Raw genomic sequence first — 57,671 nt, 5'->3', positions numbered from 1 at the left:
GTCGCGGTCGGCGCGCTTGCCGCGCACTACTCGTTCCAGACGGCCATCGCGCTGCTCGCGGGCCTCTACGTGCTCGACATGGTCGCGACGCTGTTCCTGATCCCCGAGCTGAAGGGCGTCGAACTCGAATGAGCGTGGCGCTCGCGCGTACTGCAACGATTTCACCGGAAACCACGATGCAATGTAAGAACAGGACGATCGGCGTGATGGGCTCGGGCAAGGAGCCGTGGCTCGCGTTTTCGGAACCGCTCGGCGCATGGCTCGCCCATGCCGGTTTCAACCTGCTGACGGGCGGCGGCCAGGGCGTGATGCTGGCCGTCGCGCGCGCGTTCGCCGGCGTACCGGGGCGGGCCGGCCGATCGATCGGCATCCTGCCGACGCAGGCCGATCCGGTCGCGGGCTTCGTGCCGCTCGACGGCTATCCGCATCCGTTCGTCGACATCCCGATCCTCACGCCGCTGCCGCGCCGCGAACCGGATGCCGATCCGCAGACGATCAACCGCAATCACGTGAACGTGCTGAGCAGCGACCTGATCGTCGCGTTGCCGGGCGGACACGGCACGGCGCAGGAAATCTCGCTGGCGCAACGCTGGCGCAAGCCGCTCGTCTGCTTCGGGCCGGACGGCGCGTTTCAGGCGCTGGCGGCCGATGCCGTGTGCACGTCGTCGCTCGACGACGTGATCCGGTTCGTCGAGGCGGCATTCGCGGAGGAGTACGCGCAGGGCGCGCGATAGTTCGAGCGGCCGATTCGGCGGCTACGGATGCGCGCGTGCCTGCGGCGCGAGCTGCTGCAGGCACGGTTCGGTTCTGATGACCATCAGCTGCCGGCAGGCCCGGGCCGGCTGAAACGCTGCTCGATCACCTCGGTTCCCCAGTGCGTGCCTGCCGACTCGTGCGTCAGCGTAAAGCCGAACGACTCGTACAGGTGGCGCGCCGAATCCAGTCCCTTGAACGTCCACAGGTAGGTCTCGCGAAACCGGTGCGCGTCGACGAAGCGCATGGCCAGCGTCATCATCTGGCGCCCGATGCCGGACCCGCGCAACGCGTCGTTCACGATGAACCAGCGCAGGTGCGCGATGCCGGTCGCGGGGTCGCCGTCGATCGCGAGCGATGCGAGCGTCCGCCCGTCTTCCTGGCAGAGCCATAGCGCCTTGCCGTCGGCCGGCAACGTGCTCGCGAACTCGGCCAGCTCGGTCGCCACCCGCTTCTCGAAAAAGGCGCCGAACCCCCAGTGCTCCGAATAGAAGCGCGCATGCAGGCTCGCGATGTCGCCGATACAGCCCGGCTGGTAGCCCTCGAGAATCGACGGCGCGTCGGGTGTCGCCGCGGGCGCCTTGGCCGCGTTGTCCTGCGCGAGGGCATCGGCATACAGCGCGAGCGAACGCAGCAGCGCCTGCTGGTCGGCGGGAATCATGCGACGCAGCGCATTCGACACCTGATCGGTCGCGAACGTGTCGATTCTTTTCTGGAGTTTTTTCCCTTCGGCGGTCAGGTACAGCTCGATCGCACGCGCATCCTCGCTCGACACGCGCCGCTCCACGACACCGGCCGCCTCGAGCCGCGCGAGCTGCCGGCTCGTGTTCGATTTGTCGAGCCGCAGGATGTTGCCGAGATCCTTCGCGTTGATGCCGGGCGCCATCCCGATCTCGAGGATCGCGTGAACGGCCGACGGCGCCCAGTCGCTGTCGGCGAGCGTCGCGCGCATGAAGCCGAGCTCGCGCACCAGTTTGCGGGAGAAGTCGCGCAGTTCGAGGATGGTCGCGTCGCGAGGCTTGGCGGGCGCGTCGATGAGATCCATGGTTTGCCCCAAATGGTTGCGTATCGCAATCGATAATAGTTGCGACTCGCAACTTGTCAAGGGGAACACGCTGGCGAACGGGAGCGGTATCGGCGCGGATGGCGGCGTGCCGCCAGGTTGACGCATACTGCATGGATCGGGCGACCTGCAAGCGGGGGCGTTACCCGATCGTCGATCCAGGTCCGCGGGCCACGGAGACCACCATGAACAGGCTGTTGCCGATGTCGATTGCACTGCTTGCCGGATGCGGCATCGGTGCCGGATCGCTTCACGCTGCCGGCGACGTGTATGCGCCGCCCTGCAGCGCCGCGCATGCGGCGGACCCGGGCGGCAACGCGGTGATGCCGGGCACGTCGGTCCGCAGCTTTTCCACCGCCGGCTGTTCGGGCGCGGTGCTGCAGGGCGACCGCGCCACCGCGACGGTCAACGGCGACCGGATCGAACTGCGCGACGGCGTCGTCTATGTGAACGGCCGCTCGTACGGCGCCGTCACGCCTGTGCAGACGGTCGAATACGAGGCCGCGCGCGACAGGCGCACGTTGAAGGTCGACGGAAAGATCCGCACGCCGCCGCGCTGAGCGCCGGCCCCTTCGACACGCCGCCGTGCGTTTATTCGACCAGCGTCAGCCGGCCGTCGCTGAGCCGCACTTCGCGCCCGATCCACGCATCGTCGACGCGCGGCAGCACGGCCGACGGCTTGCGCAGCTCGCGCAGCAGCGTCGCGCCATGCGACAGCCGGCCGCCCATGCGCGCGATCACCGCGCGGGCGGCCTGGTACTGCGCGTGCCGGCCCGGATCGAGCGAGTCTTCGAGCAGGATGTCGTGGCCGAGCACGCCCTGCGTGTGACCCGGATAGATCATGAAGCCGGCTGCCTCGTCGGTGCCTTCGCTGCCGTCCTGCCAGAAGCTGGCGTTGCGTTCGCGGCGCTCGGGATGCGGCGCGAACCACGTGTCGCGATCGGCGGCCGGCATCGCGTGATGCAGGCGGAAGAACACGCGCATCAGGTTGTCGCGATACCACTCGCGCACCTGCAGATACCAGCCGCGCATGCCCGGCACGCCGAGCGTGTGCAGCACGCGGACCGGCAGCGGCCAGTCGGGGAAGGGCTGCAGCGGCAGGTCGGCGGCCGCGGGCCGCGCGGTAGCCGGATCGGTTTCCCACGGCAGGCGGTGCGGGCTGTCGTCGAGCTGGCCATAGGCGGTCGGCGGACGTCCCCACAGTGCGCCGCCGCTGCTGGCGAGCGACGACGCGATGCACAGGTTGCCCTGCACGACGAACACGTAGAAGCGCGTGAACCAGTCGGCCAGTTGCTGGCCGTCGGCGCGCTGTTCGACGAGCGTGGCGAGCTCGGCGTCGAAGCGCTGCAGGCCGCGTGCGAGCGTCGGCAGGTGAGCGCGCGCGACGCGCAGCATGCGCCAGAACACCGGCAGCGAGCACAGCAGCCGCAGCGGACGCCAGCGCAGCGGCGGCGTCGCGCCGCCGATCTCGCCGCTGTAGTTTGCGGCCGATACGCCCCAGTCCGCGAGACGCGCGAGGAACAGGTCGTTGTTGATGTACGACGCACCGCCGTACAGCGCGGTGAACGGTTCGTTGTCGCGCAGTACGCGCGCATCCCAGCGCGCCATGATGGTCGGGATGCTGCCGGCCGCGCGCCGTTGCGCGTACTCGACCAGCCGGCTCGGCTGCGGCGGCAGGATCTCGGCGATGTTGGCCGAGGTCAGGTGCCGGTGCCAGCCGTAGCTGCTGATCGGGCGGTACTGCAATAGCCACAGCTGCGTGCCGTCCCATGCCCATTCGACGTCGCCCGGCACGTAATGGAACGCGCGCAGCACCTGCTGCAGGAACGCCCAAAGCTGCTGCGCGGTCAGCCCGTGCGCGGGTGCGAACGTGCCGCGCTGCCAGGGTTCGCCGAGCCGCGACAGGATCGCGCGCCGTGGGCTCGCCTGCCCGTCGGCGAGCGATTCGAGGTGGCCTTCCACCCATTCGACTTCGACCGCGAGATGGCGCACGAATGCGATGCCGGACAGCACGGGCGTGATGAAGCGCTGCACGACCGCTTCCTCGAGGCCGCCGTCGAGCAGTTCGGCCACGCGAACGGCCGCATCCGATGCCGGTACACGCAGGAACGTCGTATGCAGGCCGGCATTCGCCGCGTCGGCCTGGTCCTCGCCGTGGCTCGACGAGCGGATCGCCCATTCGGCGCCGGGCTGGCTCGCGAGAAAGCCGGGCAGGCGCGGGTCGTCGGCGCGGGTCAGCGACAGGGCGGGCGGCACGGGGAGGCCGGCCATCGTGGCCAGCGCCAGGCGCCCGCCTTTCGTGTGCGCGACGAAGCCGGTGTCGCCGGCTTCGAGCCACTGCGCAAAGGCCGCAGGCGAGTCGATCCACGGATAGTGTCCCCAGCCGGGCTGCAGCGTGACGGTGAGGTCGGCGCGGGCGAGGATCGCCGACCACGCGGCGGCCTGGCGTACGCCGAGCATGGCGTCCTGGTCGCCCCACACGAGCTCGATGCGATCGGCGACCCACTCGAGCAGCGGCAGTGCGGTATCGGCGCGCACGAGGTCCCAGTGCGGCAGGAACGCGCGGCAGCGCGCATAGCCGGCGCCCATGCGGCGGTATTGCGCGGGCGTCCAGGTCCGGTTCGAGAATTTGCGGGCGAACAGCGTCGGGTAGTGCGCGAGCAGCCAGTGGATCGTCTTGCGCAGCGGCCTCGGCGCCATCAGTTTCGGCAGGCGCCGTTCCCACAGGAACGCGCCGACGGGTGCGAGCAGCACGCTGCGGCCGAAGTGGCCGGGGCGCTGCTGTAACGCGTGCAGCACCAGCAGCGCGTTCACGCCGACCGCCATGATCGCGTGGCCCGGTTCGGTCGCGTCCAGCAGCGCTTGCGCATACGCGGCGAGGTCCTCGCACGGCGGCGCCGGGTGATCGCCGAAGCCCGGCAGTTCCAGCGGCACCGGTCGGTAGCGCCGGAAGTGGGGCAATGCATCGTCCCACCAGTCGGCCGCGCTGCCGTTGCCGGCGAGGAGGTACAGGATCGGTTTGCTCATGAATGCTTCGTCGGTCGACGATCGTCGCGGTCGCGCGCGCCCGAGCGGGGCGGCGACGGCGGAGGTCACGGCGCTCGTTGGTGTTGTTGTGCCGATGCGAGTGGAATGGAAGGGCGGCCCGCTCGGATGATTGTTGCGGGCATTCTACGCGAGTCGATTTCGTTCGATTCGCGATTCATCCCGGGGGTTGAATCTCTTCGATGCGTGATCGAGTTGCGCGATGGGTTTTCGGTAAATCGAACGGCTTCAAGGGCCGGTGAAACAATCGAAGCGCGTACGGTGCATCGGCGCGGAACGTAGAATCGGGCCGCCGGCATTCACCGTCGTCATCTGCATCACGCTCTGCCAAATTGACCCGACTCAGGAATTCTTCATCGGTTTTGCTCGGTAGGGCGTACGTAGGCTGAATCGCACCGTAACCGACGGGTGTAATAGATTTCGCCTGTCTCGGTGCGACGGTTGAACACTGAGATTTGCGCGCGTGGCCGGCGTGTGCCGAGCATCATGGATGAAAAGGGCCCTGGCTGTTTCCGACCAGTCATCTGCATAGCGGCTCTAAATCCGCGCGCACAATCGTGCGACCTCGGCAGTCACCGCGTTTGTATCTCCGCTCTTGCAGAACAAGGTTCGTTGGAACCGCGAAGCAGGGGTGCCGGTCGTTACGGTGCGAGTCATCTCGCGGCGATCGGTCTGCGAGAGTTGATCACACCCGCTATCGAGGCATATGAGGCCATGGCTGTTGATGTTGCCCGTTTGCCAGGCATGCTGGGGGCAATCAGGGAAAAGCTCCGTGCGTCGAGGGACCAGTCCGTGCTCTTCGACACTGATCAATTCGTGCGTCATCTGGAACAGGCCTACCGCGGCGCGTTGCAACGATATGACCGTGCCTTGCCACCGGCCGCCACTGACGTGGTGCAGGTGCGCCGAGCGACATCGGACGCACATTCTCGAGGGAGGCGGTTAAAACCAGGGCTTCAGTCGCTCAAATGTAACAAAATGTAAATTGCCGATTGAATCGCTAAACGAATTTCGAAAGCTTCAGATAACTCCCGCATGAAAGCCGTCTTCGGCCCACCCGGCCAGGCGGCAACCAAACCTAATACGGGAGAGCAAGCGCATGGTAGCGATCGTTACGGGCCAAGGGCTGGGTCTGCAATCCTCTTCGTCCACGGCGTTGGGCAACAGAGGCGTACTGGGTAACGCCGCGTTCGGCCAGACGGGCGAACAGGTCTACGTCAACGCGGCGAACGGCAACCTGATGCTGCAGGATCGCGATCAGCTGCTGTTGGGGCAGGGGATCAACGGCGCGGTGTACCGGGCTTACAACAGCCTCGGGCAGCTCAACTGGCGTGAAGGCGCCTCCCGAGCCGTCGACGGGCTGATCGGCACGTTGAACGAGGCAGGCAGCACGATCACGCTGACGGACTGGGACGGCTCGCAAACGACGTTTGCATACGACGCGACCCGCAATCTCTACGTTTCGACACTGGGCGTCGGTGCGAACGTCGGCAACGCGAACCAGCCCGGACCGACGGCAGTGACCACGACGGGGCCGCGAGCGACCCTCCAGTTCGATGCTTCCACGAACAGCTGGACGTGGACCGATGGCAGCCAGCATGTGACGGAAACCTACGACGCGGCTCAGGGCGGGCGCTTGGTCTCGAGCCGGGATGTCGACGGCAATACCGTGAAGTACGCTTATGCCGCCTCTGGTCAGCTCGCACAGATCACGACGGCGGGCGGGGATGTCACCTATCTTGACTACGACGCAGCCAGGCGACTTTCGGCGCTGCGTTCGGTCTATCAGCAAGCGAACGGGCAGTCGGCGACCGAGACCAAGGTGCACTATGCATACGACGCGCAGGGGCGACTGTCGCAGGTCGTCACCGATCTCTCGCCTGAAGACAACAGCATTGCCGACGGCAACGTGTTTACGGCGACGTACACGTATGACGGCACGAGCGACAGGATTGCGTCTATTGGACAAACCGATGGCTCCCGAGTGGAGTTCACGTACCAGTTGATTGACGGTGAGTACCGTGTCGCGACGATTGCTCAGGCTGCGGATAACGGCGCAATGAGGATCACGCGATTGCAGTATGACCTTGCAAGTCGGCAAACGACCGTGACCGATCCTCTTGGTCTCGTGCAGGTTTTGTATTGGGACGATGCGGGGCGACTGAAGAGTGTTGAGAAGCGGCCGACTACCGGTCAGCAGGACGGTCAATGGATTGCCTTTGACTACGATGCTGAGGGTAATCTTTATTCGCAGACAGACCACCTGTTGGGGGGGGCGTGGCTTATCTACGATAAGGCCGGCAATCTCGTGACGTCGAGTGGAGGTATCGGAACAGAAACCAGGCGCACGTTTGGCTCGAAGAACGAGCTGCTGACCGAAACGGTTATCAGTACGCTCGGTAGGCCAGAATTTTCTTCTCAAACGACACGTTACGCTTACGACGATAAAGGGCATATCCGGTATGTCGTCAGCGCCGAGGGACGAGTCACGGAGTATCGATATAACGCGGTTGGACAACGCGTATCGGAAATCCGTTACGAGAATGCGGTATTCGACACTACGGGACTCGCCGAGACGGATGCGCTGTCGGTCGGTTCTCTCGACACGTGGGCGGAAGCGTCGAGTGATCGGCAGCATGCGTTGCGTATTGACTCTAGCTACGACTGGCGGGGGAATCTGGCAGTTGAGACACGGTACGAACGTCTCCTCGCAGACGGAACGGGTGACCTGACTGGCATCGTTTCGCAAACGCGTTACGTCTACGACCCGCACGGGCGTTTGTTGCAGCGTTACGTGGGCGAATCGGGCAAGGAGAAGGTTGAGCAGATCACCTATGACGGATTGGGGCGGATCCTGACCTCCGTGAGTTTCGATGGTGCGCTCACTGTCTACCAGTATGACGACAAGAATCATACGGTCGCGGTCACTTTCGCAAATGGCCTAACCCGTACGTCGAGCTGGAATGCGGCAGGTGAGCTCGTGGCGGTTGCCGATACCACTTCGGGTGTACTCGTTTCGCAGACGAAGAACTGGTACGACGCGAATGGTCGGCCGCGCATGTCAACCGACGCGAACGGACAGAGCACCCATTACCTGTATAACGCACGAAATCAGAAGATTGCCCAAATCGGGCCAGACGGTGTTCTGACGGAATACGTCTACGACAAGGGCTTGGGATACCAGACGAAAACGGTCACTTACGCGACCCGATTGACATCTGCCCAACTCGCGGCGCTCACGGATTCCTCCGGGCGTCCGGTTGAACAATTGGCAACAGGCGGTCCATTGACGCTCGAGGCGCTCGGGCTCAGGCCGAGTGCGACGCCTGAAGATAGATCGGAATGGCTACTCCGGCTGAACAACACTTGGGTCGACCAAACGGTTGAATCGGACGGCACCGTTACGAAGTGGAGTTATGACGGTTTCGGGCGTGTCACCGCGAAGACGGTGTTTTCAAATCGCCTCGATATGACCGCTGCGCCGGATGGTTCGCTTCCGCCGGCCGATGTGGACCATGATCGGACAACGCGATATTTCTACGATCAGGATGGGTCGTTGCGTGGTGAGTTGGACCCTCAGGGCTATCTCACGGAATACCGGTATAACGCGGCAGGCGAACGCACGGAAGTGATTCGGTATGCGACGGCTGTAAGCGAAGAACAGCGTACGGCATTTTCAATATGGTCTGGACCGAAGCTGGCAGAACTCATCCCGGCTGGAAGTGCACAAGACGTGTCAACACGCTTCGTGTATGACGCACGTGGGCTGCTTGCGGCGGAGATCGATGGCGAAGGCTACGTGACGCGTTATCGCTACGATGCGCAAGGCAACGTTGTCGAGCGTACGCGGGGGCAGCGCGTCGAACTGGGCACATTGAGTCAACCGCAGCAGGTGGCAGTCAGCATCGAGGCCTCCGGCACGGTCGGCGCGAAGCTGGAGATCTGGCTTGATGGCGTACAGGTCGGGACGGTGACGCTCAGCTCAGAGAACGATACGCGTTACACCTTGACGGTACCCAATACAGTGCCGCTTGCCAGCCACACGGTCGAATTCCGTAGTTCGAGGAACGCGCCGATTGTGGTGCGCGATGCTACGTTCGGCGATCACGAGTTCGTCCGTGTTGTCGCAGCACCATCCAGGCTAGTGAGCTTTAATCAACAGAGTGTTCGCTACACACTCAACGCCGCCGACCTGATCGCATCGGCATCGACGCCAGGCAGTCTCGAGCGTACGACCTACGCGTACGACGCGATGGGGCGTCTGCTGGAGCAAGTCACCTATGGGGTGATGGGCTCCAAAACGTCGAGCTTCACCTACGACGCGATGGGGCGCGTGCTAACGGAAACGCAGGGCAAGCCGCCGTTCAACCGCACGACGACGTATCGCTACGACGAAGAAGGCCGCGTGGTCAGGAAGTATTCCGGGGAGGGCAGCCGGATACTCGAGCTGATCGACCTGTACGAAAAGAGCGGCGATACAGCCATGCTCGCGCAACTTCGGCATGACGAGTTCTACGAGGCCTACACGTACGATGCCGCTGGTCTTCGGACTTCCGCAACCGACGCGGACGGCCGCAAGACGCTTTACTACTACGATGCGAACGGCAATCTCGCAGCGACGATCAACGCTGCCGGTGAAGTTATCGAGCATAGTCGTGATGCGTTCGGGGATATAGCGCAGACCACTGCTTACGCGGTCCGTCTGTCGGCCGATGTACTCAAGACGCTGCAGGGTGGCCGCCTCACGGACGATGTGGCGACCGCCCTCGCTGCGCTCGACAACGCGGACGCATCGCGTACGTCGTTCAACTACAGCACGGCCGGCCGATTGACGAAGCGCACCGATGCGATGGGAGCGACCACCGAGTACGCATACAACGCATTCGGCGAGGTGACGTCGCAATCGCAACAAGTAGACATCAATACGCATCGAATCACGACATACGACTACGATCGCGTCGGACATCAGATTCAGCAGGCAACGGACCCCGGTTACCTGAATCTGATCACGAAGGCTGTCTACGATGCCTTCGGCCGGGTGGTTCAATCCGTCGATGCGAACGGCGTATCGCGCATCACGGAATACGATCGCAACGGACGGACGGTTGGCACGAGCGATGCGTCCGGACAGACACGCACGACGTACGACGGGTTCAACAACCTGTTGACGTATACGGACCGGTTGGGAAAAACGACCACGTACAGTTACAGCTCGAAAATGCAGTGGATGATCGTCAGAACGCCAGAGGGCGTGTTGACGACGACTACGTACAACGAGTTTGGCCAAGTGGACAAGGTGACGGACGGCCAGGACAACGTCGTTCAGTACAGCTACGATCGAAACGGTGAACTGAAAGGGACGACCTTTAGCAGCCGGACGCTGAACGGTTACGACTGGGAATTCGGGCGTAGCTATTCCCGTGATCACTCCGGAAACGTGTTGTTCGAAGATATCGGAGACCGCCGAGATGTCAACTACACCTATGACGCGGTCGGTCGCGTTCTGAAGCGCACGGAAAAGACCAACCAGAGCGCTCAGTCGACCGGCCCGGACGGCTGGGTTCCGGTCGAACTGGTCACCAAGTACGAATACGACGCAAAGGGGCAGCAGGTCCGCACGACCGATCCGTCCGGAACGATTACCGATACACACTACGATCTGAACGGCCGCAAGATGACGGTGATCGTCGATCCGAACGGCCAGAAGCTGACGACGACCTTCACCTATGACGGCACGGGCCAGGTCCTGACGGTGACTGAAGGTGCGGACAGCGCGACCGCAAAGGTCACGCAGAACACCTACGATGGCGCCGGTCGGCTGATCGAGCAGATCGTCGATCCGGCCGGTCTGAAGCTGACGACGCGCTATGCGTACGATCCGGCCGGTAACCTGGTGTCCGAGACCAATGCGGCGGGCGGCGTCACGCATCATGTCTACGACGCCGCCGGTCGGGAAATTGGATCGGTTGGTCCGACGGGCACCGTAACCACCCTCGACCGTGATGCCGAAGGGCGGGTCGTCAAACGTACCGTGTATGCGACGCCGGTAGCACTGGCCGGCCTGCCGGACCAACTGACGTCGGAACAATTGCGTAGCCTGGTGCCGGCATCGCAACAGGACGAGATCGCGCGGAACGTCTACGACGCCGACGGCCGGTTGCGCTTCACCGTCGATGCAGCAGGCGCCGTCACGGAATTGACGTACGACGCCAGCAACAACGTGGTTCGCAAGACGGCGTACGCGGGGTTCATCAATCCGGCTGAAGGCGAGTCGCAAGACGCGATCCGAACGGCATTGTCGCGGATCGATGTTCAGGTTCAGGCCGGCGACCGCGTGACGCGCATGGTGTACGACGGCAAGCATCGCCTGGTCGCGACGATCGATGCAGCCGGCTACGTCACGCGAAATACATACAATGCGACCGACCAACTGGTCGACACGAAGTACTACGCGACGCCATATACGGGCACCGACAATCCGAACTATGCCACCTTCACGGATCTGCTGAACACGTGGGATGCACAAGGGGCGCAGAATACGTCGCGCGAAACCCGGTGGTTCTACGACGACGCGAACCGGCCGCTGTACACAGTCGATGCCGAGGGCTACGTCACTGAAAATCAGTATGACAACGCCGGTCGGCTCGCGAAGACGATTCGTTACGCACGTGCTCATCCTGAAGCGGCAAGCTACAAGAAGACCTACGACATGTGGCTGGCGTTCAGGTCCGAGACGCTCGACCAGGCCGCGGTCACTTCCTATCGGTACGATGGTGCGGGGCGTCTGATCGAGACGACCAACGCGCTGGGCGTCAAAACGAGCTACACGCTCGACGCCCTCGGCCGGGCCGTCGATACGACCGTGGCCGCCGGCACGAGCGACGCGTCGACGACGCATGCCGTCTACGATCTGGCGGGCAATCTGATTGCGAAGACGCAGGCGTACGGCACGGCTGTTGCCATCACGACCCGCTATGCGTACGACGCGGTCGGCCGGCAGGTTGCGACGACCGACCCGCGTGGTGTCGAACTCGCCGAACAGGACACGGCCTGGGCGCTGGCGGAGCGCGGAGCGCGAGGCTTGGTGGATGGCGCCGGCAACGCGCTGGTGGCGGCCGCGCTGACCGATGACCAAAAGCGTGTGCTGTTGCAGGCTTACACCAGCACCCAGAGCTACGACGCCGCCGGTCGCGTGAGCGAGAAGGCGGATGCGCTGCACAACGTGACGCGTTACCAGTACGACGCGTTCGGCAATCAGGTGACGATGACCGACCCGTTGTCGGCCACGACTGTGTCGTTCTACGACAAGCTCAATCGGGTCATTGCGCAGGTCAGTCCGGAAAACTGGGTCGTCGGCACGCAATACGATGCGTTCGGTAACGTGTCGCAAGTGACCGATTATCGACTCGCGCGATCGGGAGCGGTCGATGACGCCTGGAAACGCGACGGCTGGAAGTCGGATCTGTCGCAGGTGCTGCCGGCCGCCGATCCGGCCGATGCCGTCACGCGCATGGAGTATGACAAGCTCGGTCGCGTGATCAAGTCGACGGATGCGGAAGGGTATTTCGAAACCTACGGGTATGACGGTCTCGGCAATCGCACCAGCTACACGAACAAGCTGGGCGGTACGTTTACCTATACGTACGACCATCTGGGCCGGATGACGTCCGAGACGTTGCCGATCCGGTCGAAGGACAAGCCCGTCGTTAACCGCTTCGAGTACGATTCGCGCGGCAACCGGATCAAGATGACGGAGGCGCAGGGGCTCGACGAAGAGCGCATTACCGAGTACGGCTACGATCTGCTTGACCGCAAGGTTCGAACTTATCAGTCTGTCTATTTGGGCAACTATAACGTGGCCGATGCGGTTGAGACAGCCGTCTACGATGCGCGCGGTAATCTTGTGTCGAAGGTCAACGTGAGTGGCGGGGTGACGACGTTCTATTACGACGCCGCAGGACGCAAGACCGGGCAGGTCAGCCCACTCGGTACGCTCACTTTGTGGGAGTACGATCCGTCCGGTAATGCGACGCGTACGCGGATCTTCGGGGATTTGGTGAAGGCTACGCAAGGTTCAGCGCCGCCGGTGCCGGTCGATGCGACCAACGTGCGCGAAACACGCACGATCTATGACGCAGACGGACGCCTCGTCCAGTCGCGCGTGATGAACGTCGCGACCGGGTATTTCGATCCAAGTGCAGGTGAAGACCAGCGTGGTGAATACTTCATCACGTCAGGCAGTGAGCTCGTCACTCAATGGGAATACGACGGACGTGGCGCGGTCATCTCCAAAACGGATCCGGGCGGTGGTCGCACGCTGTATTTCTACAACGGTAGCGGCAAGAAGACACTGGAAATCGACGCAAAGGGATACGGTGTCGCCTATACGCTGAACGAGCGAGGCGACGTTACGCAGGAGATCCGGTTTGCCAAGCCGTATCCGGATCCTGTGACGGCGAATCCGTCACTTGGCGCCACGCTGATCAATGCGTGGCCGCGCAGCGAGGATGACCGGATCACTGACTACACGTGGGACCGCAACGGCCGAAAGACGAGTGAGACTCGCGAAAACGTTCAGTTCGCTGCGGTCGATAGTGGCGGTAAGCTGATGCAACAGGTCGGTGCGGCGACGACGCGTTATGCATACGATGGTAACGGCAATCTGTTGAAGCAGGTGGATGCCAACGGCAACCAGTACGACTACGGGTACGATGTGCTCAGCCATCGCACGCTGGAATTGTTGCCGGAGTTCACCGACTACCAGGGCCAGCGAACCCGCGCACGGACGCTGTACCAGTATGATGGTCTAGGCAATATCATCGGGGAAAATCACCAGGACAGCAGCGGGGATAAGGGTACGGCATATACCTACGCTCGTGGCCGGGTCAATGGCAAGTGGTATGCGGACGGTACGCTGACCATTTACTCGTACGACGTGGCCGGCAACGTGACAGGTATGCAGTTTGGCAACATCGAAGCTGACGGGCCGGGGAAATTCTATTCTTTCGGAACCCGCTACGATGTTGAGAATCGCGAAATCAGACGCGACAGCGGGACGTGGCGCGAGAGTGGTTCCGAGCAAGGTATCGAGACCGAGTTGCGTTACAACGCGTACGGCGAACTGATTGGGCGGCGCACGAACGGCAACGGGATACTCTCCGAGCAAGGCGGTGAGTGGCAGGAATACACGGACTACGACAATGCTGGCCGTGTCGTCCGCACGAACTTCAACGACGGCATCTCGCATCTGTACATGTACGATCGCAACGGGAATGCGACGCTGAAGGTCGAGTCAATGGAGACTGACCTGCGCGGGTTCGCGATCAAGACGGGTGAGGATCTCGAGAAGCTGCTGCAGAAGGCAGACATGATGCAGACCTTTACGCGCTACGACGCGCGTAATCAGGTCATCCAGATCCGTCAGCCGAAAACATCAGGCAGCGTGCCGCGTATCAGCTTTCATCCGGTCGATATCCCGATCGACGGCGGGATCTTTGCGAATACGCAGTTGAGTATCGGCGGGTGGATCGAGAAGCAGAATCGTCCGGTGCCCGGACCGGCCTATACGGAGCCAGCCGAAATCAGTTTAGCTACGTCGGGCAGCACGACCGCATCGGTTGGTGTGTCTTGGGACGTTGTATCGGTTTGGTTTGAAGTATACGGTCTCGAAGTTAATCTCCCTGATCTACAAAGCGTGTATGGCGCATACCAGTACGAGATAGTCGCGAGTTATCACGGCAAGGGAGAAGACTTGCCAACAGCGACGACCTCTGGAAGCGTTCATGTTCCGTTTGAATTCCAGAATACTCAAACCATTCAGACGGCAGTCAATCAGTCGGGCAAATTGACGATTCCGATCAAGGAATATCACGCCCTCAGTAACCCCGGCGGCGAGTACGCAAACCTGCCATACCAGTTCGACTATTCCGTCGAAATCTACATCAAGCCGCAGAATGGAACTGCGGATCGTCGTTTACTGGGCACAGTCGCAAAAAGCGCAAATTTGTGGGAACCGCCCGTGGGCAATGCCACGTGGGGTACGGTCGCACCGAGAGATGTCCTCAACTCATCACAAGAGATTCAATCGGTATCCAATCGATTGACGTTGGCCAATCATACGCTGCCCGCCGGTGCGCGTGCGATGCTGTACTACCGACCATCTGGGTCGACGGAAGCATTCCGGACGCTCGGCAAGGATCCCAACAGCGAACCCGGTTCATACACGATCGACGTGGGCACTGTGCCGGACGGCGATTACGAAATGATCTTCATGGCCATATCGGACGGCAGCGACGGGCGTGAGCCCGGTACGTTGCTGCGCCGCGATGGCTATAACGCACATATCGCGCGCGGCGGTAACTCGACCGTAACGTCGTCGCCGATCCCCGCTTACGAGGAAAGCAACCGCGCCGGTTTCCTGGCCGATGCATCCGGCAGCTACGTCTGGACGTCGCCGCAAACCCTGAACCTCTACTCGGCGCGCGATTCCGCGCTGCATCTCGCCGACCACGTCGTCGTGAAGATGCGTCCGCAAGGCGGCGCTACATGGAACGAAGAACGAACGCTCTGGCGCGATCCGGCCACGGGCGCATTCTCGATCGACCTGTCGGGATATGCGCCCGGCAACCTTGACTTGGAGATCAACCTGTACAACGCGGCGGGCCAAAAGCTCGACGCTGTCCTGAGTTCGGTCGGATTGCCGGGTGGAAACGGCTCGCCGTCGTTCAGCACGAACTACCTGGCCGATCTGAAATCGACGATCGTGTTCCATTCGCAACCTGCCGACACCGATTACATCACGGTGTCGTGGGTGCAGGACGGTACGACACGCTATTCGCGCGTCACCCGCATGGGTAATGGCGAGTTCACGTGGGACGTCCAGGCAGGCGGGTTGATTCCGCAACCCGGCCAGTCATATGCCTACGCGATCAAATACACCGCCTACGACGCCGCTGGCATTCCGCTGGCGATGGGCGCTGGCGACATCACCGTCGGTACTGTGGGCAATTCCCAGGTCACTTTGACGGGTAGTGAGCGTCCGAGCATTTTTGAGTTCAAGCCGGTCGGTGCGGACGGTCAGCCGTTGACGAACGTCAACACGATCACGTTGTACTACCGTCAATCCACGGCGAAGGACCAGGCATTCGATCGTCCGTTTACCGAAGTAACGCTGACGCGCGACGCACTGGGGCGCTTCCTGTTCGACGCATCGGCGCTGCCCACGCGATCCGAGTTTGAATATCGCTACCTGGCCAAGGATGCGAACGGCACTGTGTTGACCGAGCGTCAGAGCTATTTCCTGACCGGCACGCGTAACAACCCGGTGACGAACGTTGATATCGTCGGCGTGATCGACGAGACAGCGAAGGACATGACGATCGACCGTTTGCAGCAGCACAACGCATTCGGCGAGGTGTCGGCCGAACGTGACGGCCGCGGCAACTGGACGACCTCGTCATACAACACGATGGGGTATCTGACGCTCAAGCACGAGCCGAAGGTGAGCGTGACGCTCGCGAATGGCGCACAGATCGAGGTCGAGCCGGAGACGCACTTTTACTACGATCTCACCGGCAACCTGGTCGGGTTGAAGGATGCCAACGGCAACCTGACCACCCAGCAGTGGAACTACGGGTCGGCCAAGGCCACGGTCGCCCGGACATGGGATGCGCTGGGGTTCAGCAAGGCGATGCAGTACGACGTGTTTGGCAATCTGCGAACGACGATCGATGAGCTGAATCGGCGAACGGACTACCGTTACGACAAAATGAACCGTCTGATCGAAGTCGATCGGCCAGCGCTGGCGGATGGCCAACGGAGCATCGACCGCTACGAATACGATGCACTGGATCGGCGTATTGCACATACTGATGCGCAGGGCGGCCGCGAGCGTACGTTCTACGACGTCGATGGGCGAGTGGTAAAGACGATCAGCGCGGCTGGTCGCGAAGTCAAGTATGACTACAAGTGGGCCACGAGCATGGGCTCGGTCGGGACGGCGACTTCGGGCGGCTGGATTCGCACGACGACCAACGCCAACGGCATAACGATGGTCGACGAGAACGACCAGTTCGGTCGCTTGATAAAGCACACGGACCTTGGTGGGCACGTATTCCAGTACCAGTACAACTGGGCGGGGCTGCTGACGAAACAGTCGGGAACGAGCGGCCAGGACGTCGACTACACGTACTACTCGAACGGGCTGGTGCGCTCGATCCAGGATAACGCGACGAAGACGCAATCGCTGTACGAATACGACGGCGACGGAAACCGGACCGCCGAGTACTTCTCTAATTTCGGCGACGTCTACGTGTTCGCGCAATCCCGCGTCAAGTACGACGCGTTGAATCGCGTGACGGCGATCGAGGACGATGCGTACAAGGTCTACTACGAGTACGACGCCGTGGGCAATCGCCGGCGGATGCTCGCGAAGTACACCGACATGGTCGGCTATCACGATCGCGAGCAGGAGTACTGGTACGAATACGACGCGCTGAACCGCTTCACGGTATCGATGGGCAGCCTGTCGGGTGCGCGTGCAACCGATCCGAACGATAAGAGCGTATCGATCGTGAAGGGAACGCTCAGCGGAGACGGCATACAACTTGGCTACAACGCCGCGGGTGAACGGGTGTTGGCCATGTACGCGAAAGACGGCCGGACTGAGCGTTATACGTACGACGCCAACGGCTATCTTGCAACGCAGAGCGTCAACGACATCGTCGTGCAGGAGCGCAAGAACGACCTACTGGGTCGCGTGACCGGCTTCGTAGAGCGCGACGCGAACACCGGTCAGCAAGTAACCGGGATCGACCGTACCTGGGATGCGGACGGGATGATCTCGCAAGAGCGCGACAATCTGCATCACGCGACATCCGCCTATACGCGCATGGCGGACGGTACGCTGACGAAGGTGGAAACGACGCCGGATGATGCGAGCGAGACGCGTACGACTTCCGCATATGCATACGAGTGGTGGGACAGCGCAAAGCAATCGCGCGTGACGGTACAGGCATCGAATCCGAATGCGCCAGGCTGGAAGCCGGCAACGTCGTATTTCAACTACGACGCGAACGGTAACCTGAAGAGCACTTACGACGACGGCGGGAACGATCCAGGCAAGGCACGCGCATTCCAGTATTGGACCGACCTGCGCGGCCAGGTGCAGCGGCGTGACGAGCTGACCGGCGTTACGGTAGGGACGGACGGCCGGATCATGGGTGCGGCCGGCGATCGCAAGCATAACTACTACTACCTGAACGGCAACCGGGTTGGAAACCAGGGCAACGACGGGATCGACCAGATCGACTACATGCAGGAACTTGCCGGCAAGCTGGGCAAGGGCAACGAGAATCAGTATCGGGTCTTCACGCCGATCAGTGCCGCCGATTTCGACGAGAATTACATGGCGATCAACGGCACGTATCCGGCGGCGAGCGCGGGCCAGTGGACTGTACGTGCGGGCGATACGCTGAAATCGGTTGCGTCCGCGCTGTGGGGCGATTCGAGTCTGTGGTACATCCTGGCGGATGCGAATGGTCTGAAGAGTACGGATGAGCTGCGGCCCGGACAGTTGTTGACCGTGCCGAACAAGGTGACAAACGTCCACAATACGGCGACGACCTTCAAGCCGTACGATCCGGGGCTCGCAATCGGCAATACGCAGCCGACCCTGCCGGCGCCTCCCCCTCCGCCGGGACCGGGTGGATGCGGCGGATTCATGCCGATCATTGCGATCATCGTCGCCGCCGTTGCAACGGTGATAACGGCAGGGGCCGCTGCGCCGGCGTTGGGCGCGACAGCCACCGGGGGGCTATTCACAACCGGTGTCAGCGCCTTGACGGGTTCGTTGGGGGCGGCCGGTTTCGGAGCCGCAGCAATTGGTGGCGCGGCGGGGGCGCTAGCATCGCAGGGCGTGATGATCGCTGCCGGTGAGCAGCACGGTCTCAATCTGAACAGCATCACGCTAGGGGCGGTAGCGGCCGGCTTGACCGCAGGGATTGGAGCGGCAGTGGGTGCGCCGGCGAACGCATTGAGCGCAGCAGCTCAAGGGGCCATGAGATCGGTGGCAACGCAAGGCATCGGGGTTGTAACCGGACTACAGGATCGTTTTGACTGGAAGGGGGTGGCGGCCAGCGCGATTGCGTCGGGTGTAGGATACGGCGTGGGCGAGCAGGTCGGGAAGGTAGCGTTGGGAGCGGGTGCAAGCACGGCCATGGCGCGGTTTGCCAGCGGCGTAACCGGCGGATTGAGCGCCGGTGTTGCGAGTACGCTGGTTCGTGGCGGGAGCTTGTCGCGTAACATGGGAGACATCGTTGCGGACACGGTTGGCAATATGGTGGTCGACCAAGTCCAAGCCGGCTCCGTTGGGAAAAATGGAACGGGCTCGCTGTATGGCGTGATGGGTGATGTTGACGGGATGGTTGGGGACGCGAGCCGTTATCAGCCGACATCGGAAAACCTGTTCTCGATGCCTGTTGTACCGACGCCCTATAGCAACGCATCGGTGTTGTACGGTCTTGGGGGAGGCATTCCGGCGGCTCCCACACCGCTGGCTGCTCAACCCTATGTGGTGAGTTTCGGGGAGCCGAATCCGGGCGTACAAGTCGCGGATGCGAGCGAACTGTTCGGGCGACTCGCGCAGGACTCGTCGGCTCGTACTGCTGCGATGATGTCGGCGTATCAAGTTCCGCGTCTGGATCCGCAAGCGGGACAGCCTAAGCTGGTGCCGTGGGACGGCACGGATCAGGTTGCGGTAAATAGCCGTGCAGCTGCGGCACTGGACGCCATGCGAGGCAGTACGGCAGGTGGTATTGCTGGCGGGCTAACCTATCTGTCGGGCGGCTCAGACACTGATGCTTACTATGCGGCTGCGTCGCTTGGCAGTCTGGAAGGAATTGCAGCAGCGCGTGCCGGGTTCCAGATGCCGAGGGCGCTGCAGCCAACCAGTGCCGCTTCAATTCGAAGAATTCAGGCAAACAAGGCGGCAGGGGACGCTTGGGAGGCGGACGTTATACGCGATGTGCTGCCGCAAACTCAAACGAACATCCAGCCTCAGATTACTGTCCGATCAAACGGACCATCTGGATTGAGAGTTCGTCTGGACGCGTTTGGTCAGGACATTGATAGCGGCGCAACCAAGATGTCGGATATGAAGGCATCGGCGGACGCGCGATTGACCCCCAATCAAAAGATCGTATATCCCGAGCTTGAGACATATGGAGGCACCGTTGTTGGTAAAGGAAAGGTGCCATATGTTGGTGGAACGGAGGTTCCACCGAGCGTCGTGGACATCATTCGGAAGCAAAACAAATGAGCTTAGAAAACACTAGGGTAGTCGATGCAGCAGGTTTGGAAAATGCATCAAATACGGTTGTGCTCAGCATTCTCGATTCATGGGACTGGGAAGATGAGCAGCGTCATCTCATGGCTCTCCAGGAGAAGTTGAATACTTACTTTGAGTTCATTGAATCCGGTCAAGTCTATGACGCTTACCCGGATGCGAAAGGGAGGATTTTGAGAATCGATGTGATTGGAAGGTATCCGATTACGGGGCGAGCGAGGGATTTCTTTGACAAGGCTGCTGCGGTCGCATCGGAGCTGAATGTCGAAGTGCTACACAAAATTCATCCTTGATAACCACACAACGCCCGCTTCTGCGGGCGTTGTTGCATCTGTGCTCGAATCCTAGAAGAGCTGTTTGGAGACGCGCCAGCGCTCGTCGGCATCGAGGTGCATGACGCGGATTCCATCGACCGAGCGATGCAGCCAGTCGTCGGCAATGACTCGATGTTCGTCGTTCGTGGCGGCCGCCGTCGACGCCAGCAATTGCCCAACTCCAGCTCCGACCATCGCGCCGTCGCCGGCCCTGTTTGCAGCCTAAATCTCGTGTTGGTCCAAAACGCACCACCCCTTGGAAATCGCACAGACATGACGCACGTACCAAACCGCGTGCGAAACGGTCGCTCAGCCAAGTGTGGCGCGGGTTTGAGGCGCACCCCATTCCTGACCGGAGAGACAAACTGCGGCGGCCGCGGATCGCGCTGAGCCAATACGGACGGGGCCTTTCGGCATGGCTTTCGTGTCCGCTTGCATACATCATCTTGAATTTCTCTGCTTTTGAGCAGGACGATTTATCGGATCAGGTCAGGTCCAAATTTTGACAGTTTTTAACCGCTCAGAAGAAGCGGGGGACGCTATGATCTTATTCGCTACTTATCGAGCACCGGAGACCCAATGAGTTCGGCACGGTCACTCAAAATCGGCATCACAATCGGCCTTCACCACGCGACGGAGAGCCTTTGGGTCAACGGCATCAAGCAGAACGCCCTGTATCTGATGAAGCTCTTTCAGCATTCACCGCTCGGGCATCAAGTCAAGTTGATCAACACAACGAGCGTCAAGATCACGACCGATCTTCCGTGGGATCTTGGGCAGTTTCCGGTGTGCTCCTTCGACGACGCGAAAGATTCGCTCGATGTGCTGATCGAACTCGGCGGGCAAATCGATCAACAGCAAACCGCGTATCTGCAGGCGCGTGGCGCGAAAGTCGTGAGCTACTGCTGCGGTCCGGAATACGTGCACATGATGCAAGCCATGATTTTCGGCAGACGGCATGCTGAAACGGTATTCATCAACCAACGTTACGACCAGGTGTGGATCATCCCGCAAGTCGTCGATACCAGCGCCGGCTTCTTCAGCGTATTGCGACGCCAGCCTGTTCGCGAGGTACCGTTCGTCTGGGACCCGATCTGCGTTGAAGAACGATCGGCCGCGCTCCCGCATCGCGGGGAGTATCGCCCGACCGGGCAACCGAAACGGTTGTCAGTCATGGAGCCGAATATCGACGTCACCAAGTTCTGCCTCTACCCGATCTTGATCGCGGAATTGGGTTACCGGAAGTTCGGCGCAAAAATATCCTATGTGCATGCGACGAACACGGAGCATCTTGCAAAAGGCAGCCCCGAATTCATTGGCATTGCGCATCATCTGGATCTCGTGAAAGATTCAAGAATAAGCTTCGTTGGGTACCACAATACGCCTCAGTTTCTTTCAGAATTCACCGACATCGTCATCTCTCATCAGTCAGGGCTTGCGTTGAATTATTTCTATTTCGACGCGTGCTGGAACGGTTACGCGCTAGTGCACAACGCCGACCTCTGCCGCGACCTAGGCTACTTTTACAATAAAAACGATGTGGACGAAGGTTGTCGCCAACTCGAGCGAGCGATCGAGTTTCACGACGAGAGTTGGCAAGATTATCGAGATCAACAACGAGAAAGGATTGAGCGATTTTTGTCGACCAATCCGAAACAGATCGAAGCTTATGACAAGTTGCTTCTCGGGCTTTTTTCGTGAGATCGATCGTCTTGCTTCAGGAAACATTGCGTCCGCTTGGCACATCGGTAGCCGATCGCTGACGGACAAATACAACGGCACTATCCATGAAGCCGCCTGTAGGGCGCACGCGCGCCAGAAGATTCGTGGCCTGCATGTAGTGTGTCCCAACGCGGTGACGGAGGAAGCGCCGCGTCGAATCGGCACACTCCACGAGACGGAAGACTCCGTGGCAAGCCATCCGACGAACGGTACAGTATGCACAAGGCACGAGCGGTAACCTTGCTGGACGACATGAATCGGTGGTTCGACCCGACACTCCCTCTCCGCGAAGTCGCACACGACCGAGGCGATCCAGTTTTCGCTGGACCGTTGGTCGGCGCTGATCTACCACGGCGGTGACAGACGCGCAGAGATCGGCAAGCTGATTGCTGAACGAGCGCTGCGTGATGTCGCGATCGGGAGGCGCAACTATTTGTCCGCGGGTACCGACACTGGCGGCTAGCGCGCAGTTGCGACGTATAGCCTGATCGGCACGGTGCGCATGAACCGCCTCGATCCCGAGGCATACCTTTCCTGCATACTGACCCAACACGGAATAGCGTGTCCGGTTCGACGATCTTTCTTAGCGCTCACGATAACCTTCCTGTGCGGCACCAAATTTCGAGGATCCTGCCCGCTTCGGCAACAATTGCGCTCCAATCGCCAATAACCGGTTGTCGAACAATGCGCACATTGGGATACCACGGTGTCGACGTTGGCATTCGCTCGTAACGCCAGTCTGCATGTAGCGGCGAAAGTAGAATGGTCGGCAGGTTCAAACTGGCGGCAAGGTGAAGCGGGCCGCTGTCGACGCTGACGACAACGTCGGCCGCTGTCGAAAGCAGCATAGCTAACGAATGTAGATCGGTCTGTGAGTCGATGTTAGTTGTCGTATGTGACAAGTCATCTGCGAGCCATCGCTGCATTTCGAGGCCGCGTTGCAGAACGATCCAGTGAATGTCTTGATTCTCAAGCAATGGACGTACCTGGTGCAGACGCAGGCTTCTCCACGCGAAATCTCCGTGAACAGATTCATTCCCTGACCAAAAGAGCGCAACGCATGGGCGCCCACGCGCATCATGACGAATGCGTCTCGCAAGGTCCGCAACGGACGGAGACGGCGCCTCTTCGTACATCGCTCGTTGCGCTGGGAGATAGCCGGCCAGTGGGAACAGAGCGGTGAACAGCGAGAACGGCGTGGCCCACATTTCATCGTGTGGCGCGTTACCTGAGAGTGATGCCAACAGTTCGCGGGCCCCTATGTCGCGGTAATCGTTCAACCAAGCAGGGTTGACGGGCAGACAAGGCCAAGGTTCATGAAGGACGAGTTCTGTCCCGGCTTGCGCGAGCAGCGCGCGGTACCGGAGGAACTGGATCCAGTCACCGAAGCCGCCACCTCGGACGTAGTGGAGAACGCGCGGTAATGGTGTGTCACCACACCAGTAGCCAGGATCTTTGATTCCATATATCTCGGCTACTGCTGGGCGGCTTGTATAGGTCGATGCATATTCATTTAGGCCCGTGGAGATGCCGTAAGCCCGCATCAGCGACGCGCTGCGACTTTTCCTCAGTTGAGTACTGGTGGTATTCGGAATCGCATTTGCGAGGTGCGATGCATGGTACGACATTGATCGCGTGATAATTTCGTCGTCTTGGCCGAAGAGATGTTGAATCTCGAACTTAACCTGCTGGCGTTCCCATTCATTGAGCCCCAGCACCAGCGCTTCAAAATGTGCGTCGAGAACGTCGATTCTGCCTAGGTGAGCGCACGCATAGAACAGGATCATTCGATGGTTTGTGTATCCTGGTGCACGTTGCGTAACGGTCAAGCACAGATCAACCGCTTTTTCGAACTCGCCAAGGAAATAGCGAAACTGAGCGCATGCGTGGAAAAATAGCGCGCTATCGCCATCGTCGGCTCTCAAACTGTCCAGCAAGCGTTGGGCCTGGTCCATCTCGCCACGTTGCACGAGATGTTGTACATCGAGTACAGGATTACTGTGGGTCATTGATCGTGCTTTGTGGCTGATAGGCGCTATTTTCTCGAAGCGAATGTCGAGAGCAGTTCGGACCGAAGAAGGTCGTCCTCAAGAATGGTTTGCGCCACTCGGTTCGCAATCGACTGAAACGCCGGATCGTTGATCTGCTCGTCGCCGAATTGCCGGTGCAGCACATGCTCGACTGCGGCGCGGGTCAACTGGAATTCATCCATCACGCCCGCTGCGAGCAACTGGTCGATATGTGCGCGGAGCGTTTCGTTCAACGGGCGCGGCCCGCTTTTCGATGTCGTACTGCCGGCCGACGTCGCGCCTGCGGCACCGGGCCGCGCACGGGCCTTCTTGTCGAGCTCGCTGCGCAGTATCTCGGTGAGCTGGTCGAGCGTGGTGCGGGAAATCATGGCGATGGGTATGCCTGTCAGCGGGGCGTGGAATATGCGGAGTCGATTTCCGGAAGAATACTTGTCGTTTCGGATGCCGCGTGACTGTCCGGCGATGAACCAACGATTGACTCGACGTGGCGGAGCACGTCAACAATATAGCGATTGATCAGCGGGTATTTCGTATTCGCTGCGATGCCCGCACGCAGTTGCTCGCCGGCAAGCGCGAAGCGGTCGTCCGCGAGATTCAGTAGGCCGGTTTTCAGCACGCGCAGCGTATCGTCGGTCGGTAGCGCATCGAGCGGCCGCCATGCGTCGACTGCCCGATCGACGTGACCGTGAGTCAGATGGAGAAAGCCGAGCATGAAGCCCGCGATCGGGAAATCGGGCGTCAGTTGCTGCGATGCGTCGAAATCGCTTCTGGCAGCCTCGTAGTGCTGCGATCCGGCATGAACCGCGCCACGCAGGAACCACAGGCGATAGTCGTCGGGCCAGCGCTCGAGCGCATTGTTCAGCGCATGAAGCGCTGCTTCGTCGCTGGATCGCATGGTTTCCACCAGCACGGCCATCCGGTCGTCCGGGCACAAAATCGATGACGGGTTGTTTTCCATGGCGAGTCACGCAAGAAGATAGAAGTCGTCGGTGCCGATCTGCCGACGAAGCTCGTCAAGTGCCGCGCGATGCAACTGCGAAATGCGGCCTTTGGACAGGTTGAGAATGTCGGCGATGTGCTCGAAGCTCAAGCGGTGAAAGTAGTGGTAGCGAATGATCTTCTGCTCGCGCGCCGGCAGGAGGTCGACCGCGTCGTACAGGCGGGAGCGCGTCTGCTGCTGCGCCAGCGTCCGGTACGGATGGTCCTGGAAGGGCTGCGCCGCGCTCGGGTCGGCACCGATCATGCCTGTATCGTCGAGCATGAAACTGATTGCGAGGCCGACCGTCACGCTCGCGAGTACGCGAAACACGTCGCGCGGCTCGTCACTGGACGCATCCTTCAGCGATTCGAGCCGCTCGCGGCGGATGCTGGCGCGCAGCGCAGTCTGTTCCTGCCCGTCGGTCAGCCGGACGACGCCGTCCAGCACGCTGCCCTTGATCCGTTGCGTCGCGAAGGTCGTGAATGCGACGCCGCGGGTCCGGTCGAACCGGTCAATGGATTCGAGCAGGCCGACGCACGAGAACTGCATGTAGTCCTGGTATTCGACATCGTCGCGGTGCCGGCCGCGATACAGCTTGCCGGCGAGCGCCGCCGCGTACGACAGATAGAAATCGAATAGCGCTTCTCGTGCATCGGGGGCGCGACTGCGCTCGAACGCGACCCACAGGTCGTGTTCTCGTCCGTCCGTCGGTATGGCGTCCAACGCGCCCGGCAGATCCTGCAGCGTCATTTGAAGCTGCCCAGCACGCCACGCAAAATGAGGCCCCAGCCGTCGACGAGCACGAACATCAGCACCTTGAGCGGTAACGAGATCGTTGCCGGCGGCACCATCAGCATGCCAAGAGACAGCAGTACGCTGGAGACGACGAGGTCGATCAGCAGGAACGGCAACAGAATGACGAAACCGATCTGGAACGACACGCGCAGCTCGTTCAGGATGAATGCGGGCGTCAGTTGCAGCAGGCTGACGTCGGCGGGCGTCGCCGGAAGCGGCTGGTGCGACATCTCGTACATCCACTTCAGTTCGTCTTCGCGCACCTGGCGAAGCATGAAGTCGCGCAACGGCCCGCTGCTGCGGTCGAGCGCCTGCGACAATTCCAGGTGACCACTGATGAATGGCTGAAGCGCGTCGTGGTTGATCGTCTGCAGCGTCGGCAGCATCGCAAACACGGTCAGGAACAACGCGAGACTGATCAGTACCGGCGTCGGCGGCGTTTCGGGCATGCCGAAAGCATGACGGATCATCGACAGCACGATCGCGATCCGGATGAAGGCCGTCATCGAGACGACGAGCGCCGGGAGCAGGCTGAGCACCGTCAGCAGTACGGCGATTCGGACGGCTTCGGTCATGCCGGCGCCGGAGCGCGCGAAATCGGCGACACCCAGTGACGATAACGGGGCGGTGGCCTGAAGAGCAGGTGCGGCATGAGCCCCGGTGGCGGCGCTGCTCAGGAGCACGAGCAGCATGACGGCCAGAACGCGATTGAACGTGTCGCGCATCTCAGGACTCCGATGGCGACTGGTCGCGAGCATCGACGACACGGCTGCCATTCGCATCGGACATGAGAAGAACAACGCGCCGGTCATATTCGATTAGATGCAGGGTAGCGCGGGTGGAAAGACGGGCGTGTTCGATCACGCGAATGCGCGGCGCGCTCGCGGATTCGCGAGGCGTGCCGCGAACGGCGCGCGTCCGAATGACGAGGATGGCGATCACACCAATCGCAAGGCACAACAGCAATGCCAGCACGACGCGCACCCAGTCGACGCCGAGGTGCGAGAAGAGGCCAGCGGCCGGAGCGGCATCGGGCGCGTGTTCGAGCCACGATTGGGAGGCCGGTGCGGTCATCGATCGGCCATTCCGACGCTGACGATGCGCACGCCGAATCGGCCGTCGATGGCCACGATCTCGCCGGTCGCGATGGTCTTGCCGTTCAACGCGATATCGACCGGATCCCCAATCGATCGATCCAGTTCAAGCACGCCGCCTGATTGCAGCGTCATCATGTCCTTGACGTTCATCGTGGCGCGACCGAGCAACACGTCGACGGTGACCTTGACGCCGTCGAGCAACTCGAGCATTGGCCGTTGCGATTCTTCCGCGTGTGCGTCGGCGTGCTGTTCGGGCAGATCGACGCGGGCCGCGACGGCCTGTTTGGGAAACGTATGAGTGGTCATGGCGAATCGGGCGTCGCGAGCGACGTCAGTTTGAAGGAAAGCGATGTGCCGGTACGGCCAGGTGTACCGAATGCAACGGCGGATTCAGTCTCGTCGACGACCAGCGTGGCTGGCGCGTCGATCGTGCGGTCGAGGACGATGACGTCGCCCGGCGATAACGTCGTCAGCTGGGCGGCGGACAGCTCGCACCGGCCGAGCCGGACGGACAGTGCGATCGGGCACGCATCGAGCGCGTTACGGCGCGGAGTCAGCTCGACGTCGACGTGTCGACGCGCGGCGGAGGCTGCGCCGGATGCGGCTTCATTCCAGATATGCCGTACATCACAGGACAACAATGCAAGCATGTCGCCGTTCAACTCGACGATAGGCAGCCGGAGGACGCCGTAGCCACTGAACGACGTCGCGGCCGTGGCGTATGCGTCATGCCCGGTGTGTGTCGAACCGGGCAGCTTGGAACTAGGCGGTACGCGCAGCGACGCAATCAGGTCGTCGCGGATTTCAGTGGCGATCGAGGCAAGGAAGTCGCGGCACGCACGGTTGTCGAATGCGTGCCCGCCCGCTGCGAATGCGGCGTCGATCAAACGCCGGTCGCTGCGCTCGAACATGTCGATGCGAACACCCGGTGCGCACCCATGACTGGACTGCACCTGTGTGCCAGGTTCGGGCGGCTTGCCGGGCAAACGGGTGATCTCGTCGAAGGAAAAGTGCGGTCGGCTGAACCACCGCGATTGCCAGTCGGCGAGTGCGGTCTCGAACAGCGCACGCGCGATGTCCGGATCACGGTCGCTCGGCGGGTTCCAGGTGACGGGACCGATGCTCATCCCTGACTCCGCATCTGAAGCAACTGTTGCATCATCTCGTTCGCCGCGCTCACGACTTGGGACGAAGCCTGAAAGCCGCGCTGGATCAGGATCAGCTGGCCGAACTCGGACGACAGGTCGACGTTCGATGCCTCGGTCGCACCGGAAAGCAGCTTGCCGACGCCGGCGCCATTGCTGGAGCGATATGCAGGCGGTGCAGCGTGGCTCGCATCGAACAGTCCCTTGCCCATCTGAATCAGTTCCTGGGGATTGGAAAAGCTGGCGAGGGCAACCGCGCCGAGCTTGTCGTTTTGCCCGTTGGAATAGCCGATCACGAGCTGACCGTCCTGATCGACGCTCAGAGACGACAGCGTGCCGGTCGCGTAACCATCCTTGGACGACACGCGCAGGGTCGATGTCGTGCCCGCCGAATAGCTCGTCACGCCATTGGAGAAGTCGAGCGATACCGTGAGCAGCGGCGAGTTGGCAGGGCGCAAGGTGACACTGATCTTGTTCTGCCCCGGATCGGGAATGCCGCCGGTGAATTGCAGCGTGCTTTCCTGGACGGGTGCGCCGTTTTCATCACTGACGGACACTTTCCAGCGTCCGGGAAGCGGGCCGGAATCAGGTTTGAAATCGAGCTTGAGTGTGTGTTTTCCGCCACTGGCGTCATACACGTCGATGTTCGGGATCGAGAAGCTGGTCGACCCTGTGGATAGATTGTCGGTGAACTTGACGACGGTCGTTGCCGCCGGCGGATTCACCTGCTTGCCGGCAACCGACAGGCCCGAGAGATCGCCCGAGCCGGTGAGCGCCGCCAGTTGCAGGCCGGTGCTCTTGTCGCGAATCGAGCCGTCGGTGTCGACGATGAACTGGCCGGTTCTTGTGTAGCGGGCGTCCTTTCCGTCAAGCAGCGTCAGGAACCCGTTGCCCTGGATCGCGAGATCGAGCTGGCCATCGCTTGGCCGCGTGTCGCCTTGCTTGAAATTCAGCGATGCGTAGCCGTACTCGACACCGCTGCCCGAATAGATGATGTTCGGATTGCCGCTGGAGCCGCGTGCGAATTGCTGTCCGTAGTAGAGGTCGGCGAACTGCGGCGTCGACGTCTTGAAGCCGGCGGTATTGAGGTTGGCCACGTTGTTGCTGATGGTCTGCAAGCCGCGCGAATAGGCGGTCAAGCCGCTCATGCCGATGTAGATGCTTTCAAGCATGGATTTCTCCCGTGCAGGTCGACTATCGGACCGCGACGATCTGCGCGACCGTCGCGTTGGTCAGGAACTGGCCGTTTGCCGTTTCGATCGTCAACTGTGGCTGGCCGTCCTTGAACGACACGCTCTTCACGACACCGCTCAGTTGGGCCGTATCCGTCTGCACGTCTACGTTGCGGCCGAGCAGGCCGACCGTCCTCGTAGCCGACTGGACCGTCAGCAGGCTGTCGATCTTGTCCGTCATCTGCCGGCTCTGCTCGAGCGACGTGAACTGTGCGAGCTGCGACACGAACTCGAAGTTGTCGACGGGCTTCAGCGGATCCTGGTAGGTGAGCTGTGTCAGGATGATCTGCAGCAGCGACTGCATGTTCAGGCCGAGCGAATCTGCCCGGGCGCCGAGATTGGCGGACGAGGCAATGGGATCAATCGCCATGAGTGGTTTCTCCGGGAGCGTTGCGGTCGATGCCGTTGATCACGAGCTTCGACGCGGGGTAGCCGCTCTGCTGCAGAGCGGCGCGAACATGGGAAGCGAGCAGGTCGAGATCGTCAGGATCAGCCTGCGCGATGCGAAGCGACACGAGTGGCGCGCCATTGCCAGGCAAGACCGTCACGCGAAACGGCGAGGCGGCCGATGGTGGCGATACGTTGCCAGCCTGGAGGTCGCGGCTGGTGGCCGAGACGGTGATGCGTTCGGTCAAGCCGGACGCCTTTGCGTCCGGTTGCCCGAAACGCTCGGGCAGCGGTCGAAGGCCAGGCGCCTGGCAGGCGCTCGCCGGCCGAGCCGCATCCTCGCGCTGTGGCGGCGCTGTCGGCGCGCTCGTTTGCGTAAGCGAGACGGCGGGGTGGACGTTGGGCGCAACCGTCGCCACGGCTTGCGACGAGAGAGGCGACGCGACCGAGGCGGTGTACTGTTCGACGATGGCGGGAGCGCGCACGTGTGACTCGACGGCTGCCGTGTTGCCGGGCGTCAACCTGGCGGGACTGCCGGCCGGAAGCACTGACACCGCGTTGCGCCACATGTCTTGCTCCATCGAGCGAAGCAACTGGCCAAACGCATTGCCGGTGCCGCCGGCCAATATGCGCGGCCGGTCGGCCGACGCGTCGGTCGGACGAAGCAGCTGAACATCCGTTGTCATCGATTCCCTCCAGCAAGGGCCACTCGGATCTCTAGTTCGGTCATCCGTCGCTCGTCGAGCGCCGCGCGATGTCGTTTCTCTGCGTGCAGGGCCTGGTGATCGGCGGCGTCGGCGAGGCGGTCGCGTTGCTGCAGAGCCGCGCGGACGACCTCCAGCTCGGTGGTCCGCATGTCGACGCGCCGCGACGCGGCGTCGCGTTGCATGGAAACGGCGTCGAGTGCCGCCGAGCAATTGGCGAGCAGCGCGGGCGACAGCCGGTCGGCCAGGGCCGCGCCGCGCCACGCCGCGAGATGCGAGTCGTGCTCGGCTTCGACTTGCTGCTGCCGGTCGCGCTCGACATCGAGCGCGGCGCGTGCCTGCGCGGCACGCGAGATTGCCTGTTGCAGCTGCAGTTGACGGACGAGCGCGACGTCGAGCGCAGCGTCCCGTTGCGAGCGGCGTGTCATGACGTGGCCTCCAGCACGGTTTTGAGCGACGCGATCGCGTGATCGCGATCCGTGGCCCGCCCGACGTCCTGCCGGAGAAAATCGATGAGGCCGGAACGCACACGGAGCGCGTCGTCGAGTACGGGATTGCTGCCCTTGACGTAAAGGCCGGCTTCAATGAGCGTGCGCGACCGCTCGTAAAGCGATAGCCCGGCGAGGGCGCGCGTAGCCAGATGGCGAGCATCGTCGCTGGCGACGTGTTGCATGACCCGACTGACGCTGCGTGTCACGTCGATCGCCGGGAAATGCCCCTGTTCGGCGAGCGTTCGTGTCAGTACGAGGTGTCCGTCCAGCAGCGCGCGCATGGTTTCGGCCATCGGATCGTCGATTTCGTCGGTTTCGGCCAGCACCGTCATCAGTGCGGTGATGGCGCCGCCGTCGCGTACCGCGCCGCAGCGCTCGACGATCTTCGGCAACGCAGCGAAGACACTCGGCGTATAGGCGCGAAGGGTCGGCGGCTCTCCCGCCGCGAGGCCGATCTCGCGCAACGCGAGTGCGTAGCGCGTGATCGAGTCGAGCAGCAGCAGCACGTGCTTGCCCTGCGAACGGAAATACTCGGCGTGGGCCAGTGCCGCCGATACGCTGCGCGCGCGCAGGATGGCAGGCTGATCGGACGTGGCGATCACCATCACCGACCGCGCGCGCGACACATCCTGAAGCGACCGGTGCCAGAAATCCTCGGCTTCGCGTCCGCGTTCACCGACGAGGCACAGAACGCACACGTCTGCATCGACATGGCGAGCCAGTCCGGACAGCAGCGTCGTTTTACCGACGCCGCTACCCGCGAAGATGCCGATGCGCTGGCCGACACCGAGCGTAAGCAGCGTATCGATTGCCCGGATCCCGGTGTCGAGCGCACGGTCGGGGGTGGCGCGATCGAGCGGCGACGTGGGCACGCCCGCAAGCGGCCACGCATGTCGGGCTGCAATCACGGCCCCGCCGTCGAGCGGCCGGCCGAGCGGATCGACGATCCGCCCCAGGTATGCATCGCCTACGGGCAGTGCCGCGTCCGAGCCGACCGCGCGTACCGTATCTCCGACACGGAGCGACGGGGTGGCTTGATAAGGGGCAAGCGTAATCCTGCCCACTTCCGCACGGGTGACCTCGGCATAAAGCGGTGGCGACTCTTCTCCCAGGACGCAGAGCGAACCGACCGCTACGCCGGGGCCGTTTGCATCGACGAAGGTCGGCATGATGCGGGTCACGGTGCCCAGTCGCGCGACGGGGTCGAGGCGGCGCAGCGCGTCGATATAGGGATGCACGGGGCGCCGCTTATGCATGACCGTCGGCCTCCCGGATCGTCGCGGCGATGCTGGCCAACTGGCGCGGGATGCCGACGTCGAGCTTGCCGAGCGTCAGGTCGATCACGCAGGCGCCGGCAGGAAGCTGCGGATCGGCGACGAGCGACACCGACGGTGCCGTGTCGAGCGTGTGCCGAACGGTGTCGAGCCGTGCCGGATCGCGGAAATCGTCAGCGGACACGCGGATTCCGACGAGCGACCCCTGCGCGATCGACGTCAGGCGATGGCGTACGGTGTCGATGACGAGTTCGGCATGACGGGTCGGATCGCCCAGCACGCGCTCCAGACCGACGAGTGCGACCTCCGCCGCGAGCCCCTCCAGCGACGCTAGCCGAGCAATGAACGTGTCGCGTGCGGCATCGATGCCGCTTTTCAGCAACGCAAGCCGTTCGGCCTCGACATGCGCCGCCTGCCGAATGCCATCTTCGATGCCGCGCTCGAATGCCGTTCGAGCGGATTGCGCGAGTTCGGCCTCGTGGCCGGATGCTGCTGCTTCGAGTGTGGCAATCCGTGCGAGCAGGCGATCGCGCTCCGGCGCAAATGCATCGCCGGTGTTGTCATCGTCGAACACACGCGCCACCGGGGTAGGTTCCACCGGCGACGAACAAGGCTCGGTCACGGCCGACTGCGCACCGAGCGACACGCGGTCGACGCTCAGCACGATTTGCGCGGCCTTGATGATCGGGCTCACGTGCGCCTCCTGCGGAGGCCGTCGAGCAGGCGCCGTCTCCACGAGCTCGGTGGGCGCTGCGAAGTCGCGTCGACCTCGACGGCTGGCGGAAGTGCTCGAATCGCTTCGTCAGCAGCGCGCAGCAGCGCATCGCGTGCACGCGGGGCGAGCGGTGCCACGGTATGACGCCGCCATGCCGGATGGTCCTCGAACAGGCGCGTGCGCTGTGCTTCGTCGACACAGCCGGCCAATTGGGCGAGCAGCGCATCGGGCCAGTGGCCGGCGAGGCGCCCGATCGCGGGAGCGGCATGATCGGGCGATCCGTGGCCGTCGTTTTGCGACGGTGCGACGGACAGGACCGTCGCGAATCCGCTGGATTCTCCCGGGCCGAGCGACGCCGCGTCTTTGAGCAGCGGGCGCAACTGCTTGCGCTCGGCGTCCGACAAAGCATGCCAGACTGCTTCGATGTCGTCGGCAGGCCGATGGGCGAGATCGGCAACCAGGCCGCGCAGGCGTCGGTCGATACGCGCGTTAGCCTTCATGATGCTGACGACTCTCGGAAAGAAGGACACGGAGGCGCGTGACGTACTCGGCACGTTCCGTCGAAGTCATCGCGTGCGGGCCGGCAGGTCGTTTGCCGCCGGCCAGCACGCGCCACAGCAGGGCGCTTCCGATCAGCAGCGCGAGGACCGTTGCGTACGCGGCAACGGGGCCCGGCAATCCGAGTCGTGCCCAGGCGTGCCGAATGCCGTCCGGCTGCGCGGCCGTGTGGTCGGCAAGCAAGTCGCCGGCGGGATTCGACGCCGGCATCGTGGGGCCGACGCCATCGACTGCTAGCGGCGACGCGATTCCGGTCGCCGACCCGTCGGCCGGTTGCGAGCGTGCGAAGATGACGACCGTGTCGCCACGCGACCCGTCGGCACCGACGGCCGCGGCCGTGACCGATTTCAGCTGTGCCAGCGTCTCTTCCGGTAGCGTGCCGTCGATCACGACGCCGACGCTCAGATGTTTCAGCGAGCCCGGCGCCGACACGATCTGCTCCAGCTTGCGTTCCGTTCGCATGCCATCGGACGACGGTGTGGACGGCAACGGCGGAAGGCCGGGCGATCCGACGCTTCTGGCGTTCATCGACGCAGGTGGCAACGGGATGCCGGTCGAGCCCGCGCTCGCAATCGGCCGGTTCAGATCGGATTCGTTGGTGACGCGCACCTGATCGAAATTCAGCATTGCGTCGACGCTGACGGTTGCATGGCGCGCGCCGAGCAACGGGGCAATCTGCGCGCCGATCTTGCGCTCGTACTCGCGTTCGAGTGCGTGCTTGAGCGCGTAGTGCGGATCGTCGACGGGCACGTCGCGCCCGGCGGCCGATTCTCCGCGCTGATCGAGCACCGTCACGTCGGCTGCCGACAGTTGCGGGACCGCGGCGGCCACGAGGCGCTGAATGCCGCGCACCGTGTCGGGGCCGAGCGTATGGCCGCTGCGCATGAACAGTGCGACGGATGCCTTCGGCCGATCGTCCGCGCGCCGGAAGATCGAAGAATCGGGAAACGCGAGATGGACACGCGCGAGTTCGATCTCGTCGAGCGACATGATGGTTCGCGCAAGTTCGCCCTGCAGCGCACGCTGGTAGTTGACCTTCTGCGCGAAGTCGGTGATGCCGAGATCCGAGTTGTTGAATAGTTCGAAGCCGACGGCCCCCTGTAGCCGCATGTCGCTGCTCATCAGCTTGAGCCGCATGACTTGCGCGTCCGCGGCGGGAACCAGCACGGCCGACGACGATTCGTCGACTCGGAAGGGGATTTTCTGCCGTTCGAGTTCGGCGACGATGGTGGCCGCGTCCTGCGGCTTCAGGTCCCGGAACAGCACCTGATAGCGCGGACGCAGCGCGAAATAGCCGGCCGCAATCAACGATGCGACAAGCGCAACCAGAACGGCAACGCTGATCAGCTGGCGGCGCGGCGACGCGTCGGCAAACGACGCGCGAATACGTGTGAGCAGGGATTCCATGGCTTACAGCTGCATCCGCATCAGTTCCTGGTAACCCTCGACGATGCGAGAGCGCACTTGCAACGCGAGCTGCAGCGACATGCGTGCTTCCTCCAGCGCGATCATGACCTGGTGCGGCGGTACGGCGCCGTCGAGCGCGAAACGGGCGACGGCGTCGTCTGCAAGCCTGGCAGTCTGGTCGACACGGGTCGCGCCCGCGACGAGCCAGTCCGCGAAACTCGACTGCTGCGCAAACGGCGACATGGCGGCCGTTTCCGACAGCGGAGTGCCCTGCAGCATGGAGATCGATTCGACCGGATTGGCACTCATGAGCGGGCCCCGAGTTCGAGCGCACGCATGTACATCGATCGTGCGGCGTTGAAGATCACGGTATCGGCTTCGTAGCTGCGCAGCGTCTGTACCATCAGCGCCATTTCGCCGGCGTGATCGATTCCCGGATACGCGACCATGCCTTTGGCATCGGCATGCGGATGCGCCGGGTCGTGGACGAGCCGCGGCGGCGTATCCATGCGCTCGACGCCGTAGCTCTGGACACCCGTCATGCCGAAGGTCGGCGACGTATCACCGTTGCGCAGGTGATCGTCGAAGGTTGCGCCGACTCTCGGGCCGGAGACGAGACGTAACGGGTGGTACGGCTGCCCGTCCGCCGTGCGGGTCGTGCCGGCGTTGGCGAGGTTCTGTGCGATGACTTCCATACGCTGGCGCTCGACGTCGAGCCCTGAGCGGGCGATTGCAAAAAGGCTGTTTCCCATCGCTTACATTCCCTTGATGGCGAGTTGGCGGATCTGCAGCGTCCGGTCGAGCATGCCGATCAGCATCGCGTAGCGCGCGGCGGTTTCGGATGCGGACGCGATTTCATCATCGAGACGGACCGTGTTGACGTCGATCGGCAGCGATGCGCCGAACGAAGGTTCAACCGACCGGATGCGCGCGAGACGCGTATCGACGGTGTCGCCCGCACGGGTGTCGGCTGCATCGCGCAATGCGTCTTCGAATGTCACGCGGACCGGCACGTAACCGACCGAATTGGCGTTCGCTATGTTCTGTGCGGTGGCGGCCTGTCGGGCGAACAGCCCGTCGAGCGCCTTGGTTGCGATCGACGCGACGAGATCGATGGACATGAATCTCTCTCCTTATTGAACGATGATGTCGGCGTGCAGCGCGCCGGCGGCCTTGATCGCCTCGAGGATCGCGATCACATCCCGCGTGCTGATCCGGCTGGCCTTGAGCGCCTGGACGAGATCGCCGACGCTGCCTTGCGGAAACGATGCGGCGACCGTCTGGCCTGGTTCGTCGACGTAGAGCTCGCTGTTGCCGACGACGAGGCTGCGTACGTTCGGACCCGTGATTCCGATGAGGCCCGGTTGCGACGCGTTGTACTGCGTGGCGACGGTCACCTTGATGTCGCCGTGCGAGATCGTGATCGGTGCGATGTGCGTGTCGCCGCCGGCCACGACCGTGCCGGAACGTTCGTTAATCACGACGCGCGAGCGCTGGTCCGGGGCAACGGCGAGGGATTCGATTCGCGCGACGTAGCCATTCAGTCCGCCACCGTCCAGCGGCGCGCGGATTCGCACGGTGCGTGCATCGGTCGAGCGGGCGGTCCCGTTGCCGAATGAGCGGTTGATCTGGGATGCAATGCGTTCGGCTGTGATCGCGTCCGCGTCCTTCAGGACGAAACTGAGGTAGCCGTCGCGATTGACCAGTTCTGCCGTGACCGGTACTTCGACGGTCGCGCCTTCGGGAACGGTGCCTGCGGTAGGGTGATTCTTCATGCGCAGGTTGCCGTTCGCATCGTAGCGATAGCCGCCGACGGATACCGCTCCCTGTGCGAGCGCATAGACCTTGCGATCCGGCCCGCGCAGTGGCGTCATGATCAGCGTGCCGCCGGACAGGCTGCGTGCATCGCCCATCGACGTCACGTTGACGTCGAGCTTGTCGCCGACGTCCGAGGTCGGTGGCAGCGACGCCGTGATCATGACCATCGCGACGTTGCGGCTCTGCAATTGATCCTGCGTCAGGTTCAGGTCGAACTGCGACAGCATGTTCGTCATCGCCTGGCGGGTCGCCTGGTTGCGCGGGGTATCGCCCGAGCCCGACAGGCCCGTGACGATCCCGTATCCGACCAGCATGTTGTCGCGCCAGCCGAGGAAGCGGCCGAGATCCTTGAGGCGAACGTCGGCCGTGGCCGCGCCGGCCGCGGTCGAGACAGCGCAGACCAACCACGCGGCATGGATGAAGAAGCGCTTTACCATAAGCCCAGCCATGCGAAGAAGCGGGGAATGAGGCCGGGCCGCGAGCGATCGGTGATGAAGCCTTCGCCGGTGTAGTCGATCTTCGCATCGGCCAGCCGCGTCGACAGCACCGTGTTGTTCGCGGCGATGTCGATCGGCCGGATGCGACCCTCGAGACGAATACGGGTTTTTTCGCCGTTGACGTCGATGTCCTGTGTGCCGGCAACAATGAGGTCGCCGCTCGGCGTCACGCCCGTGACGCTGGCGCTCAGCTGTGCCAGCAGCCGGCCCGTGCGCTGAATCTGGCCTTTGCCGCCGTAGTTGTCGCCGAGACCGACCTGTGCGGAATTCTTGCCTGCGTACAGTGTCGACACGTTGCCCTGCACACCGAAGCCAGTCTTCGTGGATGTGTCCGCCGTGTTACTGGCGCTCGAGTTTTCGTAGATGAGGATCGTGACGATGTCGCCGGGCCGCGACGCGCGTCGGTCCGCCGTCAGCGATTCGTAGGTCGAGCCTTGATAGAGGTCGGCCGCCGGGGCGGCGGGCGTTCCGAGCAGCGACACCGCAAGCGCGCCCGCGTGCATGAAGGAAAGGACGCGGCGCATGTCAGTGTCCCCGCCCGTCCGACGGCGCCCGCCAGATCTGGATGTCCGCGTTGCCGGTCAGTACCGGTGCCGCATGCCGTGGTCCGGCGTCGGCCAGGGCCGTGCCGGAACGCGTCACGGTCACGGCACCCACCTGGATGGTGTCGAACACACGTCCGCCACGATGAACGGTGGCCAGACGCGACATGGCGGGCGCCGGCACGATCTCGCCGGCGGTCATGGTGCGGGCCGTCCGCACCACATGCGATTCCGCGTCGTAGCGCCAGGCCCGCACGGCGCCGTCGCCCGGGCAGCCCGCCGGTTGAATCTGGCTAACCGCCGGGCTGGTATCGACCGGAAGATCTTCAAGCACGGTCACGCAGGAGGGCGAGCTCGCGTTGTTGGCTTCGGTAATCCGAAGAAGGGTGATGTCGACGTTGGCTGCCGGCACGTTTGCCAGCCACGAACCGAGCATCGGCATCGCGCGGCGTGCAGATGTGGCGAGCCGGCGCGCGTCCACGCGCACGGCCGTTGCCGATCGTGCGAGCGACATCACCGGAACGGTTGCCGCGCGTTGTGCGACGGATTCAGGCAGGGCGGTCAGATCGGCGACATCCGCCAGCATGACTGTCGGGCGATCGACGGTGACGGTGGAGCGAAAACGGATCATGGCGTCGGGCGACGGCGCGCCGAGCACGGCCGCAGGAACGAGCGCACTGAGGCAAAGCAGCCGAGCGCGCGCAGCCAACGGTGCGTGCGACCTGCTTGGACTGGAAAAGCCGCGCGTCATCGCTTGAGCCCGTTGGCGATGGACATCAGCTCGTCGCCGACCTGGACGAGCCGTGCGTTGGCCGCATAGGTTCGCTGGTAGAGCATCAGGCCGACGAGTTCGTCGGACATCGACACGTTCGATGCCTCGCTGAATCCCTGGACCAGCACGCCGGCGTTGTCCTCGCCCGGCCGAACGCGCGTCAACGACGACGCATCGTCGCGTGCGCGATAGACGCCGCCGCCAACCGATTCGAGCGCGCGCACGTCGGACGGCACCAGTACCTCGAGTTCGCCGATGTCGAGCGGGTCGGCCTGACCGGACACGGTGGCTTGAACCTGGCCTGTCTGCGAGATCGTGATCGCCGATGCATCGCGCGGCACTGAAATCATCGCCTTCAGGCGCTGGCCGTCCGCCGTCGCCAGATAGCCGTCGGAACCGACCCGCAGCGTGCCGCCGCGCCAGAGCAGCGTCTGGCCGGAATCGGAGGCGAGTTCGATGAAGCCGTTGCCGCGAATCGCCAGATCGAGCGCATTGTTGGTCGGCCGCAATTCGCCCTGCGTATAGACGTGCAGCGACGGATCCGCGCTGACGCCGGCCGCGACGCTCGACGTTTCGTTCGCGTAGTCGCGCACGAGCGGCGCCGGCACGGTGGTGAGCAGTTCGGAGAACGCGACGGTGCCGCGCTTGAACGCGGGCGTGGTCATGTTGGCGATGTTGTTCGCCGTGACGTCGATGGCGGTCTGTTGCGCATTGAGGCCGGTTGCGCCGATGTAGAACACGTTGTTCACGATTACATGTCTCCGAGACGTTGCAGGACGTTGCCCATCATGTCGTCGTATGCATGAACGAGCTTCTGCCCGGACTCGACGCGCCGCATCGCAGCCATCATCCGGATCATTTCGTCGGCGTTCGATACGTTCGACGCTTCCAGATAACCCTGCATCACGCGCGGATCGGCGAGTTCGACGGGCCGGGCGCCATTGGCGCGATATAGGCCGTCGTTGGTGCGGGCCAGTTGATTCGGATTGGCGAACGACGCAGTGCCGATCACGGCGACCGGCTGGCCGTCGTCGAGCACGGTTCCGTCGGCGAGGACGCGCCAGTTCTGCGAACGCACGACGATGTCGCCGCCGCCGCTGCCTTGCAGCGCCCACCCCTGTCGCGTGACGAGCCGGCCGTCGGCGTCAAGCCGGAACGAGCCACCGCGCAGATAGGCGGTGCCATCGGGCGCGGAAACCGCGAAGAACCCGCCGCTCGACAGCGCGAGATCCAGCGGATTGCCGGTGTGAACCATCCGGCCAGGCGTGAAGTCCGTTGCGACGTCGCGCGTGGATGCGCGGGGCGCTGCCGTTTGCGCTGACGACTCGGCCTGCGAAACCGCATCGGCGAACGTGATCAGCCGCTTGTAGCCCGGCGTCGCGAGATTCGCGACGTTCTGCGCGGCGGTTTCGACCTGGCGCGTCTCGGACGAGATCAGGCCGACGGCGATTGTCATCAGGTTATCCATGGGCGGGGCGGGTATCGTTCATGAAAGCGGGGCGGTCATGCCGCGGAAGCGTGACGGTCGAGACCAACCGTCCCGAACGAACGCAGATTGATCGCGTGCGGGATCTCGTTCATCGACAGAACGGCGAGCCGAGGGGCGATACGGCGAGAAAATATCTTCAGGTGCCGACGGAGCTCGGGCCGGCACAGCAACGTGGGGGCGAGATTCTGCCGAAGCATCGCGTCGACTTGTTCAGCGAGCCGCGTGAGGAACGATTCAGCCAGCCCCGGATCGAGCACGAACGCGCCGCTGCCGTCGGCGCCCTGCAAATTGTGTGCAATCGTGTTTTCGAGCATCGGATCGAGCGTCAGCACCGCAAGCGCTTCCTTCTCGCCGATAAGACGCTGGCAGATGCTGTGTCCGAGCTTCTGACGTACGCGTTCCCCGAGCATTGCCGGTTCCTTCTCGTGCCGGCCGGCGTCGGCCAGCACCTCGACGATCTGGTCGATGTTCCGGATCGGGACATGCTCGGATAGCAAGCTCTGCAACACGGCCTGCACGTCGCCGACCGACAGGATGTTGGGTACGAGTTCCTCGACGAGCCCGGGCGAGCGTGTGCGGACACCTTCGAGCAGCGCGACGACATCGCTGCGGGACAGGAGCGACGAGATGTTTGCGCGGACGACTTCTGTGACGTGGGTGACGAGGACCGTCATCGGATCGACGGCCGTATAGCCGAGCGACGCTGCACGAGAAACCTGCGCTTCGTCGATCCACAGCGCGGGCAGGCCGAATGCCGGGTCGCGCGTCGCGATGCCGGTCAGGTCGCCGGCCTTGCCGTTCGGGTGGATCGCGAGTGTTTTGTCGGCATGCAGCGCGGCTTGGCCGAAGCGATTGCCGTACAGCGAGATTCGGTAGTCGTTCGAGCCAAGTTGCGCGGCATCTCGGAACGTTACGGCCGGAATCGTGACGCCCATCTCTTCGGTGTACTGCTTCCGGAATGCGGCAATCCGTTCGGCCAGCACGCCTTGCAGCGGGATCCATGCGCGTGCGAGTTCCGGGCCGAAACCGATTTCGACAGGTGCAACGGGCAAGGCTTCCCCGCCGCTCGCGGCAGCCGGCGTGGCCGGGGCGTCGGCGCCGGCCATTGCCGTAGCGGCTTCAGCCGACGAGCCGCGTGCGAACCACCACGCGAAGAAGACCACCGGCGTGAGAATCAGGATCGGCCATTTCGGCATGCCAGGCAGGATCAGCAGGCCAACCAGCGCGCCCGTCACGAGAAAACGGATCTTGGGGAACTGCGCGAGTTGACGGAATACTTCGTTGCTCAGTTCGCCGTCGGACGCCGAGCGCGTGACGATGATCCCGGTCGCCACCGAGATGACGAGCGCGGGTACCTGCGTGACGATACCGTCGCCGATCGTCAGCAGCGTGAATTTCTGGAGTGCATGCCCGAGCGACATGCCCATCTGTGCGACACCGACCGCCCAGCCGCCGAGGATGTCGATAAGCATGATGATGATGCCGGCGATAGCGTCGCCCTTGACGAACTTGCTCGCGCCGTCCATCGAGCCATAGAATGCGGCTTCCTTTTCCAGCGCCTTCCTGCGTGCCCGCGCTTCGTCCTGGTCGATCAGGCCCATGTTCAGGTCTGCATCGATACTCATCTGCTGGCCGGGCATTGCGTCAAGCACGAAGCGGGCCGCCACCTCGGATACTCGCTGCGCACCGTTCGTCACGACCACGTACTGGACGACGATCAGGATGAAAAAGATGATCAGGCCGATGACGAAATTGCCCTGCACGACGAATTCGCCTATCGCACCGATCACCTGACCGGCTTCGGCACCGGACAGGATGAGCCGCGTCGCCGCGATGTTCAACGACAGTCGAAACAGCGTCGCGATCAGCAGCAGCGACGGGAAGGTCGAGAAGTCGACGGGCCGGACAACGTAGATCGTCAGCAGCAGGATCGTGAACGCGAACGCGAAGTTCGTGATGATCAGCAGGTCGAGCGCGGCGGACGGGATCGGTGCAAAGAGGATCAGCAGGATCGCCATGACGGCGAGCACGAGCGCGAGATCCTGCTGCCGGCCGAGGCGGGACACGAGCGCGTTCATGCGGCGACCTCGCCAACGCGGCGGCGAATGCGCAGGTAGACCGAGGCGGCGTCGCGATACGAGCCGGCGGAAATCTCCTGATCGACTCGCGTTTCACGAAAAATTCGCCGGGCCAGCGCTGGCGATTCGACGACAGGAATGCCGTAAACGAACGCAACCTTCTTGAGCCGTTGCGCAAAATTGCCGGCGCCCCGTGCGATCACCTTGGGTGCCGCCATGTGCGCCGGCACGTACTTCAGTCCGATCGCATAGTGCGTTGGATTCGTAATCAGGACGTCCGCGTCGCGGACGTTGCGGAGGCTACGCGCATTCTGGGTCAGCTCGCGACGAATCTTGCGCCGCTGATTCTTGATCCGCGGGTCGCCTTCGCGCTGTTTGTATTCCTGTTTGATTTCGTGACGGCTCATGCGCATCTTCTTTGCAAAGACGCGATGGACGATCACGAAGTCGAGTGCGGCGAACACCGCCGCGGCAATCAGCAGCTTTGCGAAGAAGCTCAGACCGGACGTCTGCATCAGTTCGCTCAAGCGACGCGGACTGAGTGGCGTGTGTGCGACGCTTTCGATCACCGACGCGATGCAGAACCACGCGATCAGGCTGTAAACAGCCATTTTGATCAGAGTGCGAGCCGAATCCAGGAGCGTCTGTAACGAAAAGACGCGCTTGAATCCCTGGACGGGATTCAGCCTGGACATGTCGGCCTTGACGGCAGCCGGCGCAAAAAGGAAACGGGTTTGCAGCACGGCGACCAGCAGCCCCGCGCCCATCGACAGGAGCGCCATCGGTGCAATCAGCCGAAAGGCGTCCAGCACTGCCGTCATCAACCACGTCGTCATCGCGCCGGGCGTATGTGCGACGGCAGGCACCTCTGCCAGCAGGCTCACGCTGCGGGTAGCGATGGCGGCCGCGAGGTGTGCGCCGTCGGTCCACAAGTAGGCCGCACAGGCGGCCAGGCTGGCCAGCATGCCGAGTTCCTGACTCTTGGGCGTCATGCCCTTCTTGCGCGCCTGCTCGAGACGATAGGCAGTGGCGGCTTCGGACCGGTTCTCGTCTTGTTCAGCCATAGTGTCGGAACGTGGTCGGAACGAAGTCGAGCGCGAACCGCACGAGCCGCAACGCGACCGGTGCGAGCGTGCCGGCAGTCAACGCCATTGCGGCAAGCGTGACGAACGCCTTGACCTGAAAGCCCAGCATCAATGCATTCATCTGCGGGAGCGCGCGGGCCAGGAACGCAATCGCAAGATCCGTCAGGAACAGCGTCAGCATGACGGCGGCGGTCGCACCCAGTGCGATGGCAGTCAGCGAGCCGAAGTACGACGTGAACGACCCGGGGTCGCCGATGATGTGGACAGACGCAGGCGGAAACGATCGCGTGAGCTCGAACAGCAGGGCGAGGAGATCGCGATGCCCGTTGGACGCGAAGAAAATGACGCCTGCCGTCATGGTCAGGATCGAACCGAGCAGTGGCGCCTGGCTACGCGAGCCCGGATCGATCACCATCGCCAGGCCATAGCCGGCCTGAACGTCGAGAACGCGCCCGACGAAGGACAATGCCGCGAAGCTGGCCTGGAATGCGAAGGCGATCGCGAGCCCGAGCAGGCACTCCCATGCGGCAACGGGAATCATGCCGGCATCGACCGGTCCTTGATAGGTGACGGTAGTAGCGAGACAGGCGGACAATGTCAGTGTCGCGACTACCTTGACTCGCATCGGCGTAACCATTTGCGAGAAGGGCGGGGCGAGTGTAAACACCGGGCCGATGCGTAACGACAGCAACAGCGTCGCCGCACCCCATCCGATACTCGGATTGGCGATCATGGTTAGCCCAGCGTTGGAATGAGATTAAAGAGGGATTGGGTAAAACTGGTCAAGCGGGCCAACATCCAGGAACCGAGCACGACAATGACGAAACCAACGACAACGAGTTTCGGCACGTAGGAAAGACTCATTTCCTGAAGTTGCGTGACGACTTGAAACAGGCTGATGACCAGACCTGTTACAAGAGCAGCGAGAAGAATGGGACCCGCGACAAGCAAACCTGTCCACATTAGCTGGGCCATAAGGCCCAGGGCGTTGTCGCTAGACATTCTCTCGTTTCCCCGGGGGATGTTACTGTTTATTACGATTATTTCGGTATACTGAATTGCAATCGTAATGTTGTCAACGAGACTGAAAGGATTTAATGGATGGCGAAAATCAACTCGGAGTTGTCAATCCGGGGGAATTGTGCGGATGCGTGATTAACTAATTAAATATGTTTAAAAATTAACGTAAGGGAAGTATTGTTTCCTGTTGATGTTCAATACGATGCTGAAGAAGTAGGAGCGCGAGCGACGGGACCGAAAGACCGAAACTTCGCGGGGCCGTGATCGGCATGATCAAGCCGCGACTCCCCCGTCACCCACCGCTACGGCGGTGATCGGGGGAGAAGAAAAACCGCGTTATGTACAGGTTACGCTTGATTGTGCGTGCGTTTCAGACCGAATGCGGTCAATGACTGCGCCAGCGTTCGGCCGGTCGGGCCAAGAGGACGATTCAGCATGGATTCCTTGAGTGCGTTCGCTGACTCGGTGCTGTCCGTCGCCTCGAGTTCCAGGGTCTTCGCAAGCGTGCCGGACAGCGACCCCGGATCAAGGCGCAGCGCAATTTCGGCGTGACGACGGGAATCGTCACGGCGCCCTTGAAGTTGCAATGCGACCGCAAGCGAGCCCTGGGCTTCGGCAAACCCTCTATCAAGCACTGCCGCGTGCTGAAAGCGTTCGGCCGCCGTATCCGGATTTCCTGCAAAGAGCCATGCCCAGCCGGCCGCAAGCCAGGAACCGGCATGGCTGGTGAGGCGTTCCGCAGCTCGATCGAGCGTCGCCGCGGCTTCCGCAAATTGCTTTTGCGCCAATAGGCAAAGACCGCGCCCGAGCGTGGCGCGCGCCTCTAGGGGGTTGCTGTCGGCCGCTCGATCAAGCAGTGCGGTCGCACGTTCGATATTGCCAGCCTCGAGTTCGGTCAATCCTGCGATCACGAGGCTATCGGAAGAGTCCGGCGCGCGCGCTGCATGGTGGCGCGCATTTTCCAGATCCCCCAGATCGAACAAAAGCGACGCGTAAGCACCCACAAAGTCCGGAGGCGATGCGGCCAGATCCGCCAGTGCACCCATCCGAATGGCGTCGTCGAAACGCCCCAGATAATGAAGGGCCCGCAATTTCAGGGCAGCCGCCCCCGGAACCGCTTCAAGGCAAGTGGGGCCGATGTCCGCCGCCGGCTTGAAAGCGCCGCACATGGCGCTTGCATAAGCAAAGTTGTAGTAAAGGACCGGATTTGCGTCGTGTTCGACGAGAGTGCGGAAATCGGCCAGTGCGGCTTCAAACCGCCCTTCGGACAATGCGGACAAGCCCCTTAGATTAACGAGCGATGGCGTGAGTGGCGCAATGGTCTCTCGGCGGATCAGCAAGTCGTTGCACAGGCGAAACTGATGCGCCTCAAATGCGGCAATCGCGGCGTCGGATAGTAGATTGAGATTATTCGGATCCTCATCCAAGAAACTCAAAAGTCGAGTGAGAGGTGTCTCGGGCGATCTCGAGGTTTGCCAGTCGGCTACCATGATGTTGAATTCCTGTGCTTTAAAATCGGAGCGGAGGACATCTGATTTGCGAAATATTGATCGATAATTTCGAAAAATTTGCGCCTATAGAAACCGATTGGAATTAATGGTTGCTTCGGGAGATATTCGGCCAGTGTAGCAAACTGACCGGTGGGGGCGGAATGAGATCGAGTTTACCCACTCGAATGGTCCATCCGAGGGGCAACTTTTCTGCGAATTCTGTAGGAAAAGATGACCAAATCATTGATTTGCATGGGCCGGGAACTGGGTCACGCTGGGCCCCGGACCGGCTGTCGAGCTGTATGCCGATCCCGCCTCCGTCGACTGTGGCCCGCTCAATACGTGCGTGAAGGTCAGGATCGTCTATGCCGAACCGCACCGGTACTCGGCGCCGTTTCCGGTGATAGGCATCTTTTCGATTGGTCGTTCGACTGCGCGAACAAGACACGGGCGTTTGGCAAAACGAGCATGAACGGAACACGGTCGGGCCAGGTTCATGTTTCCCGCGAAGGTCCGGAATCGCATACGGCATCGATTCGCTTCCCGGAGCCGGTGCGGCGGCGCACCGGCCCGGAGACGAATCAGTGCGTGGCCGCTGCGCCGACCGCATCGGCAGGACTGCCCGGCGGCTGCCCCGTTTGCCGGCGCGATCGGCCCGAGCTCAGGTACGCGGCGATCGAGTCCTGCGTGACCTCGCCGATCCATACGCCGTCGGGGTCGAGCACGGGCATCCACGACGCGCTGTACTGGTACATCTTCGACAGCACGATGCGCAGGTTGTCGTCGGCCGAGACCCCGGCCGGGAACGGCGTCACGCGTTCGCCGCATACGCCGCCGCCATCGGTGCGTGCGGCGCGGCGCGTCACGTAGCCGAGCGCGCGGCCCGCGTCGTCGAGCACGGTCAGGTAGCGGCAGTCGGCTTCGTCCATCACCGCGAGCGCGTGCGCGAGCGGCGTATCGACGCGTGCCGTTTCGGGCTGCGTGGCGGCGTCGCCGGCCTTCACGAGCAGCAACCGCTTGAGCGTGCTGTCCTGGCCGACGAACTGCGCGACGAATTCGTCGCGCGGGCGCGCGAGCAGCGTGTCGGGGTGATCGTACTGCACCAGCTGGCCGCGCCGGAACACCGCGATGCGGTCGCCCAGCTTGATCGCTTCGTCGATGTCGTGGCTCACCATGATCACGGTCTTGTTCAGTTGCCGCTGCATCTGGAAGAACTCGTTCTGGATCGACTCGCGATTGATCGGATCGACCGCGCCGAACGGTTCGTCCATCAGCAGCACGGGCGGATCGGCGGCCAGCGCGCGAATCACGCCGACGCGCTGCTGCTGCCCGCCCGACAGCTCGCGCGGATAGCGTTTCAGGTAGAGCTTCGGATCGAGCGCGACCATCGACATCAGGTCGCGTGCACGCTCGGCGCAGCGCTTCTTGTCCCAGCCCAGCAGGCGCGGCACGACCGTGATGTTCTCTTCGATCGTCATGTTCGGGAACAGCCCGATCTGCTGGATCACGTAGCCGATGTGGCGCCGCAGGTCGACTTCGTCGAGCTGCGCCGTGTCCTCGCCGTTGATGAGCACGCGGCCCGAGGTGGCGGCGATGAGCCGGTTGATCATCTTGAGCGTGGTGGTCTTGCCGCAGCCCGACGGGCCGAGAAACACGCAGATTTCCCCCTCGGGTACCGACAGGCTCACCGAGTCGACCGCGCGCACGGCCTGGCCGTCCTTGCGCGTGAAGGTCTTGGTCAGTTGGTCGAGTTCGATCATGTCTTCTGCACTCCCTTCGGTGTCAATGCCCGCTGCAGCATCTGCAGCAGCCGGTCGGCGACGATCGCGAGCAGGCTCACGAGCACCGCGCCCACCAGCAGTTTCATCATGCTGCTCTGCCCGATCGCGCGCAGGATCAGCGTGCCGAGCCCGCCCGCGCCCACCACGGCGGCGATCGTCATCACGCCGATGTTCATCACGACGGCGGTGCGCACACCCGCGAGAATGACGGGCACCGCCAGCGGCAGGTCGACGAGACGCAGGCGTTGCCACGAGGTCATGCCGATGCCGGTGCCGGCTTCCTTGATCCCCGCATCGACGTTGTGCAGCGCGAGGTACGTGTTGCGCATGATCGGCAGCAGCGAATAGAGGAACACGGCCGTGATCGCGGGCGCGGCGCCGATGCCCTGGCCGAAGCGCGAGAAGAACGGGATCATCAGGCCGAAGAGTGCGATGGACGGCAGCGTGAGCACGATCGTGGCGATGCCGAGCAGCGGCCCGGCGAGCCAGTCGTGGCGATTGATGAGGATGCCGAGCGGCACGCCCGCGACGATCGCACAGCCCACGGCGATTGCGACGAGCCATACGTGTTGCAGCGTGAGCTGCAGCAGCTCGGGCCAGCTCGAAGCGAGATAGTCGAATACGCTCATCAGGTCTCCTTCAAGGTAGCGGATGCGTGCGCAGGAACGCGTCGGCGACGTCGCGCGGCGACTGGCCGTCGAGGTCGACGGCCTTGGCCATGGCCTGCATCACGTCGTTGTCGAGCGCGGCCGACAGCGCATTGAGCTGCGTCGCGAGTTTCGGATTGCGGTCGAGGGTGGCCTTGCGCACCACGGGTGTCGCGTTGTACGGCGGGAAGAAGTGCTTGTCGTCCTCGAGCGGCACGATGCCGAAGCCCTTCACGCGCCCGTCGGTCGTGTAGACGAGCCCGATCTTCAGCTGGTTGTTGTGCAGCGCCGTGTACACGAGCCCCGGGTCCATCTGCTTCAGCTGCGCGCGGCTGAACTGCATGCCGTACGCGGCCAGCAGCGGCTTCAGGCCGTCGGGGCGGTTCGCGAATTCCGCGTCCATGCCGAACACGTAATGCTTCGCGGCCGGGTCGGTCTTCAGGTGCTCGGCGAGCTGCGACACGGTACGGATGCCGGTAGCGTGAGCGAGCTGGCTCGGCAGGCCGATCGCGTAGGTGTCGTTGAGCGGCGACGCGTCGAGCCACACGAGCCCGCGCGGCACGTCGAGTGCCTTGACGCGCCGGTACATCGCTTCGGGCGAGAGCTTGTCCTGAATCTTGTTGTAGACGAGCGCGGCGGTGCCCGTGTAATCCCACATCAGGTCGAACTGGCCGTTCTCCAGCGCGCTGCGGGCGAGCGTGCTGCCGAGGCCCGAGCGGACTTCCACGTCGTAGCCGCGCGAGCGCAGGTACTGCGACGTGACTTCCGCGAGCACGTATTGCTCGGTGAAGTTCTTCGCACCGAGCACGAGCTTCGCGGCGAATGCCGGCGTGCCGGCCGCCATGCACAGCGCGACGGCGGCGCACAGGCGTGCGATCGATCGGAGGGAGCGCATCATGCTGCCCCTCCGTGGCGTGCGAGCCAGTGGCGGCTGCTGGCCGCGACGATGCCGTCCAGCGCGAGCGCGAGGATCGCGGTGAGCGACGCACCGAGCAGCAGCAGCGGCTGGTTGTCGAGGTAGATGCCGGGGAAGATCAGCGAGCCGAGGCTGTCCGCGCCGATCAGGTACGCGAGCGGCGCCGTTCCGACGTTGATCGCGAGCGCGGTGCGCACGCCGCCGACGATGATCGGCAATGCATTGGGCAATTCGACGCGAACCAGCGATTGCCAGCCCGTCATGCCGATGCCCTTGGCGGCTTCGCGCAGCGCGGCCGGCACGTTCTTCATGCCTTCGTATGCATTGCGCGTGATCGGCAGCAGCGACGCGAGAAACAGCGCGACGATCGCGGGCACGTCGCCGATGCCGAAGATGCCCAGCGCGATGGCCAGCACCGCGAGCGACGGGATCGTGTTGCCGATGTTGAAGACCTGCATGAAGCGCTCGGCCTGGTGCTGGAACCGTGGCCAGCTCAGCAGCACGCCGGCCGGTACGCCCACGGCGATCGCGAGCGTCATCGAGTAGACGACCAGCAGCATGTGCTGGCCCGCGTAGTAGGCGAGATCGTCCGCGCGCTGGCGGAACGTGTCGGCGCCGATACCGCGCGCCAGTGCCCAACCGACTGCGATGATGGCTACCAGGCTGCCCACCAGCTGGACAGTGCGTCGAGTCATGAAGATACGCCTCCTCAATCCGGTGCGGCACGCGCGCAGGCACGCGCCGCGATGACGCCGAATGGCGTCGCGATGGAAGTTCGTGATCCCGGCATGGCCGCGATTGAACTGACGGAAACAGTACTGCCGGCTGCACCGAGGTGCGGCTGGCGGTCGGGTGAACGCGATGCTGCGTTCGTCTGATTGTCAGGTTCGGCCCGGCGGCGCCGTAACGGCGAGGCGCGTTCGAGCAGGGCACCGTCCTGCGAAGACGGCATGGATGCGGGTGGCTTGACGCCAACCGCTGGGGCCGGTGGCCCCTGTGACGCGGCGAACGGATGCATGCGCAACAAAGTGCGAAATGACATCACGTTGCGTGCGAGATCATGCGTTTTGTGATGAAGTTGGGGCGAGTATAGAGCAATCGAACGATCGCGTCTACCTTGGGCAAGACACGCAATCTCGTCGCGGCATCGATATCGATGAAGTCGGCGGCCTCCGTGGAAATGATTCGAACTCCGAATTCATGGATGGCGAAATCGTTCCGAACCGGCTTGCGTGAGCGGTATTACATGTCGATGTCGGCGTCCGCGCGCGGCGTCTTGCCGGTCCAGCGCCGATACGCGTGACGGAAGCTGCGCGGCTCGCTGTAGCCGAGCCGTTCGGCGATCGCCGCGACCGTCAGCGAGTGGTCGTCGAGCAGCCGGACCGCTTCGTCGTGACGCACTTCGTCGAGCAGCGACTGGAACGTGATGCCGTCCTTGTCGAGCCGCCTGCGCAGCGTGCGTTCCGTCAGGTGCAGCGCATGCGCGAGCGACGTCATCGACTTGAAGCGCATGAGGTCGCGCGCCATCAGCTCCTTCGCGCGGTCGGCGAAGCGCGTGCCGACGGATGCGGCCCACTGCCGTTCGAGCACTTCGCACTGGCCGTGCAGCGCATTGAAGCTGACTTCGTTCGCGAGACGCGGCGTTTCCGTGCCGTTCACGGACGTGAACACGAGACGGTTGTCGGCCGCGTTGAATGTGACCGGACAACCGAAGTGGCGTGTGTAGTCGGCTGCATTGCGCGGCGTGCGGCGGGCGAGTTGCAGCTGCTCCGGCCACACCGGCTTGCCGACGAGATCGGACACGATCAGCCGCAGGCTCGACAGGCACATGTCGACCTGGAATACCTCGAGATCGGGTTCGCCGTTGTAGCGGCTGATGGTCACGCTCATGCCGTCCGCGTGCGCGTCGATGCGCACGTCGAAATACAGCCCCATGAACAGCGGAAACTGGCCCATGCAGCGGAACGCCTGCATCACGGAGCCGCTGATCAGCATCGCGTAGCCGGCGAGGCCGAGCGTCGACACGTGCAGCCGCGCACCGATCGACAGCCCGATCGACGGTACGCCGCTGCAGCGCAGCAGGTTGCGGAAGCAGCGCTGTTCCTGGCCGCGATTCACGTGCAGGTTCGGCGACGCGACTTCGTTCGCGCCGAGCCCGGTACCTTCGAGCAGCGCGGCGCCGTCGATGTGCCGCACGCGGCACTCGTCCAGCGCGACCGCGATCGCATGGACGGTGGCCGGAATATCCTCCTGGCGCCCGACCGGGCGTGCGAGGCCGAGCGACATGCGCAGACTGCGCTCGGCCCGGCTCTGGTTTCGTTGGGAGCGGCTGTCCATGGTGCCGATACGGTGACGTGGTCGCGTAGAACATAGCCGGAATGTCCGCAAAACGCCAGTGCGGCACAGCAGCATGCAGGACGCGGATCGTGCAGTGCGCGACATCGTGTCCGGAAATATCCCTCTATTACGTCCGCATTTCTCATTCGTTCTCGATTTTTTGGCGCACCACACTTTCTTCCAGCCGTGCCCCGCCGCCAGCGCCGGATGCACGCGTGTTGAGGTCATGGACGCCACCCACGTGAGGACAGCATGGACAACGACAGGCCCGGTCGAACCGCATTCGCCGCCGCGACGGATGACCTTGGCGCACCCGCACATCGAGGCGCTCCGTACGAACGCCGCAAGCCGCACCTGCTCGGCCCCTCGACGCTGGTGATCTTCGGCCTCGCGTACATGTTGCCGATGACGGTGTTCACGACCTACGGCCTCGTCACGAGCGAGACGAACGGGCATCTGACGGCCGCGTATGCGGTCACGCTGGTCGCGATGCTGTTCACCGCGCGCAGCTACGGCCACATGGCGCGGCTGATGCCGAGCGCCGGGTCCGCCTATACGTTCGCGAGCCGCAATTTCGGCACGTCGGCCGGCTTCATGGTCGGCTGGGCGTTGCTGATGGATTACCTGTTCATCCCGATGATCAGCTACCTCGCGATCGGCATCTACATGAAGCAGATTTTCCCCGGCGTGCCGGCCAGCGTATGGATCGTCGGCAGCATCGCGCTGATTACCGGGCTGAACATCGTCGGCATCCGCCTCGTCAATCGCGTGAACCTGATCCTGATCGCGAGCCAGCTCGTGTTCATCGCGATCTTCGTCGTTGCCGCGGCGCGCGTCGCCGCGGGCGAGGGGCTGTCGATGGCCGTCGCGTTGCCGTCGTCGGGCGATGCGCGCGCGATCTTCGCCGGCTCAGCGATCCTGTGCCTGTCGTTCCTCGGCTTCGATGCGGTCACCACCCTGTCGGAGGAGACGCGCGAGCCGCGGCGCACGGTGCCGCGCGCGATCCTGCTCTGCACGCTGGCGAGCGGCCTGCTGTTCATGCTGATCGCGTACGTCGGGCAAATAGTGTTTCCCGACTGGCGCGCGTTCAAGGATCTCGATTCGGCCAGCCTCGAACTGATGCGGCGCATTGGCGGCGGCACGCTGTCGGCGTTCTTCGTCGCGGTATACGTGGCCGGCTGTTTCGCGAGCGCGATGGCCGGCCAGGCGAGCGTGACGCGCGTGCTGTTCGCGATGGGCCGCGACCGCGTGCTGCCCGAATGCGTGTTCGGTCACCTGCATGCAAGGCTGCGCACGCCGGTGCGCGCGACGCTCGCGGTCGGCGTCGTGTCGCTGTCCGCGCTGTTCATCACGCTCGACCTCGCGTCGACGATGATCAGTTTCGGCGCACTCGTCGCGTTCGCGATCGTGAACCTGTGCGTGATGCGCAGCTATCTGGCTGGGCCCGAGCACCGTCATGTCGCGGGCTGGATCACGTTCGGCGTGATGCCGGCGATCGGCTTCGCGATGAACGTGTGGCTCTGGTCGGGGCTGTCGCGCCAGACGTTCTACGTCGGCATCGGCTGGCTCGTGCTCGGACTCGCCCAGCTCGCGTGGCTGACGCGCGGCTTCACGCGCCCGGCGCCGACGCTGTCGATGAATTGAACGACCGGCCGCGCGGTGCCGGTTCTGAAACCCTGAAGGAGGAGTGACCCATGAACGCTGTTGACGTCAATCTCGATGCGGACCTGCAGGCGCTCGGCAAGCGCCACCTGCTGATGCACTTCACGCATGCCGATGCGTACCGCGAGAACGCGCTGACCGTGTTCGACCGCGGCGAAGGCTGCTGGCTCGTCGATCGCAACGGCAAGCGCTATTTCGACGGGCTGGCGGGACTGTACTGCGTGCAGGTCGGCTACAGCCACGGCGCGGAGATCGGCGATGCGATCCGCGAGCAGATGGTGCGGCTGCCGTTCGCGACCAACTGGGGCTATGGCCACGAACCGGCGATCCGGCTCGCGCACCAGCTCGCGACGCTCGCACCCGAAGGCCTGAACCGCGTGTTCTTCACGTCGAGCGGCTCGGAGTCGAACGAAGCGGCGATCAAGCTGGTGCGCCAGTATCACCAGTCGCGTGGCGAGCCGCAGCGGCGCAAGTTCATCGCGCGGCGCGTCGCGTATCACGGCACGTCGTTCGGCGCGCTCGCGCTGAACGGGATGACGAACTTCCGCAAGCACTTCGAACCTTTGATGTCGGGCGTGCGGCACGTGGGCAACACGAAGCGCTACGGCCGCCCGGCGAACGAGACGGAAGCGCAGTTCACGCGCCACCTGCTCGACGAGATCGAATCGCTGATCGTGCAGGAAGGGCCGGACACGGTCGCCGCGATCGTCGTCGAGCCGTTGCAGAACGCGGGCGGCAGCCTGACGCCGCCGGCCGGCTACGCGGCGGGGCTGCGCGATATCTGCGACCGGCATGGCGTGCTGCTCGTCGCGGACGAGGTGATCTGCGGGTTCGGCCGGCTCGGTGAATATTTCGGGTCGGCGCGCTATGGACTGAAGCCGGACATCATCACGTTCGCGAAAGGCATTGCGTCGGGCTATGTGCCGCTCGGCGGCGTGATCGCGAGCGATGCGGTCGTCGACACCGTGCTCGACGGGCCGCAGCAGATGTTCCTGCACGGCGCGACGTACGGCGGCCATCCGGTCGCCTGCACGGCCGCGCTCGCGAACCTCGAGATCATGGCGCGCGAGCGCGTTCTCGAGAATGTTCGCGACAACGAAGCCGTATTCCGCCAGACGCTCGACGGGCTGCTCGAATTGCCGTGCGTCGGCGACGTGCGTGGCGACGGCTACCACTATTCGCTCGAGCTCGTGACCGACAAGGCCGCGCGTCGCTGGGCGGCCGGCATCGGCGCGCAGGCGTTCGTGTCGACGATGCTCGCGCCCGCGATCTTCGACGCGGGGCTGCTGTGCCGCGCGGGTATCGATCACGAAGGCACGCCGATCGTGCAGTTCTCGCCGCCGCTCGTGATGACGCGCGACGAGATCGTTTGGTTCGTCGCGCAGATCCGCGACATCCTCGTCGACACTTACGCGCGGGCGACGCGCTGAGCGCGGCGTCCCTCATTTCAGGAGTATTCGATGCGAACGTCACAACAGTCCTATATCGACGGCCAGTGGCTCGATCCGGCCGATGCACGATCGATCGACGTGATCGACCCGGCCACCGCGCAGCCGTATGCGCAGCTCAGGATCGGCGTCGCGGCCGACGTCGATCGCGCGGTCGACGCGGCGAAACGGGCCTTCGATACTTACTCGCGCTGGTCCGTGGCCGAGCGCGTCGCGTTGTTGAAGCGCGTGCTCGAGATCTACCAGCGCCGCTATGAAGAAGTCGCGCAGACGATCAGCCGCGAAATGGGTGCGCCGATCGCGTTTGCGCGCGCGGCGCAGGCCGCGGTGGGCACCGCGCACCTCGAGCAGACGATTCGTGCGCTGCAGTCGTTCCGCTTCAGCACGCAGGCCGATGGGCTGCTGGTGTCGCACGAGCCGATCGGCGTGTGTGCGCTGATCACGCCGTGGAACTGGCCGATCAACCAGATCGTGTGCAAGGTCGCGCCGGCCCTCGCCGCCGGCTGCACGATGGTGCTCAAGCCGAGCGAGATCGCGCCGTTCAGCGCGATCCTGTTCGCGGAGATCCTGCACGAGGCCGGCGTACCGCCCGGCGTGTTCAACCTCGTGCACGGCTACGGGCATGAAGTGGGCGACGCGCTGTCGCGACACCCGGATGTCGGCATGGTGTCGTTCACGGGTTCGACGCGCGCCGGTATCGAGGTCGCGAAGGCGGCCGCCGATACCGTCAAGCGCGTGCACCAGGAGCTCGGCAGCAAGAGCCCGAACCTGATCCTGCCCGATGCCGACATCGAGGACGCCGTCACGCGCGGCGTACGCAGTTGCTTCAGCAACAGCGGCCAGTCGTGCAATGCACCGACGCGCATGCTCGTGCATGTCGATCATCTGCCGCGGGCCGAGCAGGCGGCGCGGCGCGAAGCGGAACGCACCGTCGTCGGCGATCCGCATTCGACGGAAACCGGCATCGGGCCGGTGGTCAGCCGTACGCAGTTCGATCGCATCCAGCACTTCATCCGGCTCGGGATCGAGGAAGGCGCGACGCTCGTCGCCGGCGGCCCCGGCCGGCCGGAAGGGCTCGGCGACGGGTTCTACGTGCGCCCGACGGTGTTCTCGAACGTCACGCCGGACATGACGATCGCGACCGAAGAGATCTTCGGCCCGGTGCTGTCGATCATGACCTACCGGACCGAAGAAGAGGCCATCGCGCTCGCGAACGATTCGGTGTACGGGCTCGCGGCCTACGTGCAGTCGACTGATCTCGAGCGGGCGCGCCGGGTCGCGGCACGGCTGCGGGTCGGCAACGTGCACATCAACTATCCGGCGTGGAACCCGGCCGCGCCGTTCGGCGGTTACAAGCGTTCGGGCAACGGGCGCGAGTATGCGGAGTTCGGCCTCGTCGAATATCTGGAGACGAAGGGCACGACGGGGTACGCGTGAGCGGCGTGCGATGACGCGCTGATCGCCCCGGGGAACCGCGCGGCGAATGCGTTCCCGCCGGCAGCGGCGCCGCGCGCGGCGGTCGGCCTTGACCCCGCGCGCCGCCCATGCCGACGTTCAGCGGTCCTCCGGATCCACCGCGGCCGCATCGGATCCCGCAACGGAAGCGGCGGCGCGCCTGCGAATCTCGGAATCGAGGATCAACCGCCCGCGCAGCTTGCCTTTCATCCGCTTCACATGCTTGGGCGCCTCGGTCATGTGCTCGACCATCAGCGCACGGACGCGCTCGGTATCGCGCTCGCGCGCGGCCTGCAGGATCGCCTTGTGGATCGACACGTTCGCTTCGCCGAAGCGCTTGTGCTCGGCGAGCGGCGTATCGTTCCGGAATTCGATCAACTGCCGGATCATCTCGTTGATCAGTTCGCAGCTGAAGCGCAGGAACGGATTGGGATTCGCGGCCGCGAGGATGTCGTGGAACGTCGTGTCCTCCTGCCGCTGACGCAGCATGTGGCCGCGATCGTGCACGCCCGACGCGCCGTCGCAGCAAGCAATGTTCGATTCCAGGGCCGCGAAGTCGCGCTCCGTCAGGTGTGGTACCGCGCCGGCGGCCAGCTCGGGTTCGAGCAGCTTGCGCACCGTATAGATGTCGTCGATCGTCACGTCCTTGAAGAACAGGTAGTTCTGCAGGAGCTGAAGCGTGCGGTCGAGCGGCACCTCGACGACCATCCCGCCGCCCGACGGTCCTGTCGTGACCTTGATGAGCCCCTGCACCTCGAGCGACTTCAGCGCCTCGCGGATCGTGCTCTTGCTCACCGCGTAGAGCTGCTGCAGCTCGGCTTCGCGCGGCAGGCGGTCACCGGGTTTCAGGTCCTTCTCGGTAATCAGCCGCTTGATCTCCTCGGCGACGAGATCGGCGCGCTTCGGCTGCTTGATTTCGACCGCGAGGCCTGCCCTGGCTCGGTCCATGACCATCTTCAAGACTCCTTTGTGTGGCTGCGCGCCGCGTCATCGTCGACGACCGGTCCCGGCGCGGGTACGGAATTTTGCCTGATTGACACCAATTTTGATCAACTCTAGCATCAGGTTCATTCTATTTATCATGATAAATAGAATGAACCGGCGGCGCGCATCCTGGAATGGCGTGGGCACGGTTTGGCAGTCGGTCGTATCGCGTGTGTCCCCCCATCATGAGGAGCGTCAACTTGAATCGCCGAGAACTGTTGAAACTGGCCGCGCTGTCGGCCGTGCCGGGCGCGCTCGGCAGCATGTCGTCCCGTGTCGCGTTCGCGCAAGGCTCGTCCATCCAGCTTGCATGCCCGGTGCCGATGTCCGGGCCGTTCGCCGCGAACGGCAAGTACGCCGATCTCGGCATGCAGCTCGCCGTCAAGCAATACGGCACGGTGCTCGGCGCGCCGCTCGCGTATACGGCGCTCGACACCGAGGGCAAGCCGGCGACGGCCGTGCGGCGCGTGCAGGAAATCGCGCAGCAGAAGGGCGTGCGTTTCTTCGCGGGCGGCATCCTGTCGTCCGAATCGCTGGCGATGGGCAAGGAAGTGCAGAAGGCGGGCGGCGTGTTCATTACGACGGCCGGCGCGGAC

At 63.3% G+C, this 57,671-nt stretch carries 49 protein-coding genes and 1 pseudogene (2 of these 50 cut by a window edge); 12 read left to right on the top strand and 38 right to left on the bottom strand.

Going from position 1 to position 57,671, the window contains the following annotated elements; genetic code table 11:
• A protein-coding gene (locus U5798_RS03310) for an MFS transporter (RefSeq protein ID WP_322081167.1) crosses the window boundary here: on the top strand, window positions 1-132 show its 3' end. 1,116 nt of this gene lie to the left of the window's left edge; 132 of the gene's 1,248 nt are visible here — the last part of the coding sequence; its start codon lies off the left edge, out of view; the stop codon is at window positions 130-132.
• Window positions 129-734 carry a DNA-binding protein gene (locus tag U5798_RS03305; RefSeq protein WP_322081166.1) on the top strand — a complete coding sequence of 202 codons (606 nt, stop codon included), beginning with the start codon at window positions 129-131 and terminating at the stop codon, window positions 732-734. The genes U5798_RS03310 and U5798_RS03305 overlap by 4 nt, the downstream gene beginning before the upstream one ends.
• An 83-nt stretch (window positions 735-817) precedes the next feature.
• Here the strand turns inward: U5798_RS03305 and U5798_RS03300 are convergent, their stop codons facing one another.
• A complete protein-coding gene (locus U5798_RS03300; protein WP_322081165.1) occupies window positions 818-1,798 on the bottom strand; it encodes a helix-turn-helix domain-containing GNAT family N-acetyltransferase in 981 nt (326 codons plus the stop codon).
• Window positions 1,799-2,001: 203 nt separating this feature from the next.
• On the opposite strand from U5798_RS03300, the gene U5798_RS03295 reads away from it, so the two are divergent.
• Window positions 2,002-2,376 carry a sugar ABC transporter ATPase gene (locus U5798_RS03295; protein ID WP_322081164.1) on the top strand — a complete coding sequence of 125 codons (375 nt, stop codon included), beginning with the start codon at window positions 2,002-2,004 and terminating at the stop codon, window positions 2,374-2,376.
• A gap of 31 nt (window positions 2,377-2,407) precedes the next feature.
• On the opposite strand, the gene U5798_RS03290 is transcribed toward U5798_RS03295, so the two are convergent.
• Window positions 2,408-4,843, bottom strand: coding sequence for a PEP-utilizing enzyme (locus U5798_RS03290; RefSeq protein ID WP_322081163.1), 2,436 nt, complete (start codon window positions 4,841-4,843; stop codon window positions 2,408-2,410).
• 504 nt (window positions 4,844-5,347) lie between these two features.
• On the opposite strand from U5798_RS03290, the gene U5798_RS37110 reads away from it, so the two are divergent.
• The 3 genes from U5798_RS37110 to U5798_RS03280 all read left to right on the top strand — a co-directional run bounded on the left by U5798_RS37110 (window position 5,348) and on the right by U5798_RS03280 (window position 20,497).
• The gene (locus tag U5798_RS37110) at window positions 5,348-5,845 is read left to right on the top strand and encodes a hypothetical protein (RefSeq protein ID WP_415859483.1); all 498 of its coding nucleotides are present in this window, start codon (window positions 5,348-5,350) and stop codon (window positions 5,843-5,845) included.
• Between the two features lie 115 nt (window positions 5,846-5,960).
• Window positions 5,961-20,177: a LysM peptidoglycan-binding domain-containing protein gene (locus U5798_RS03285; RefSeq protein WP_322081162.1), complete on the top strand. Its 14,217-nt coding sequence runs from the start codon at window positions 5,961-5,963 to the stop codon at window positions 20,175-20,177.
• Window positions 20,174-20,497 carry a DUF6572 domain-containing protein gene (locus tag U5798_RS03280; protein WP_322081161.1) on the top strand — a complete coding sequence of 108 codons (324 nt, stop codon included), beginning with the start codon at window positions 20,174-20,176 and terminating at the stop codon, window positions 20,495-20,497. Before U5798_RS03285 ends, U5798_RS03280 begins: the two co-directional genes overlap by 4 nt.
• A 51-nt stretch (window positions 20,498-20,548) precedes the next feature.
• Here U5798_RS03280 and U5798_RS03275 read toward each other — a convergent pair whose 3' ends face one another.
• Complete coding sequence (locus U5798_RS03275) at window positions 20,549-20,689, bottom strand: hypothetical protein (protein WP_322081160.1); 141 nt, start codon at window positions 20,687-20,689, stop codon at window positions 20,549-20,551.
• Window positions 20,690-21,097: 408 nt separating this feature from the next.
• Here U5798_RS03275 and U5798_RS03270 point away from each other — a divergent pair, with 408 nt between their 5' ends.
• The gene (locus U5798_RS03270) at window positions 21,098-22,219 is read left to right on the top strand and encodes a DUF2827 domain-containing protein (protein WP_322081159.1); all 1,122 of its coding nucleotides are present in this window, start codon (window positions 21,098-21,100) and stop codon (window positions 22,217-22,219) included.
• Window positions 22,220-22,292: 73 nt separating this feature from the next.
• A pseudogene (locus U5798_RS03265) lies at window positions 22,293-22,784 on the top strand (IS66 family transposase); the annotation flags it as partial.
• Between the two features lie 46 nt (window positions 22,785-22,830).
• On the opposite strand, the gene U5798_RS03260 reads toward U5798_RS03265, so the two are convergent.
• The 34 genes from U5798_RS03260 to U5798_RS03095 all read right to left on the bottom strand — a co-directional run bounded on the left by U5798_RS03260 (window position 22,831) and on the right by U5798_RS03095 (window position 51,526).
• The gene (locus U5798_RS03260) at window positions 22,831-24,249 is read right to left on the bottom strand and encodes a glycosyltransferase family 9 protein (protein WP_322081158.1); all 1,419 of its coding nucleotides are present in this window, start codon (window positions 24,247-24,249) and stop codon (window positions 22,831-22,833) included.
• A gap of 26 nt (window positions 24,250-24,275) precedes the next feature.
• A complete protein-coding gene (locus U5798_RS03255) occupies window positions 24,276-24,638 on the bottom strand; it encodes a hypothetical protein (protein WP_322081157.1) in 363 nt (120 codons plus the stop codon).
• 17 nt (window positions 24,639-24,655) lie between these two features.
• Window positions 24,656-25,228 carry a hypothetical protein gene (locus tag U5798_RS03250; RefSeq protein WP_322081156.1) on the bottom strand — a complete coding sequence of 191 codons (573 nt, stop codon included), beginning with the start codon at window positions 25,226-25,228 and terminating at the stop codon, window positions 24,656-24,658.
• Window positions 25,229-25,234: 6 nt separating this feature from the next.
• Window positions 25,235-25,999 (bottom strand): sigma-70 family RNA polymerase sigma factor, encoded by a 765-nt coding sequence (locus tag U5798_RS03245; protein WP_322081155.1) that lies wholly within the window; start codon window positions 25,997-25,999, stop codon window positions 25,235-25,237.
• Complete coding sequence (gene fliP, locus U5798_RS03240) at window positions 25,996-26,769, bottom strand: flagellar type III secretion system pore protein FliP (protein WP_322081154.1); 774 nt, start codon at window positions 26,767-26,769, stop codon at window positions 25,996-25,998. The genes U5798_RS03245 and fliP overlap by 4 nt, the downstream gene beginning before the upstream one ends.
• A gap of 1 nt (window position 26,770) precedes the next feature.
• The gene (locus U5798_RS03235; protein ID WP_322081153.1) at window positions 26,771-27,118 is read right to left on the bottom strand and encodes a flagellar biosynthetic protein FliO; all 348 of its coding nucleotides are present in this window, start codon (window positions 27,116-27,118) and stop codon (window positions 26,771-26,773) included.
• Complete coding sequence (gene fliN, locus U5798_RS03230; RefSeq protein ID WP_322081152.1) at window positions 27,115-27,351, bottom strand: flagellar motor switch protein FliN; 237 nt, start codon at window positions 27,349-27,351, stop codon at window positions 27,115-27,117. Before fliN ends, U5798_RS03235 begins: the two co-directional genes overlap by 4 nt.
• Before the next feature lie 92 nt (window positions 27,352-27,443).
• Window positions 27,444-28,268 (bottom strand): FliM/FliN family flagellar motor switch protein, encoded by an 825-nt coding sequence (locus U5798_RS03225; RefSeq protein ID WP_322081151.1) that lies wholly within the window; start codon window positions 28,266-28,268, stop codon window positions 27,444-27,446.
• Window positions 28,265-29,458: a flagellar hook-basal body complex protein gene (locus tag U5798_RS03220; protein WP_322081150.1), complete on the bottom strand. Its 1,194-nt coding sequence runs from the start codon at window positions 29,456-29,458 to the stop codon at window positions 28,265-28,267. The genes U5798_RS03225 and U5798_RS03220 overlap by 4 nt, the downstream gene beginning before the upstream one ends.
• Window positions 29,459-29,480: 22 nt before the next feature.
• Complete coding sequence (locus tag U5798_RS03215) at window positions 29,481-29,888, bottom strand: flagellar hook assembly protein FlgD (protein WP_322081149.1); 408 nt, start codon at window positions 29,886-29,888, stop codon at window positions 29,481-29,483.
• A complete protein-coding gene (locus U5798_RS03210) occupies window positions 29,878-30,591 on the bottom strand; it encodes a hypothetical protein (RefSeq protein WP_322081148.1) in 714 nt (237 codons plus the stop codon). Before U5798_RS03210 ends, U5798_RS03215 begins: the two co-directional genes overlap by 11 nt.
• Window positions 30,588-31,037, bottom strand: coding sequence for a hypothetical protein (locus tag U5798_RS03205; protein ID WP_322081147.1), 450 nt, complete (start codon window positions 31,035-31,037; stop codon window positions 30,588-30,590). The genes U5798_RS03210 and U5798_RS03205 overlap by 4 nt, the downstream gene beginning before the upstream one ends.
• On the bottom strand, window positions 31,034-32,338 hold the full coding sequence (locus tag U5798_RS03200; RefSeq protein ID WP_322081146.1) for a FliI/YscN family ATPase: 1,305 nt from the start codon (window positions 32,336-32,338) through the stop codon (window positions 31,034-31,036). Before U5798_RS03200 ends, U5798_RS03205 begins: the two co-directional genes overlap by 4 nt.
• Before the next feature lie 10 nt (window positions 32,339-32,348).
• Window positions 32,349-33,068, bottom strand: a complete 720-nt coding sequence (locus U5798_RS03195) for a hypothetical protein (protein WP_322081145.1) — start codon at window positions 33,066-33,068, stop codon at window positions 32,349-32,351.
• Window positions 33,065-33,589, bottom strand: a complete 525-nt coding sequence (locus U5798_RS03190) for a hypothetical protein (protein WP_322081144.1) — start codon at window positions 33,587-33,589, stop codon at window positions 33,065-33,067. Before U5798_RS03190 ends, U5798_RS03195 begins: the two co-directional genes overlap by 4 nt.
• Complete coding sequence (gene fliF / locus U5798_RS03185; protein WP_322081143.1) at window positions 33,579-35,054, bottom strand: flagellar basal-body MS-ring/collar protein FliF; 1,476 nt, start codon at window positions 35,052-35,054, stop codon at window positions 33,579-33,581. Before fliF ends, U5798_RS03190 begins: the two co-directional genes overlap by 11 nt.
• A gap of 3 nt (window positions 35,055-35,057) precedes the next feature.
• Entirely contained in the window at window positions 35,058-35,363 is a 306-nt protein-coding gene (gene fliE / locus U5798_RS03180; protein WP_322081142.1) for a flagellar hook-basal body complex protein FliE, read from the bottom strand.
• On the bottom strand, window positions 35,360-35,806 hold the full coding sequence (gene flgC / locus U5798_RS03175; RefSeq protein WP_322081141.1) for a flagellar basal body rod protein FlgC: 447 nt from the start codon (window positions 35,804-35,806) through the stop codon (window positions 35,360-35,362). Before flgC ends, fliE begins: the two co-directional genes overlap by 4 nt.
• Window positions 35,807-35,809: 3 nt before the next feature.
• Window positions 35,810-36,175 (bottom strand): hypothetical protein, encoded by a 366-nt coding sequence (locus U5798_RS03170; RefSeq protein ID WP_322081140.1) that lies wholly within the window; start codon window positions 36,173-36,175, stop codon window positions 35,810-35,812.
• Window positions 36,176-36,187: 12 nt separating this feature from the next.
• Entirely contained in the window at window positions 36,188-37,321 is a 1,134-nt protein-coding gene (locus U5798_RS03165; RefSeq protein ID WP_322081139.1) for a flagellar basal body P-ring protein FlgI, read from the bottom strand.
• Entirely contained in the window at window positions 37,303-37,893 is a 591-nt protein-coding gene (locus tag U5798_RS03160) for a flagellar basal body L-ring protein FlgH (protein WP_322081138.1), read from the bottom strand. The genes U5798_RS03165 and U5798_RS03160 overlap by 19 nt, the downstream gene beginning before the upstream one ends.
• 1 nt (window position 37,894) lies before the next feature.
• A complete protein-coding gene (locus U5798_RS03155) occupies window positions 37,895-38,662 on the bottom strand; it encodes a hypothetical protein (RefSeq protein ID WP_322081137.1) in 768 nt (255 codons plus the stop codon).
• Window positions 38,659-39,432 (bottom strand): flagellar hook-basal body protein, encoded by a 774-nt coding sequence (locus U5798_RS03150; RefSeq protein WP_059682096.1) that lies wholly within the window; start codon window positions 39,430-39,432, stop codon window positions 38,659-38,661. The genes U5798_RS03155 and U5798_RS03150 overlap by 4 nt, the downstream gene beginning before the upstream one ends.
• A gap of 2 nt (window positions 39,433-39,434) precedes the next feature.
• The gene (locus tag U5798_RS03145; protein ID WP_322081136.1) at window positions 39,435-40,139 is read right to left on the bottom strand and encodes a flagellar hook basal-body protein; all 705 of its coding nucleotides are present in this window, start codon (window positions 40,137-40,139) and stop codon (window positions 39,435-39,437) included.
• 47 nt (window positions 40,140-40,186) lie between these two features.
• Window positions 40,187-42,250 (bottom strand): flagellar biosynthesis protein FlhA, encoded by a 2,064-nt coding sequence (locus U5798_RS03140; RefSeq protein ID WP_322081135.1) that lies wholly within the window; start codon window positions 42,248-42,250, stop codon window positions 40,187-40,189.
• Window positions 42,247-43,314: an EscU/YscU/HrcU family type III secretion system export apparatus switch protein gene (locus tag U5798_RS03135; RefSeq protein ID WP_322081134.1), complete on the bottom strand. Its 1,068-nt coding sequence runs from the start codon at window positions 43,312-43,314 to the stop codon at window positions 42,247-42,249. The genes U5798_RS03140 and U5798_RS03135 overlap by 4 nt, the downstream gene beginning before the upstream one ends.
• Window positions 43,307-44,068, bottom strand: a complete 762-nt coding sequence (locus U5798_RS03130) for a flagellar biosynthetic protein FliR (RefSeq protein WP_322081133.1) — start codon at window positions 44,066-44,068, stop codon at window positions 43,307-43,309. Before U5798_RS03130 ends, U5798_RS03135 begins: the two co-directional genes overlap by 8 nt.
• 2 nt (window positions 44,069-44,070) lie before the next feature.
• Complete coding sequence (gene fliQ / locus U5798_RS03125; protein WP_322081132.1) at window positions 44,071-44,337, bottom strand: flagellar biosynthesis protein FliQ; 267 nt, start codon at window positions 44,335-44,337, stop codon at window positions 44,071-44,073.
• Between the two features lie 365 nt (window positions 44,338-44,702).
• Window positions 44,703-45,845 carry a tetratricopeptide repeat protein gene (locus tag U5798_RS03120; protein WP_322081131.1) on the bottom strand — a complete coding sequence of 381 codons (1,143 nt, stop codon included), beginning with the start codon at window positions 45,843-45,845 and terminating at the stop codon, window positions 44,703-44,705.
• 581 nt (window positions 45,846-46,426) lie between these two features.
• Window positions 46,427-47,605 (bottom strand): ABC transporter ATP-binding protein, encoded by a 1,179-nt coding sequence (locus U5798_RS03115; protein WP_322081130.1) that lies wholly within the window; start codon window positions 47,603-47,605, stop codon window positions 46,427-46,429.
• Window positions 47,602-48,255: an ABC transporter permease gene (locus U5798_RS03110; protein WP_124448748.1), complete on the bottom strand. Its 654-nt coding sequence runs from the start codon at window positions 48,253-48,255 to the stop codon at window positions 47,602-47,604. Before U5798_RS03110 ends, U5798_RS03115 begins: the two co-directional genes overlap by 4 nt.
• A gap of 10 nt (window positions 48,256-48,265) precedes the next feature.
• The gene (locus U5798_RS03105) at window positions 48,266-49,171 is read right to left on the bottom strand and encodes a glycine betaine ABC transporter substrate-binding protein (RefSeq protein ID WP_322081129.1); all 906 of its coding nucleotides are present in this window, start codon (window positions 49,169-49,171) and stop codon (window positions 48,266-48,268) included.
• Entirely contained in the window at window positions 49,168-49,884 is a 717-nt protein-coding gene (locus U5798_RS03100; RefSeq protein WP_322081128.1) for an ABC transporter permease, read from the bottom strand. The genes U5798_RS03105 and U5798_RS03100 overlap by 4 nt, the downstream gene beginning before the upstream one ends.
• A gap of 547 nt (window positions 49,885-50,431) precedes the next feature.
• Window positions 50,432-51,526 (bottom strand): AraC family transcriptional regulator, encoded by a 1,095-nt coding sequence (locus U5798_RS03095; protein ID WP_124448742.1) that lies wholly within the window; start codon window positions 51,524-51,526, stop codon window positions 50,432-50,434.
• A 252-nt stretch (window positions 51,527-51,778) separates the two neighbouring features.
• Here U5798_RS03095 and U5798_RS03090 point away from each other — a divergent pair, with 252 nt between their 5' ends.
• From U5798_RS03090 to U5798_RS03080, 3 genes are read left to right on the top strand one after another with little or no spacing between them, the layout of a single operon-like run.
• Window positions 51,779-53,170, top strand: a complete 1,392-nt coding sequence (locus U5798_RS03090; RefSeq protein ID WP_124448740.1) for an APC family permease — start codon at window positions 51,779-51,781, stop codon at window positions 53,168-53,170.
• A gap of 50 nt (window positions 53,171-53,220) precedes the next feature.
• The gene (locus U5798_RS03085; protein ID WP_322081127.1) at window positions 53,221-54,618 is read left to right on the top strand and encodes an aspartate aminotransferase family protein; all 1,398 of its coding nucleotides are present in this window, start codon (window positions 53,221-53,223) and stop codon (window positions 54,616-54,618) included.
• Between the two features lie 30 nt (window positions 54,619-54,648).
• Complete coding sequence (locus tag U5798_RS03080) at window positions 54,649-56,073, top strand: aldehyde dehydrogenase family protein (RefSeq protein WP_124448736.1); 1,425 nt, start codon at window positions 54,649-54,651, stop codon at window positions 56,071-56,073.
• A 117-nt stretch (window positions 56,074-56,190) separates the two neighbouring features.
• Here U5798_RS03080 and U5798_RS03075 read toward each other — a convergent pair whose 3' ends face one another.
• Window positions 56,191-57,045, bottom strand: coding sequence for a FadR/GntR family transcriptional regulator (locus U5798_RS03075; RefSeq protein ID WP_124448734.1), 855 nt, complete (start codon window positions 57,043-57,045; stop codon window positions 56,191-56,193).
• 230 nt (window positions 57,046-57,275) lie between these two features.
• Between U5798_RS03075 and U5798_RS03070 the strand changes: the two genes are divergently transcribed.
• On the top strand, window positions 57,276-57,671 hold the 5' end (the start) of the coding sequence (locus tag U5798_RS03070) for an ABC transporter substrate-binding protein (protein WP_124448732.1). It continues 813 nt past the right edge of the window; only the first 396 of its 1,209 coding nucleotides appear in the window; it begins with the start codon at window positions 57,276-57,278; its stop codon lies off the right edge, out of view.

Origin of the sequence: Burkholderia sp. BCC1972, from assembly GCF_905339605.1 — a bacterium.
GTDB lineage: Bacteria > Pseudomonadota > Gammaproteobacteria > Burkholderiales > Burkholderiaceae > Burkholderia.
The sequence above is the reverse complement of the archived record's forward strand: the minus strand, read 5'-3'. Positions and strand labels throughout refer to the sequence as shown.

What these genes read in the sequence shown, in the direction of transcription:
- U5798_RS03305 (WP_322081166.1), top strand. Translation starts at nt 129, where the DNA reads ATGAGCGTGGCGCTCGCGCGTACTGCAACGATTTCACCGGAAACCACG.
- U5798_RS03300 (WP_322081165.1), bottom strand. Translation starts at nt 1,798, where the DNA reads ATGGATCTCATCGACGCGCCCGCCAAGCCTCGCGACGCGACCATCCTC.
- U5798_RS03295 (WP_322081164.1), top strand. Translation starts at nt 2,002, where the DNA reads ATGAACAGGCTGTTGCCGATGTCGATTGCACTGCTTGCCGGATGCGGC.
- U5798_RS03290 (WP_322081163.1), bottom strand. Translation starts at nt 4,843, where the DNA reads ATGAGCAAACCGATCCTGTACCTCCTCGCCGGCAACGGCAGCGCGGCC.
- U5798_RS37110 (WP_415859483.1), top strand. Translation starts at nt 5,348, where the DNA reads ATGGATGAAAAGGGCCCTGGCTGTTTCCGACCAGTCATCTGCATAGCG.
- U5798_RS03285 (WP_322081162.1), top strand. Translation starts at nt 5,961, where the DNA reads ATGGTAGCGATCGTTACGGGCCAAGGGCTGGGTCTGCAATCCTCTTCG.
- U5798_RS03280 (WP_322081161.1), top strand. Translation starts at nt 20,174, where the DNA reads ATGAGCTTAGAAAACACTAGGGTAGTCGATGCAGCAGGTTTGGAAAAT.
- U5798_RS03270 (WP_322081159.1), top strand. Translation starts at nt 21,098, where the DNA reads ATGAGTTCGGCACGGTCACTCAAAATCGGCATCACAATCGGCCTTCAC.
- U5798_RS03260 (WP_322081158.1), bottom strand. Translation starts at nt 24,249, where the DNA reads ATGACCCACAGTAATCCTGTACTCGATGTACAACATCTCGTGCAACGT.
- U5798_RS03255 (WP_322081157.1), bottom strand. Translation starts at nt 24,638, where the DNA reads ATGATTTCCCGCACCACGCTCGACCAGCTCACCGAGATACTGCGCAGC.
- U5798_RS03250 (WP_322081156.1), bottom strand. Translation starts at nt 25,228, where the DNA reads ATGGAAAACAACCCGTCATCGATTTTGTGCCCGGACGACCGGATGGCC.
- U5798_RS03245 (WP_322081155.1), bottom strand. Translation starts at nt 25,999, where the DNA reads ATGACGCTGCAGGATCTGCCGGGCGCGTTGGACGCCATACCGACGGAC.
- fliP (WP_322081154.1), bottom strand. Translation starts at nt 26,769, where the DNA reads ATGCGCGACACGTTCAATCGCGTTCTGGCCGTCATGCTGCTCGTGCTC.
- U5798_RS03235 (WP_322081153.1), bottom strand. Translation starts at nt 27,118, where the DNA reads ATGACCGCACCGGCCTCCCAATCGTGGCTCGAACACGCGCCCGATGCC.
- fliN (WP_322081152.1), bottom strand. Translation starts at nt 27,351, where the DNA reads ATGCTCGAGTTGCTCGACGGCGTCAAGGTCACCGTCGACGTGTTGCTC.
- U5798_RS03225 (WP_322081151.1), bottom strand. Translation starts at nt 28,268, where the DNA reads ATGAGCATCGGTCCCGTCACCTGGAACCCGCCGAGCGACCGTGATCCG.
- U5798_RS03220 (WP_322081150.1), bottom strand. Translation starts at nt 29,458, where the DNA reads ATGCTTGAAAGCATCTACATCGGCATGAGCGGCTTGACCGCCTATTCG.
- U5798_RS03215 (WP_322081149.1), bottom strand. Translation starts at nt 29,888, where the DNA reads ATGGCGATTGATCCCATTGCCTCGTCCGCCAATCTCGGCGCCCGGGCA.
- U5798_RS03210 (WP_322081148.1), bottom strand. Translation starts at nt 30,591, where the DNA reads ATGACAACGGATGTTCAGCTGCTTCGTCCGACCGACGCGTCGGCCGAC.
- U5798_RS03205 (WP_322081147.1), bottom strand. Translation starts at nt 31,037, where the DNA reads ATGACACGCCGCTCGCAACGGGACGCTGCGCTCGACGTCGCGCTCGTC.
- U5798_RS03190 (WP_322081144.1), bottom strand. Translation starts at nt 33,589, where the DNA reads ATGAAGGCTAACGCGCGTATCGACCGACGCCTGCGCGGCCTGGTTGCC.
- fliF (WP_322081143.1), bottom strand. Translation starts at nt 35,054, where the DNA reads ATGGAATCCCTGCTCACACGTATTCGCGCGTCGTTTGCCGACGCGTCG.
- fliE (WP_322081142.1), bottom strand. Translation starts at nt 35,363, where the DNA reads ATGAGTGCCAATCCGGTCGAATCGATCTCCATGCTGCAGGGCACTCCG.
- flgC (WP_322081141.1), bottom strand. Translation starts at nt 35,806, where the DNA reads ATGGGAAACAGCCTTTTTGCAATCGCCCGCTCAGGGCTCGACGTCGAG.
- U5798_RS03170 (WP_322081140.1), bottom strand. Translation starts at nt 36,175, where the DNA reads ATGTCCATCGATCTCGTCGCGTCGATCGCAACCAAGGCGCTCGACGGG.
- U5798_RS03165 (WP_322081139.1), bottom strand. Translation starts at nt 37,321, where the DNA reads ATGGCTGGGCTTATGGTAAAGCGCTTCTTCATCCATGCCGCGTGGTTG.
- U5798_RS03160 (WP_322081138.1), bottom strand. Translation starts at nt 37,893, where the DNA reads ATGCGCCGCGTCCTTTCCTTCATGCACGCGGGCGCGCTTGCGGTGTCG.
- U5798_RS03155 (WP_322081137.1), bottom strand. Translation starts at nt 38,662, where the DNA reads ATGACGCGCGGCTTTTCCAGTCCAAGCAGGTCGCACGCACCGTTGGCT.
- U5798_RS03145 (WP_322081136.1), bottom strand. Translation starts at nt 40,139, where the DNA reads ATGACAATCGCCGTCGGCCTGATCTCGTCCGAGACGCGCCAGGTCGAA.
- U5798_RS03140 (WP_322081135.1), bottom strand. Translation starts at nt 42,250, where the DNA reads ATGAACGCGCTCGTGTCCCGCCTCGGCCGGCAGCAGGATCTCGCGCTC.
- U5798_RS03135 (WP_322081134.1), bottom strand. Translation starts at nt 43,314, where the DNA reads ATGGCTGAACAAGACGAGAACCGGTCCGAAGCCGCCACTGCCTATCGT.
- U5798_RS03130 (WP_322081133.1), bottom strand. Translation starts at nt 44,068, where the DNA reads ATGATCGCCAATCCGAGTATCGGATGGGGTGCGGCGACGCTGTTGCTG.
- fliQ (WP_322081132.1), bottom strand. Translation starts at nt 44,337, where the DNA reads ATGTCTAGCGACAACGCCCTGGGCCTTATGGCCCAGCTAATGTGGACA.
- U5798_RS03120 (WP_322081131.1), bottom strand. Translation starts at nt 45,845, where the DNA reads ATGGTAGCCGACTGGCAAACCTCGAGATCGCCCGAGACACCTCTCACT.
- U5798_RS03115 (WP_322081130.1), bottom strand. Translation starts at nt 47,605, where the DNA reads ATGATCGAACTCGACCAACTGACCAAGACCTTCACGCGCAAGGACGGC.
- U5798_RS03110 (WP_124448748.1), bottom strand. Translation starts at nt 48,255, where the DNA reads ATGAGCGTATTCGACTATCTCGCTTCGAGCTGGCCCGAGCTGCTGCAG.
- U5798_RS03105 (WP_322081129.1), bottom strand. Translation starts at nt 49,171, where the DNA reads ATGATGCGCTCCCTCCGATCGATCGCACGCCTGTGCGCCGCCGTCGCG.
- U5798_RS03100 (WP_322081128.1), bottom strand. Translation starts at nt 49,884, where the DNA reads ATGACTCGACGCACTGTCCAGCTGGTGGGCAGCCTGGTAGCCATCATC.
- U5798_RS03095 (WP_124448742.1), bottom strand. Translation starts at nt 51,526, where the DNA reads ATGGACAGCCGCTCCCAACGAAACCAGAGCCGGGCCGAGCGCAGTCTG.
- U5798_RS03090 (WP_124448740.1), top strand. Translation starts at nt 51,779, where the DNA reads ATGGACAACGACAGGCCCGGTCGAACCGCATTCGCCGCCGCGACGGAT.
- U5798_RS03085 (WP_322081127.1), top strand. Translation starts at nt 53,221, where the DNA reads ATGAACGCTGTTGACGTCAATCTCGATGCGGACCTGCAGGCGCTCGGC.
- U5798_RS03080 (WP_124448736.1), top strand. Translation starts at nt 54,649, where the DNA reads ATGCGAACGTCACAACAGTCCTATATCGACGGCCAGTGGCTCGATCCG.
- U5798_RS03075 (WP_124448734.1), bottom strand. Translation starts at nt 57,045, where the DNA reads ATGGTCATGGACCGAGCCAGGGCAGGCCTCGCGGTCGAAATCAAGCAG.